Raw genomic sequence first — 55,033 nt, 5'->3', positions numbered from 1 at the left:
TTGCCCTGATACTTGAGCTTCAGCTTCAGGCGGGGATGAGCAGCGGTGGTATCGACTTCATAGCTCCACAGGTAGCCTTCTTCCTGCAGGATGCGGGCGATCTCGCTCTTCATTTTGGAGAAGGGCATGAGAACTTCCTGCTGGCCTGCGGTGGCGGCGTTGCGGATGCGGGTGAGAAGATCAGAAATGGGATCGGTCATGGCTCGGTGGGAGTCGGACGGTTCAGGTCAGGGTGGAGGTTTAGGCGGCGGCGGCTTCAGTTTCTGCGCTTTCGCTTTTCCCGCCCTGCTGGTTGATCTTGCCACGGAAGGGCATGCCCAGAGCACGGAGGAGTTCACGAGCGTGATCGTCGTTGTTGGTCGAGGTCACGAAGGTGATGTCAAAACCGAGGGAACGCTTGATCTTTTCAAGCTCGATCTCGGGGAAAATGGACTGGTCGGTGATGCCGAGGGTGTAGTTGCCACGACCGTCAAAGGAACGGGGGGCGACACCACGGAAGTCACGCACACGGGGAAGGGCGGTGCGGACGAGACGCATGAGGAAGTCATACATCTTGTTGCCACGAAGGGTCACTTTGACGCCGACGTTTTCACCGATGCGGAGCTTGAAGTTGGCGATGGCCTTCTTCGACTTGGTGATCACTGGCTTCTGGCCGGTGATGAGCTGCACCTCATTGACGGCGTCTTCGATGGCCTGCTTGCGCTCGCCTTGGGAGCCGACGGAGCAGTTGATGACGATCTTGTCGAGCTTCGGCACCTGGTGGATGTTTTCCACACCGAGCTGGGTCTTGAGGGAGGAGCGAATCTTTTCGCTATAGAGTGTCTTAAGGACGGGGGTCATGGATTCAGTTTTGGGCTGTGCGGCCTGTCCCTGGCGGGGTCTCGTCGGGGAGACGAGACGGGCGAGCCGGGGGGGTAGCAATTAACGGGACTCTTACTTCTTCGCAACCTTCTTCTTGGCGGGAGCCTTTTTCTTTGGCGCCTCGGCAAGCTTCACGTTGGAAATATGGATGGGGCCTTCTTTTTCGACGAAGCCACCAGCTTGGTTCTGCTGGCTTGGGCGGACGGCCTTCTTGATCATGCGGACGCCATCGATCAGGACGCGGCTCTTGGCGGGCTGCACTTCCTTGACGGTGCCCTGAGCACCTTTGTGGGCTCCGGAGATGACGACGACGGTGTCGCCTTTTTTGACGTGGGTCTTGATGCGGCTCATGATTACAGCACTTCGGGGGCGAGGGAGACGATCTTCATGAAGTTCTTGTCGCGGAGTTCACGAGCGACAGGGCCGAAGATACGGGTGCCCTTGGGGTTGTTGTCCTTGTCGATGATGACAATGGCGTTCTTGTCGAAACGGAGGATGGAACCGTCGTTGCGGCGGATTGGGTGTGCGGTGCGCACCACCACGGCGCGGACGACTTCGCCCTTCTTCACGCTGGCGGTCGGGGTGGACTCGCGGACGTGGGCGGTGATGATGTCGCCGATGTAGGCAAAGCGGCTGTTCTTTTTGCCGAGCACGCCGATCATTTCGGCCACACGGGCTCCGGTGTTGTCAGCCACCGGGATTGAAGATTCCATCTGAAGCATTGAGGGTTCCTCCTGGAAGAATAGGGTTTAAAAAATCGGGACGTGCGGGCCGTGATTAGTGCTTCTGCACTTCCACGAGGTTCCAACGCTTGAGTTTGCTCAGGGGGCGGGTCTCAGCGATGAGGACCTTGTCACCTTCCTTGGCCTGGTTGTTTTCGTCGTGAGCGTAGAATTTGGAAGTCTTGCGCACGATCTTCTTGAACTGGGCGTGCGGCACGCGGCGCTCGACCTCGACGACGATGGTCTTGTTCATTTTGGCAGAGACGACCACGCCAACGCGGGTCTTCTGCACGGGAGCTTTGGCCGGGGCCGGGGCGGTTGCTGGTTCGCTCATGATGCTTCGTTCAGTTCAAAAAGGGTTTCTTGGCAGGATCAGGCAGCCTTGGTAGCGGCGCTGGCTTTGCGCTGGGTGATGAGGGTCTCGATGCGGGCCACTTCGCGGCGCATGAAGCGCAGACGGGATGGGTTTTCGAGCTGGCCGATCTGCTGCTGGACGCGGAAGTTCAGCATTTCCTGGCGGATCTCGCGCTTGCGGGCACCGAGTTCGTCCACGGACATCTCACGGAGTTCTTTGATCTTCATAGTCGTCGGTCAGATGAGGGGGATTAATGGGAGATGGCGCGGGTCACGAAGCGGGTGCGGAAGCCCAGCTTGTTGGCGGCCAGACGGCAGGCGTCACGGGCCGTGGCCTCGTTCACGCCGGAGATTTCAAACAACATGTGACCCGGAAGGATCACGGCCACCCAGAATTCCGGGGAGCCTTTACCTTTACCCATTCGGGTTTCAGGCGGACGTGCGGTCACGGGCTTGTGAGGGAACACGCGGATGAAGACCTTGCCTTTACGCTTCAGGAAGCGGGTGATGGCCACGCGGCAAGCTTCGATCTGGTTGTTCTTCAGCCAGCCACGCTCAAGCACTTGCAGTCCGTATTCACCGAAGTCCAGCTTGTTGGCGCTGGTGGCATTACCACCGCGGTTGCCGCGCTGGGTTTTGCGATACTTTACTCGACTGGGAAGAAGGGCCATGGGATGGAAAGGGGGCTAAAAACGGATGTCGGAAGGGCGGAATACTTATCTTCGGCTTACGCAGCGGCGACAGGGGCGGCCTCAGGAGCTGGGGCATCTGAAGGGGCGGGACCACGGGGATCACGCACAGCGCGCTCACCACGGCGAGGAGGACCACCACGGTCGTCACGACGCTCGCGACGCTCACGGCGGGGGGCGGTGGCGCCGTTTTCACCGGCGTTGCCCTTGTTCAGCCAGACTTTGACGCCGATGATGCCGTAAACGGTGCGGGCCTCATAGAAGCCGTAGTCGATCGGGATACGAAGGGTCTGAAGAGGCACTTTGCCAAGGCGATACCACTCAGCGCGGGCGATGTCAGCACCACCGAGACGACCAGCGACGCGGATACGGATGCCATCAGCACCGAGGTCCATGGCGGTCTGCACGGCGCGCTTCATGGCGCGGCGGAAGGAAATACGACGCTCAAGCTGAACGGCCACGCCTTCAGCGACGAGCTGGGCATCCACTTCTGGCTGCTTGATCTCGAAGATGTCGATCTTGACCTGCTTGCCACCGCACATTTCGGAGATCTTCTGGCTCATCACCTCGATTTCCTGACCTTTACGACCAATCACCAGACCCGGGCGGGCGGTGTGAAGGGTCACGCGGACCTGGTTCCAAGCACGCTCGATGACGATCTTGGCCAGAGCGGCTCCGTTGAGCTTCTCCTTGAGGTAGTTGCGGATGGCGATGTCGCTGTGGAGCGAATCAGAGAACTCCTTGCCAGTGGCAAACCACTTGGAGCGCCAGTCTTTGGTGACTGCGAGGCGGAAGCCGATCGGATTAACTTTCTGTCCCATAAAGGTGCGTGGAGTTGAGGAGGGGGTGATTATTCAGCGGCGGTCTTGGCCTTGGACTTGTGGACGCGCTTGGCGGGCTTTTCAGCCTCTTCAGGCTTGTTACCGAGCACGACGGTGATGTGGGTCATGCGCTTCTTGATGGAGGAGGCAGAGCCACGGGCGCGGGGCATGATGCGCTTCAGGGCCGGACCAGGGGTGGCGACAGCGCTGGCGACGATCATTTCCTCGGCGTCGAGTTCATGATTGTTGGTGGCGTTCGCGATCGCGGAGCGAAGAACTTTGCCAACCATGAGGGCTGCCTTCTTCGGGGTGAAATCAAGCACGCTGAGGGCCTGCGAGACGGGCATGCCGGTAATGGCACGGGTAACCTGGCGCGCCTTCTGAGACGAGATACGGGCGTATTTGTAGGTGGAGCGGACTTCCATAAACAAGGATCAACGGTTGATTGCGACTTTGGCACGATCACCGACGCGGACAGGGTCGGAGACGGAGGCCAGTTCTTGGACCACTGCGCCGCTGACAGAGTTGCGGACTTCAGTGACGAGGACTTTCGCGATAGGTTTGTCTTCGCGGAAGATTTCAAAAGGCATGCCTGGCTTCACGCCATCGCGGGCACCCACGCCGATGACGGCGATGCCGAGCTCATTCTTGAGGCTCACGATGCGGGCTTCCTGCAGATTGGCGGCAGGTGCGGTGTCTTCGACCACGCGGCTGGAGGCGCCGGCGAGGGTTGCCTCGGCCGTGACGAGGGCTTTCTGCAGGCGGTCACCAGCGACGGCGTCCGGGGTCTGCACGGTCTTGGCGAAAGCCAGGGAAGCTTCAGCGAGCTCCATCAGGCTGTCAGCCAGCTTCTTGCGGGAGGTCTCTGAGATGCGCAGATCACTCAGAGCGGAGAGCAGACGGTCTTGAGTCTGCTCACGATTGTTTTCAAGAGCGGCGATGCCCAGACCTTCGAGCAGGCTGCGGAGGCGCTCGTAGCGGTCCTTGAGTTCCAGCGCTTCCTGATTGGAAGCGGCAGCGCTCTGGGCCAGGGCGTCGTTCTTGTCCTTGGAAGCGGCGATCTGGGCCTCAAGGGCCTGGATCTTCTGCGCCGCCACCTGAAGGGTGGTGTTCAACTCCTGAAGCTCAAAGGATGTCTGGGCCTGCACGCCACCACAGACCACCACAGCTGCAAAAAGCAGAGCGGCGTGCTGATAGAGGTTGGCGAGCAGGTTTTTCATCGAATGAAGCAGATCAGGAGGTCGAAACCAGGGAGGGTTATTACTTGGCAGCCTTGACGGTGTGAGCGCCGTGGCCCTTGAAGATACGGGTCAGGGCGAACTCACCGAGGCGGTGGCCAACCATGTTTTCCGTGGCATACACGCTCACGAAGTCCTTACCGTTATGGACGAGGAAGGTGTGACCGACGAGGTCAGGCGTGATCATCGAGGAGCGAGCCCAGGTCTTGATCGGGCGCTTTGGACCTTTCGAGTCATTCATCTTGTCCACCTTATCGAGCAGAGCCTGCTGGACGAAGGGGCCTTTTTTGAGAGAGCGTGGCATGGGTCAGGGAAACAGAGGGTTCGAAGGATTACTTCTTGGCGTGACGGGTCTGAACAATAAGCTTGTTCGTAGCCTTCTTCTTGTTGCGGGTCTTCTCGCCCTTCGCATGGCCCCAGGGGCTGAGAAGGTGCTGGCGACCACCACCGGACTTGGAGCGGCCTTCACCACCACCGTTCGGATGGTCGATCGGGTTCATACACATACCGCGGACGGTCGGGCGGGTGCCCTTCCAGCGGGTGCGGCCAGCCTTGCCGGAGACCACATTCATGTGCTCGCTGTTGCCGACGACACCGACAGTGGCGTAGCACTCGGAGTGAATCTTGCGGACTTCACCGGAAGGCATGCGGACCAGAGCGTATTCACCTTCACGATTGGAAAGGATGGCGGACTGGCCGGCGGCGCGGGCGGCAACACCACCCTGACCGAGCACGAGCTCGACATTGTGGATGCTGGTGCCGAGAGGGATCTTGCGCAGCGGGAGGGCATTGCCCACATCTGGAGCAGCCTTCTCACCGGCGATCACGGACGCGCCGACGTTCAGAGCGGCAGGAGCCAGGATGTAGGAGCGCTGGCCGTCCTTGTACTCGATCAGGGCGATGCGAGCGGAGCGGTTCGGATCATACTCGATGGCGACAACCTTCGCGGCTTCGTCACGGCGCTCACGCTTGAAGTCGATCAGGCGGTAGCGGCGGACAGCGCCACCACCGATGTGACGGCAGGTGATGCGACCAGTGTTGTTACGACCGCCAGACTTGCGCAGGGCGACCGTGAGGGCGCGCTCTGGCTGGTGCTTGGTGAGTTCCTCGAAGGAGTTCCACTCCTTGTAGCGGTTCGATGGGGTGTTGGGCTTGAAAGTTTTCAGCGCCATGGCTGTGAGTCCTTGTGGTTAAGGTTCGGAACCGGGGTTAGTGAATTACACGAGGTCAAGACGCTCGCCGTCCTTCAGACGGACAATGGCCTTCTTATAATGATTCGTGCGGCCGGCATCAGCGCGGCGTTCACGACGGGCCTTGCCATCAAAGGTGGCAGTGCGGACTGCGGCGACCTTCTTGCCGAAGTGCTTTTCCACAGCGGCCTTGATCTGGATCTTGTTGGCCGATCGGGCGACGATGAACACGTAGTCGTTGTTCTCTTCACCGAGACGGGTGGCCTTCTCGCTCAGGCGGATGGTTTGGATCACGGAATGAGGGTCTTGGATCATATCAGGCAGTCCTCCGGGCAAGGGTTTCAAGGGCGGCGGTAGTGACGAGGACCTGAGGGTAGTTCAGGAGCTGCTCGGCGTTCACGTCTTCAGCGGAGATGAGCTGGACGCTCTGCACATTGCGGGCGGAGCGGAAGGTGTTTTCGTCGAAGGAGCCGATCACCAGAAGCTTTTTGGCGTCAGACAGGCTCTTCACGGCGCTCACGAAGCTCTTCGTCTTGCCATCAGCGACGGAAAGGCCGGAGATGGTGGCGACAGCGCCGTCAGAAATACGGGCGGTCAGCGCGGTGCGGAGGGCAAGCTTGCGGACGTTTTTGTTGGTCTTCTTCGCCCACACTGTGGTGTTGCGGGGGCCGAAGACGACACCACCACCAGACCAGATCGGGGAGCGCTTGGAACCCATACGGGCGTTACCGGTGCCCTTCTGGTTCCAAAGCTTGGTGCCGGAACCGGCAACTTCAGAACGGTTTTTCGTATGCGCATTGCCCTGGCGGCGGTTGGCGCGGTAAGCGACGACTGCTTCATGGAGAGCCTGCTTGCCTTTGTGGCCTTCCACAAGGTTCAGGTTCGCCTGCTTCGCGGCGTCGACGGAAAGAATAGTAGCGGACATGATTCAGTTTCCTCCTCAGATTACTTGGCCGCAGGGGCGGGTTTCTTCTTGGCCGGGCGCACCACGACGATGCTGCCCTTGTTGCCGGGGATTGCGCCGCTGATGAGCAGCACGCCATCTTCCGGACGGCTCTGGATGACTTTCAGATTCTGCGTGGTGACGCGCTCGACGCCATCATGACCAGGCATCTTCTGGTTCTTCCACACGAGACCGGGGGTAAGACGGCAACCGATGGAACCAGGACGACGGTGCATCATGTGACCGTGGGTGGCTGGCTGACCGGAGAAGTTCCAGCGTTTCACAACGCCCTGGAAGCCCTTGCCCTTCGTGGTGCCGATCACGTCGACCCACTGGCCGGCGCTGAACAGGCCAGCGTCAAGCTTGGCATCAGCCGCTGGGAGTTGGTCGTCGCCGGTGACACGGAATTCCTTGATCACCTTCTTCGGGGCGGAGCCGCCCTTCTTGAAGTGGCCGAGGAGGGGCTTCGTCACGCGAAACTCCTTCTGGTCTCCGTAACCGACCTGGATGGCGCTGTAGCCATCTTTGCCGGACTTCTGCTTCACCTGGATGATGCTGTTGCCGGAGACATCGACGACCGTGACGGCAATAGCCTCACCTTTGTCGGTGTACACCTTCATCATTCCGAGTTTTTTTCCAATCAAGCCGATTGCCATGGTGAGTATCCTCCTTGGAGTTCAATAAGTGAGGGTTAGATCTTGATCGTGATGTCCACGCCGGATGGGAGGTTGAGCTTCTTCAGCTCGTCCACGGTGCGGGAGGTGGGATCGACGATGTCGAGAAGACGCTTGTGAGTGCGCATTTCGAACTGGTCCATGGACTTCTTGTCCACGTGGGGAGAGCGGTTCACCGTGAACTTCTCGATGCGGGTCGGAAGCGGGATGGGGCCGGCGACCTTGGCGCCCGTGCGCTTGGCGGTTTCCACGATGTCCGCGGTGCTCTTGTCGAGGGTGCGGTAATCGTAAGCGCGAAGGCGGATGCGAATTTTCTGATTGTTCATGGCGTGTGTCCGTCGTGAAAGGGTTTGTGACTAAAAGGATCAGTTTTTGCTGCCGCCGCGCTGTTCGACGATCTGGTCCACAATCTGTTGTGGCACCTGTTCGAAATGGGAAGGCTGCATGGAGTAGCTGGCGCGACCGGAGGAGAGAGTGCGGATGGCGGTGGAGTAACCGAACATCTCGGCGAGGGGGACCTCAGCGCGAAGGATGGCGGTGGTGCCACGGCTGTCCATGCCCTGGATCTTGCCACGGCGACGGTTGAGGTCACCCATGATATCGCCCTGATAATCTTCAGGAGTGGAAGCTTCCACAGCCATGATCGGCTCGAGCAGGATGCACTTGGCTTTCTTCAGAGCGTCTTTGACGGCGAAGATGCCGGCCATCTTGAAGGCGTTTTCGTTGGAGTCCACGTCGTGGCTGGAACCATCAACGAGGTCGATGTGAAGGTCGATCACCGGGTAACCCGCGATGATGCCGTTCAGAGCGGCTTCGATACAACCTGCCTTGGCAGGGTTGATGAATTCTTTCGGGATGGTGCCGCCGACAACCTTGTTTTCGACGACGACGCCGGAACCCTTCTCACCAGGACGGATCTTGATGACCACGTGGCCATACTGACCGCGACCACCGGACTGCTTGACAAGCTTGCCTTCGCCATCGGCTTCCTTCGTGAGGGTCTCACGGTAGGCGATCTGAGGCTTGCCGGTGTTGGTTTCCACTTTGTGCTCGCGCTTGAGGCGGTCGCAGAGAATTTCGAGGTGAAGCTCACCCATGCCGGCGATGATGGTCTGGCCGGTTTCTTCGTCGGTCTTGACGAAGAAGGTAGGATCTTCTTCGGAGAGACGCTGAAGGGCGTTCGCCATGCGCTCCTGGTCACCCTTGGTCTTTGGCTCGACAGCCATGGAGATAACGGGTTCTGGGAAGGTCGGTGGCTCAAGCAGAACTTCGAGGCTCTCGTCGCAGAAGGTGTCGCCGGTGCGGACGTCTTTCACACCCACGAGGGCGGCGATGTCACCAGAGTAGCAGGTGTCGATGTCTTTATGGACGCTGGCCTGGATCTGGATCAGGCGGCCGACGCGCTCCGACTTGCGAGTGCGGGGATTGTAGATGGTGTCACCCTTGGAGATCTTGCCGGAATACACGCGGAAGAACACAAGGCGGCCAAACTTGTCAGACCAGAGCTTGAAGCCCAGGGCGATGAACTTGCCGTTGTCGTTCGGGGTAGCTTCAACGATGTTTTCTGGCTCATCCACAACGTGACCCTTCTGGGCTTCGATGTCGAGAGGGCCGGGAAGATAGTCGATCACGGCGTCGATCAGATACTGCACGCCCTTGTTCTTGAAGGCGGAACCACCGGCCATCGGGATGATCTTGTTGGCGATCACAGCGCGGCGGAGGCCGGCCTTCAGTTCCACAGGGCCGATAGGCTGCTCTTCGAGGAACATCATGCCCAGCTCTTCGTCAGAGCTGCAGGCGGCGTCGAGAAGCTCGTCATAGGCAGCTTTGGCGCGGGCTACTTCAGCACCTTCGAGATCACGGACGGTGTACTTGGAACCAAACTTTTCGTCATCCGAGTAGATGATCGCCTTCTGGTTCACCACGTCGATCTGACCGATCAGATTTTCTTCAGCACCGATCGGGATGAGGATCGGGTAAGCAGGAGCGCCGAGCTTGGTGCGGACGTCCTTCACCACGTTTTCGAAGTTGGCACCGGTGCGGTCCATCTTGTTCACGAAGGCGATACGAGGCACACCATACTTCTCAGCCTGGCGATACACCGTCTCAGACTGGGGCTGCACGCCGGCCACACCGCAAAGCACGAAGATGGCACCGTCCAGCACGCGCAGGGAACGTTCCACTTCAGCGGTGAAGTCCACGTGTCCAGGGGTGTCGATGATGTTGACGCGGATGTCTTCCATCTCGCGGGTCTTGTAGATCCCCTCTTCCTTCAGCTGCTTCCAGCGGGCCGTCACAGCGGCGGAAGTGATGGTGATACCACGCTCCTTTTCCTGCTCCATCCAGTCTGTCGTGGCGGCGCCGTCATGCACTTCGCCGATCTTGTGGATCATGCCGGTGTAAAACAGGATTCGCTCAGTCAGAGTCGTCTTGCCCGCGTCGATGTGGGCACAGATCCCGATGTTACGGGTGCGCTCCAGAGGGTATTCGCGGTTGGGAGAATTCGGATTGGACATGGGTCGAAAAAAGAAGTGGGGGGTAAGATCGGCCTGGTGAGGAAGGAGATCCGCTCAGTGATTAGAAGCGGAAGTGGGCGAAGGCGCGGTTGGCCTGAGCCTGCTTGTGCACGTCGTCGCGTTTGCGGACGGAGGAACCCTGGCCCTGGGCGGCTTCCTTGAGCTCGTTGGCAAGGGCGCGATGCATCGGCTGACCTTTGCGACCGCGAGCATAACCGACGAGCCAGCGCATGGCGAGAGACTCGGAACGGGCGGTGCTGACTTCGAGCGGCACCTGGTAGGTGGCACCACCGACGCGGCGGGCCTTCACCTCAACCTTGGGCTTCGAATTCTCGATGGCGCGGTTGAAGAGCTCGAGCGGATCCACGGTTTCGGTCTTCTCATTGAGAATGTCGATGGCGGAATAGACGATGCTTTCAGCGACGGACTTCTTGCCGGAGAGCATCACGCGGCTGATGAGCCGGGCGACCACTTCACTGTCGTAGCGAGAGTCTTTGACGACTTCCTTGTCGTAAACGCGTTTCCTGCGGGCCATAAATTGAAAAGGTTGGAGATGGGAAAGATCAGTTCAGAGAAATCCAAAGGCTTACTTCTTGCCTTTGGCCGGAGCGGCAGCAGCACCCGGCTTCGGACGCTTGGCACCATACTTGGAACGGCCGCGACGGCGCTTGTCCACGCCAAGGCAGTCCAGAGTACCACGGACGATGTGATAACGCACACCCGGCAAGTCCTTCACACGACCGCCGCGGACCAGCACGATGCTGTGCTCCTGGAGGTTGTGGCCTTCACCACCGATGTAGGCGATGACTTCAAAGCCATTCGTCAGACGGACCTTGGCAACTTTACGAAGAGCGGAGTTCGGCTTCTTCGGGGTGCGGGTCATCACCTGGAGGCAAACGCCGCGACGCTGCGGGCACTTTGCAAGCGCAGGCGACTTCGACTTCACCGCTTTGTCTTTGCGGCCGTGTCTGACGAGCTGATTGATGGTGGGCATGTTGTCTGGGGAAAAATTCCGTTCCGTTAAGTTGGCCTGGTGGGGCTGGAAACAGGAGAGACAATGTGCCTGCTCTGCGAATGTCAGAGTCGAGCACAGTGTTTTTCCGGTTCACTGCTCCGATAGGAGATTGAATCCCGAAGGATTCGATCCAGCAGGGCTTTTGGGGGAAAAGCCCGGAGCTGGGGGCGCGCATTCTGGGACAGGATGGGGGAATCGCAACCGATATTTTGATCTTATTGAATCAATTTTTTAAAAAGTTATTCACAATCTTGCCACGCTTCTTGTTCGGCATTCACTCTATTTGGTTGGGTCGGACCCCATTCAAGGCATTGATTTAGAGCGATTCGCGACGACGTTTAAATCGGTTTCTAGTTTTTCACATGGCGGCAAATGCTCCACGGAACAAAACATCGTTCGGTCGTGAAGAGACCTGACTTCATCACGAATCTTCATCGATTCTGTCCGCCATTCGGCGGCCCCGAGTCTCAAAAACGGCCCGTTGAGCGGTTCGCTCAGGCTTTCCAATGGCTCGCCAGCTCTCTGATCCTGCCTCTCACGGCGCTCAGGCCATTCAGGCGGGTGGGGGAGAGGATCTTCGTGAAGCCGCAGCGTGTCCAGAGCTCAGGCTCGACCTCGGCAGCCTCCCAAGGGCTGACGTCGCTGTACAGGTCACAAAGCAATGCCACCAAGCCTGCCACCATGGGGGAGTCCGCCGAGCAGCGGAACTCGGTCAGGCCGTCCTTCACACGGCCCTTCACCCAGACACGGGAGACGCAGCCGGGAACGATGAGGTCATCTCCCTTCTGTTCCTCCGGCAGCCGGGTCTTTGCCACATAGCTGGTCAGGGCCGCCAGGCGCTCCTGGGCGTTCTCGATCAGGTTCAGGTCGTCGATGAGTTCAGCTTGTTTGGCGGCGAGGGACATGAGGCGGTTATACTGGGCTTTCTGGGCAGACGAATAGTTGGATAGGAACAGGGGAATTCTATTCGTCTGTCCCCATTCGTCTGTCCTTTGAACTTCGCATTCCCTACTTTCCGAGGAGTCCGCCACCCAGGCCTTTCAGCAGGTCGATGCCCTTTTCGGCGGCATCGCTGGCCTTTTTGACCGCGTCTCCAGGGTTCGTGAGGGTTTCGGTGGCGCTTTTCATCACCTCGCCGGGCTTTTTGGCCAGATCCTCGCCCACCACAGGGGAGAGCAGGGTCTCCCCGGCCTTGCCCACGACCTCCGCCGGGGCATTCAGGAGAGCTTTCCCGGCTCCGCCCATGAGGCGCTCGGTCAGGTCTTCCCTCGGTGCATCGATGGTGCCCGTGATGTGCAGCGGAGTCCAGATCATGCCCGCAGGCGCGGTGGGGTTTGTGCCGGTGAAAACATGCTGCTGGGCACCAGGGATCCAGCGCAGGGTTTCCGGCGTCACGCCGAGCATGAAATGCCCGTCGATCTTGCCGCTGAGGACGGCGATGTTTCCCTCGATGCGCAGGAGGCCGTTCGACTGGATGACGATCTTCTCGAACTGCCGCGATTCGCCGCTGCCGGTGACATGCGCGGTGGCGATGTCCAGCACCAGGCGCTTGAAGCGCTCCACGTGGGTGTAGCTGGCCAGTTTATCCAGCACCGGCAGAGCCGTGAGCACGGCATTCTTGAGCTGCACATCGCCTTCCACCCTGGGTTCCCTGCCCTGCCCGCCCGTGATGTTCAGATCACCCTCGACGAAGCCAGTGAGACGCAGTTTCCAGTCTTCGGACAAGACCTCCCGAAGGGGGATCCCGCTGAGGTGGGTGCTCAGTTCCCAGGTCTTTTCCTGGGGGCGCACATGGCCGCGCGCGGTGATCTCGCTATCGCCAATCCAGCTCAGGGTGGCGCTGGTGAGGTGCAGATCCTCACGGCTCAGGCGGGCGCTGGCACGGGAGAGATTGAACTTCATGGCGTGGAGCTGCACAGGCAGCTGCACCGGGGTCTCCAGGATGCCGCCTTCCACCGTGGCTTGCACAGACTGCTCGCCCTGCTGCCAGGCCGCCACACGCAGTTTGGACTCGCTGAGCCGCCAGCCGCCAGGATAGGTCAGCAAAAGCGCATCAAAGCGCACGCCATCGATCTCCGTGGTGTTCGGCAGGTAGGCCTTGATCCATTCCGGGATGGAGGAGCTCTGCGTCTCGCTGGTGAGCAGGGGTTCCGTGGGCGGCGGGACGGTCACCTGGGGCAACCCGGTCTCCGGTGCCTTGAAACTGAGCTCCAAGGAATCCGCGCCCGTTTCCACAATGCGCCATTGGCGGTTCCGAAAGGCCTGCCAGTCCAGCCCGACACGCAGCCCGCTGACTTCCGCCTTCCAGCCGCTCACCGTGGTGGCTTCCATCATGGAGGTGGTCACCTCATCACCCGTCCAGCGCAGCGGGCCGAGCGTGACGCTGCCTTTCATCTGCGTGCCGAGAAACTGCTCCATCCTGCCGCGGAAGGCGTCTTTCTGCACATAGCCGCGCACCCAGTTCATCACCAGCATCGGCGCCATGAGCACGAGCACGATCATCACCGCTCCGAGTCCGAAGAGGACCAGGAGCCAGCGTGGAATCTGGCGGGAGCGACGACGTGAACGAACAGCCATGAGGCACGCAAGATGCGGGACATTGCGCCATTCGGCAATCAAATCACAGCGCTTGTGATGGCATCGTGCTCTAGACGAAGCGCGGCGGACTCTCAAACACCACCCGCTCACCTCTCAGCGGATGTTTGAAGCCGACACGCCAGGCATGCAGGCACATGGCAGGGGCATCCGCAGGCAGAGTCTGCGTATCACCTTTCACAGTACCCGGCAGATACACCGGATCACCCTTCACGGGATGGCCGAGCTGCCAGAGATGAACACGAATTTGGTTCGTCCGGCCCGTGATGGGCTTCGCCTCAACAAGCGAGGTGCCATCGGCATCACGGCTGATCACACGGAATTCCGTGCGTGCTTCATCGCCGGACTCTTCATCGATCTCGCGGCTGCCGAGGCCGCCCGCTTCGCTGCTGATCGGCAGGTCACAGACGAACTCATCCTGCACGGGATGGCCGATGACTCGCGCGAGATAAGCCTTCTCCACCTCGCCACGCGCAAACTGCGTCTGCACCAGCTTGGCAAAGTGGCGCGTGCGAGCGTGCACGACGAGCCCGGTGGTGTTTGCATCCAGGCGATGGCAGGCGCGCGGCATCTGCGGCGCATAGGCCTCATGCAGGATGTACTGTAGCGTGTTCCGGTTGTAGCGCCCGCAGGCATGCATGGGCAGCGGCGCAGGCTTCTCCAGCACGATGATGGCCTCATCCTCATGCAGCAAACGAATGTCCGCATTCACATCAGGCTCGATGACGCCCTCATGCAGGCGAAAATAAAACTCCCCTGCCCTGACGATCTGATCCGGTGCGGCAGGCTGCTTCTGGTCATTGAGCAGACGCTGCTTCTCAAAGAGCGTCAGCCACTCCTCACGCGGCATGTAGGGGAAGATGGTGCACACCGTTTCAAGCAGCGTAAAACCATCACAACGCTCTGGAATGGTCAGCGGGCGATGGTTGTCATACGGCACGCTGCCGGGCAGCGGTGTGGTGACACGGCGGATGGCTTCCTGACTTCGCGCGAGGCTTTCTTTGCGCTGCTCCTCGTCGGTCTTGAAGCAATAGGGACAGGACTTGCCTTCCACATAGCGGGGATCGCGCTGCTCCTCCTCATTCAGCGGCGTCTGGCAGTGGAAACATTGGTTAGACTCCGTCTCGCGCAAAGCGGGGTCCACACCCACACGCTGGTCGAAGACAAAGCACTCGCCCTCCCAGTAATCACCGCCGACTTCCTCGAAGTACTTGAGGATGCCGCCATCAAGCTGCCACACCTGCTCAAAGCCTTCGCTCTCCAAAAACGGTGCTGCTTTCTCACAGCGGATGCCGCCTGTGCAGAAGCTGACGATAGGCTGCTTCTTCATCTCCTCGGGCAGCTTGCGCACGGCCTCAGGGAACTCACGAAAGCTGTCGATGCCGATCACCTTCGCACCTTTGAAGGTGCCGAGCTTCACCTCGTAGTCATTGCGCGTGTCCAGCAGGACAATGGGCCTTCCCTCATCCAGCCAGCGCTTCAACTCCGCGGCTTTCAGATGTGGCGAGGTGTACTTCGCAGGATCGATGCTCTCGACACCGAAGGCGATGATCTCCTTCTTGATGCGCACCAGCATGCGATTGAAGGGCTGATGCTCGTTGAAGCTATACTTGGGAGCCACGTCTTCCAGGCCGGGGATCTGGCGCAGCACCTCCACCAGCGCATCCACGTTCGAGCGCTCGCCGGCGATGAAGAAATTGATGCCTTCCGTGCTGATCAGGATGGTGCCCTTCAGCGCGTGCTCTTTGCAAAAAGCCATCAGGCGCTCGCGCAGCGACTTGAGGTCACTCAGCGGCGCGAACTTGTAGCAGGAGATGTTCGTGATGGGCAGATCGGAGACAGGAACCATGGACAGGGGATTCCGTGGGCTGTGCGCGCCCCGGATGCAAGCGCCTGGAAGGCACGATTTGGGAAATTTGTGAGCATGTCTTGTCGTTCCAGCGGCCCTCCCATCACCATGCGCCCGCTTTTCCATCACCTCCTCGCCACGTTGCTCGTCCTTGCCGGGGCTGCCCAGGCCGCCCAAAGCCCGAACGTGCTCTTCATGATCGCGGATGACCTGAACAACAGCCTCGGCTGCTACGGACACCCTCTGGTGAAGACCCCAAACCTGGACAAGCTGGCCGCACGCGGTGTGCGCTTTGAGAAGGCGGCCTGCCAGTTCCCCCTCTGTGGCCCGAGCCGGAACTCCATGCTCACCGGCCTCTACCCGAACAGCAGCGGCATCCTGACGAATGGCCAGCTTTTCCGCCAGACCGTGCCCTCCCAGGTCTCCCTACCCCAGGCCTTCCGCCAGGCGGGTTACTTCGCGGGGCGCATCGGCAAGCTCTACCATTACAACGTCCCGAACTCCATCGGCACAAACGGCCATGATGATCCAGGATCCTGGGAGCTGGAGCTGAATCCGGCCGGGGCGGACCGCCTCACGGATGAGCCGAACATCTTCAGCCTGCTGCCCGGAAATTTCGGCGGCACGCTGAGCTGGTATGCCTCCCCATCTCCCGATGAGAAGCACACGGATGGCATGATGGCCCGTGATGCGGCCTGGGTGCTGGAGCGCTGCGCGCGCGACAAGTCCCGCCCCTTCTTCCTCGCGCTCGGCTTCTTCCGTCCGCACACGCCCTATGTCTCGCCAAAGCAGTGGTTTGAAGGCTATCCGGTGGAAAAGATGCCCGTCGTCAGTGGCATCGAGGAAGATCAGAAAGACCTGCCCAAGCACGCGCTCGGCAGTTATAAAAAGGAGCAGGACGATCTCACCGACGACCTCCGCCGCCAGGCGCTGCAGGCTTACTTTGCCGCGATCAGTTACATGGATGCGCAAGCGGGCATTGTGCTGGATTCACTCGACAAGCTCGGCCTAACCGACAACACGATCGTCGTCTTCACCAGTGATCATGGCTACCATACCGGCGAGCACGGCCTTTGGCAGAAGCAGAGCCTGTTTGAGGAAAGCGCCCGCGTACCTCTCCTCATGGCCGGTCCTGGCATCAGCAAGGGCGCTGTGGCCAACACACCCGTAGGCTTGATTGACCTGTATCCGACGCTGGCAAACCTCTGTGGCGTGAAGGCTCCGGAGAATCTCCAGGGTCAAGATCTCTCCGCCATCCTCAAGGACACCACGCAGACCGGGCGCGGCTGGGTGCTGAGCCAGGTCGTGCGCGGCGGAGGCTTCAAGCGCGCTGGAGCGAGCGCGGCGAAGGGTGACGATGGCAAACGCATCTTTGGTTATTCCCTCCGCACCCCGCGCTACCGCTACACCGAGTGGGATGAAGGCAACGAAGGCCGCGAGCTCTACGATCACGAGACAGATCCGAAGGAGCTCACCAACCTCGCCGACAAGCCTGAGCACGCCGCCACCGTCAAAGAGCTTTCCAGCCAGCTTCAGGCAGCCGCCAAAGCCACCTTCCCCGCTGACGGCGTGACGCCAAAGGTTTCTGAAGGTGCGATGTGGGCACCAAATTTGACAAAGCCATAAGTAGCCTCTCGGTGAATCATGATTCCTGAATCAGGAATCATGAATCTTCTTCAGTCCATCGCCCGGATCTTCTCGGCGATGGCGTAGGCCAGCTTGGGCTGCTCGGTGGCCTCCAGATGAATCCCATCAACGGGGCTCGTCTGCACATAATCCTGGCTGTTCAGATACGCGCAGCCCAGACTGATCGCCAGAGCCTCGTAATATTTCGGGAACTGCTCGCTGCGCGCGATGCCGTTCGGGATCTTCGCATCCAGATCCGGCAGATGAGCCAGGCTGCCAACCTTCGGCGGGCACACCAGAAGCAGACGTGGTGCGCGATTGTCAGGTCCTGCATTGCTGCCCAGGATCATCCGCGCCAGGATGCCCGCACCATTGGCGATCTCACCCGGAGGCAGGTTATAGTAGCTCTTCAGGTCATTCGTGCCGAGCATCATGACCACGATATCAATCGGCTTGTGGCTCTCCAGACATGCGGGGAGATACTCCTTGCCATTGCGGGCAATGTTCAGCGGATCTTCATGCACCGTGGTGCGGCCATTTTGACCTTCCTCGATCACACGGAAGTCTTCGCCCAGTTCCGTGGCCAGCAGGCTGGTCCAGCGCACGCCGAGGGGATGCCGCCGAGGATAAGGCGCGGTGATGTAAGCAGGATCAAATCCCCAGGTGTTGGAGTCGCCGAAACAAAGGACAGTGGTCATTGCGAAGGACGGTGCGCAGCGCACCCGGACACGTCCAGCACTATTCAAAATCAGCGTCAGATGCAGCCTCGCGCATCACATCACGGCCGGCTTCACCTGCCTTTGGGCGGAGCGAAATTCACCGACAGCAGACGGATCGTGTTGTCCCCTGTCATCCTCCGTAACGACGGCGTGATCGTCGTGTCAAGATAGTGCCCTCCACCGATCGCGAGCCATTTGCCATCCGGGCTGAAGGCCAGGCTGGAAGTCTGCCCTGGAACGATGGTCAGCGTCTCCTTCAAGGCGCCTGTGGCCGGATCAAAGAACTCCACGACTCCACTGGCACCCGCAGCGGCGATCCGACGTCCATCTGGAGACCAGGCAACCGCATCCAAAGCACCCGCCTTGGTGGTCAGTTTGCTGACCGGGGTACCGGCCTTGAGTTCAGCCACGTTCACCAGGGACGGCCTGGCGACTGCCACCATGCTGCCATCCGGGCTGCATTCGAGAGCGATCACATCACCACCCTGAAGCGGCAGGGAGACATCGTGCGTCATCTGGCCGGGCGGGAAATGCAGCAGGGATGTACTGCTGACGAGCAGTCCACCGGAAGGCGTGAAGGCGATGTTCCCCACCGGACCGTTTTCTGGTATCTTCAGTCTTCCAGTCTCCTGCAGAGTGGAGGTGCTGAAGATTTTCACGGCTGTGGATCCCACTTGAACAGCCACCGTTTTTTCGTCCGGGCTCAGCAGTGCCCTCGAGTTATAGCTTTGGGGATCGGAGAGCCGGCTGAACTTGTCCTGAACCACTCCCGAGGGCAGTTTACCAATGACGACGCCATCGTTCACACAGGCGATGTATCTGGCGCCCTTTTCAAGCACGCCCAGCGAGCGGATGAAGTTGCCGGCGACATCGAAGGATTTGACGGACGTTTTGCGCCCAGGTTTCCAAACACAGATATTGCCTTCCCAGTCACCGCTATAGAGCAGACCATCCGGTGTCCAGACCAGCTCTGTGATCGCGCCTGGAGAAGCGCGCGTCAGCTCTGTGCGTGATAACGGGATGGTTTGCGGGCCCTGCGCCACCGAGCTGGAGGGAATGAGGCAGGTGACCAGCGTCAGAAGACCGGCAGCCAAAGTGAATGAACGGATAGCGCGAGAGTGGCGAGTAACGGCAGGCATGGAGAATCCATGGCTTCTGACAGGCGCCTCCGCTTTTGGAAAGACTTTTTCCCGACCTCACGAAGCAATCAAAGTCTGCAACGCCTGCAGCAGGCGCTGCACGTCCACGGGCTTCGTCAGATGCTGGTCAAAGCCGGCGGCGAGAGAGCGCTGCACATCACTGTCCTGCCCGTAGCCGCTGATGGCCACGGCAGGCACAGGACGCATCTTGGAGATCTGCTCCATGAGCTCGATGCCGCTCGCATCCGGCAGGCCGAGGTCACTGACCACGCAGTCGATGGGATGCGCCTGGAAAAGCTCCAGCGCCTTGCGCACGGTGGAGGCCACATGCACGTGGTAGCCGCGCGCGGTGAGGATGCGCCGGAGGACGGAGGCGCTGTCCAGATGGTCCTCCACCAGCAGGATGGTGATGCCTGCGGGGATGGCATGAGCTGCCGGGGCGGGTGCGCTCGTTGTCTGTGCCGTGTTTCGAGATTCACCTCCCAAAGGCAGACGCACCGTGAACACGGCGCCGCTGCTCTCCACGCGGTTCGCGGCGCCGATGCGGCCGCCATGCGCGGCCACGAGCGCCTTCGAAATGGCGAGGCCGAGCCCCAGGCCGCCGAACTTCTTGGTGACCTCCGAATTGCCCTGCTCAAAAGCATCAAAGATCCTCTCCACGCCCGTGGTGGGCAGGCCGATACCGGTGTCCGCGACCTCGATCTCCACCATGTGGCCAGCCTTGCGCGTGGTCACAATGATCACCCCGTCGTCCGGGGTGAACTTGATGGCATTCTTCAGCAGGTTCCAAAACACCTGCTGGATGCGCGCAGGATCCGCATGGAGCTGGATGGTGTCCTTGGTCAGGTTCCAATCCAGACGGATGCCTTTGGCCTGGCGCTCGGAATCACAGGCCTCCGCCGAGTGCTTGAGCACCTCGTGCAGGTCCATGGAGCGCGTGTGAATCTGCAGCTTCCCGCTGGTGATGCGCGTGATGTCCAGCAGGTCGTCGATGAGCCTGGCCTCGACCTCCACATTGCGCCGGATCATGGCGAAGGTCTCCTTGAAGTCCTCCATGCTGAAGTCTGTGAGATCAGTCTGGCTCACCACGGCCAGCACCGGTGTCAGCGGTGTGCGCAGCTCATGCGACAGCGTGGCAAAGAAGCGGTCCTTCTGCGCATTCGCATTCTGCGCCTCCCTGAACAGGCGCTCCATCTCACGCCGCTGCTCCTCCAGCAGGCGCTCGGCATTGGCACGATAGATGGCGGACTCGATGCTGCGCTGCAGCAGCTCAGGATTCAGATGGTCTTTCGAAAGGTAGTCCTGCGCACCGGTCTTCATCACCTCCACGGCGATCCTTTCGCTTCCCGTTCCGGTGAGCATCACCACGGGATAGGTCTTCGGGCCGCCAATGATGCTCAGCGCATCGAGAAAGTGCAGGCCGGTACCGTCATGCAGGTGATAGTCTAACAAAATGCACTGCGGCTTGTATTCCAGCACACGCTCGATGGCACCATCCACCGAATTATGCTCTAGAAACTCATAGCTGCTGTTTCCCACCCGTGCGAGATGCCGCCGGCAGGTCTCGCGGTCGATGGCGTTGTCATCGAGCAGCATGATGCGCAGAGGTGCCGGGCTCGCCGAGTCCGTGGAAGCTGACGGTTCAATCATAGAGCGGGCTGAAGTTGAAAATAGAAAGTGCTGCCTTCACCAAACTTGGACTCGAGCCAGACGCGTCCGCCATGCCGCTCGACCACATTCTTCACAATGGTGAGGCCTGCACCTGTGCCGCCACCATACTCATCATGCGCATGCAGGCGCCGGAAGATGCGAAAGATCACCTCGAAGTGCTTCTCGCGGATGCCGATGCCGTTGTCCCGAACATAAAACGTGACCGGAGCATTGGGCTCCTCAATGGCGCCGATCTCAATCCATCGGCCATCGCGCACGGTGTATTTGAGCGCGTTCGTGAGCAGATTGGCAAAGACCTCGCGAGTAAGCACCGGATCACAGGAGATCACGGGCAGCGGGCGTGGGCGGCGGATCTCTGTACCCTTCTCCCTGATCAGGGATTCCAGGCTTGCCAGCACGTCATTCACCACGGTGTCCACGTTCACCGTCCGCGTGGAAATCTCCATGCGGCCGATGTTCGAATAAGTGTTCAGCACATCGATCAGTTCCTTCGATTGTGTCACCAGCGCGTCCATCGTGCTCAGCTTGCGCAGAGCCTCGGAGGAGAACTCGAGCTGATGATCCTCACGGAGAAAGCGCAGGTAGTTTTGCAGGTTGCGCAGCGGCTCACGCAGGTCGTGTGAGGCGATGTGGGCAAAGGAATTCAGGTCCGTGTTACGGCGCTCCAGCTCCACATTTTCACTGAGCAGAGTCTGGGTGCGGCGCAGCACCAGCGCATTGATGGCCTGCATCAATTCACGTGCCCCTTTGCGCTCCGCCTCACCCCAGGGCAGCGCCTGGCCGGTCACGGTTTGCTGCCAGGCCGCGAATGACTTTCTCGGCGTCAGACGCTCATTCGGATCCGCAGGCTTGTCCGGCTGGCCCGCCCAGACCACAGTCTGCACGACCTCCGGCCGGAACCATAACAAATAATGCGGTTCCACGCGTGAGAGCTTCACCGCCAGCAAGCCGCTGGCGGATTCATGAAACTCCGCCGCAGGTGCATACATCTGCGAAAGCGCATCCGTCTCGAGGATCGGGTTCAGCTCCTTCGTCTGCAGCCATTCGATCAGCTTCTTCACCTGTTCTTCGGATGGCGTGGCACCCAGCAGTGTCGTCTGGGCGTTCACATGCACGGCGGCGGCGGTGGCGCCCATGAACCGGAGCAGTTGAGGTGTGTACTTCACCAGCGCATCCAGCACGTTCTTTTCACCTGAGATGACATCAAAGAACTGTGACTGGATCTCCGTGGCCTGCACAAACTGCGAGAGCAGTTCCGCCTCCTGCCGCGCAGCGATCTGGAATGACACAACCTGACCGAAGATCTCCAAAATGGCACGAATGCCATACGGCAGCAGCCTCGGCTGGCTGTGATGACAGGCGATGAGCCCCCAGAGCCTTCCGTCAACAATCACAGAGATCGACATCGACGCTGCCACATTCATGTTCCGCAGATACTCCAGATGGATGGGCGAGACGCTGCGCAGCGAGACAAAGCTCATGTCCAGCGGCTTCCCCGTGCCCGGGTTCAGCACGGGCTCCACCGGCACTGGCTTGTAGGAGGAGTCCGGGATGAGGCGCAACCAACTTTGACGATAAAGTTCCCGCGCCTGCACCGGGATATCCGTGGCCGGGAAGTGCAGGCCCATGTAGGAGTCCACCGGCGCGCTCAGATGCTCCGCCACCACCTGGCCATGCCAGTCCGCATCAAAGCGATACATCATCACCCGCTCGAAGCCGGTGATCTCGCTGACAAACCTGGCGGCCCGCTCATGTTGGGCAGTCAGATCCGGCGCGGCCTTCATGTCCGCGAGCGCCTGCTGCAGCATGCGGTGGAAATGTGCATCGTTCGGGCCCGCTGCTTCAAATTCCACGATCAATCCCGCCTCAGTCTTCTGCACAGAAACGTCGAAACGCTTCCCGCCGATCTCCATGGTGACTGGCGAGGTCGGCATGCCTGCATCCGCGAGCGCCAGCTTCAGCGCTTCCGCCGTCGACACCGAGGCTTCCACCAGCTTTCGCCCAACCAAATTGGCGAAATCACCACCCAGGAAACCGCCGCAGTTGGCGCTCGCCTGCAGGCAGGTCAGATCGCTCTCGCTCAGCACAAGCAATGCGCCATGCGGCTGGATCGAACCCGGGATGTGGATCGGTTCTCGGCTGCACGCATCGAGCTGCGTGGCGCTCACGGGATCAGGCTGGCTCATCGTGGACGGGCGAGCCAGGCGCTCAGTGTGTTGAAGGTTTCGACGGCCTGCGGCACCATCATCTCGGCCTCGGTATCGGCGAACTCGCTGAGCATCGCGCAGAACTCGCGCCAGCGTGCGCCCACCTGATCACCATAGCTGGCGAAGTAGTGGCGCGCGTCTTCAGGAATGTCCGTTTTCGCCAGCACACCCAGGATATGCCGGCCACCCAGCGTGGAGCCTTCCACCACGTAGGCACAGCCAAAGGCTTCCTCCAGGCTCTCCGGTCGCGGCAGGTTCGTGCATCTCGGGAGCGCCTCGATCTCTGCTGCGGTGCGCCCGAGAGCGCGCAGATCCGCCAGCAGCATGCCAGCTTTGGCGCGCTCACCCCAGTCAAAGCCTCTCTCTTCCCAGCCTGAAATCTGCTGAAGACAGCTCTCCAACGGCTCCCAGAAGCCTAAAAAGTCCTCCAGAAGCTGCTCATAGGTCTCCCGTTTGCCACACACCTGGGGAATGTTGACCTGATCCTCAAGCTGGCGGTGCACCGTCGCCGTGGCGGCTCTGAGACGCGCGAGAGTTTCTGAAGTTGTCGAAGTCACGTGATCAAGAAGGCGCGAGACGCAAGTGGGGGGAAGGAGATGGAAAAACAGGATAAAGAGGCGTGTATTTAATGCGAGTCATCCCCCAAATCACTGAATCAGGAGATATCCTGATTCATTTATCGGGCGAAACCGCGCGCCTGGCTGTACGAATCACGCACGGCTGCACACTTTTGCCTTGGATGAGCAGATTACAAAGCATTGAGCCATACTTCAAGGTGGGTCCAGCCCTCCGGGTTGGTGTGCGCTGCATCCGCGGAGTCCATGGGGTTGAGCGCATGCGCCTTCTCCCAGACATCTGGCAGTCCATCGCCATCCGTGTCGGCTTCTGCCTCACCACCGCGCAGCACCGGCCAGGCATCCTCGGTGACGGTTTTGATCTGGCGACCAGTGCCGTCCTTCACTCCGGCGATGATGCGGGTGTCCACAGCATCGCGCTTGGGTTTGCTCGCACCGGCAATGGCAAGGGCGCGGGTGTGCGCGGCAGAAGCGGTCAGCTTTTCAGCAGCCGGTTCAAAGGGCAGCGGCGTCTCCCGCATCACGATGGTCGCGCCGGGGCGCACGATGAGGAGCTCGGACTGGAACTCGATGGGTTGCGGGGGCTGATGAGCCTGATTGCCATCCAGGAAGAGCTCTGCCACCGCACCACTGTAGACGGAGAAGGCGCTGGTGCGATAGGCGGTGGAGGTGTCGGCGCCGGGCTTGAGGTAGTTGCCGGTGTAGTTCATGGCGATGCGCTCCGGCGCATCCGCCTTGCCGCTCCCGGTGTAACCAGCACCGGAGGACCAGTTAAAGAGCGTGTTCCCACGGAACTCGATGCGCGGCCCCGGATCGTCCGCATGACCTGCGACAGCTTGATAACCGCTCGCGCGCGGATTGCGGTCGCGGTTATGCGCATAGACATTGTGCAGAAAGGAGATGCTGCCACGATAACAACCGATGATGGAGCCAAGTCCATGCGTGGGCAGCGCCTCAGCGATGAGGCAGTGCTGCACGGTGATGCGGTCCGAATCGTTCGTGACAGAGAGGCATTCATCCGTGCTCCAGGTGGCGGAGCAGTGGTCCACAATCACGTCTTTGGTGTCCCAGATGGTGAGCGCATCCATCTCGCTGGCTTGTGATGTTTTGTCACCAGGACGGCAACGTAGATAACGAACGATGACATCATGAGTCTGCCCGATCTGCAGCTCATAGTTCTTCAGGCAGATGCCATCACCTGGCGCGGTTTGTCCGGCGATGGTGATAAAGGGTTCACGAATGCGCAGAGGTGTCTTCAGTTCGATCGTGCCTGAGACACGGAAGATCACCGTGCGCGGACACCTCGTCTCCACAGCGGCGCGCAGGCTTCCCGGCCCGCTGTCATCCAGATTCGTCACAGCAATGACCTCCCCACCACGGCCACCCTTGGCCCACATGCCAGCGCCTTCAGCCCCTGGAAAAGCAGGCAGGCGCGGCGCTTCCGCCAGACAAAGGCCAGCGGTGAGAAGAGAGCTTAGCAGCAGAGAGAATCGCATGGTCTCCAACCAACGCATCTCACCGGGAGGATATTGACAGCGTTTTGAATGCCAGTGCGAGTGCCAAATGCCATTCCCCCTGTTCTCCATGCGCAGTTCATGGCCGAGCCTTAAGGCCGTGCGCTGGTTGGCAGGTCAGGCTCACGCAGAGCGGAGGTTCTCCTGCGGCCAAACCCATGAGTACCATCGAACCTTCGCCGTCAGAACGGACGACGACGTCCCAAACCTAACCAATAAACAAACCAAACCAGACTAGATCATGAAACGCACACTTACCACCATGGCCGCGCTGCTGGCCCTCACACTCACGGCAGCTGCCCAGTCCGGCGGCTCCGGCACCTCCCGCGTCGGAGGCATTCCTGGCTCCAGCAACGTGGACACGAACACCGCAGGCGGCTCGCTGAATGTGGCCAATCCTGACCAGCGCCAGACCTTCGCGGAACTGGACAGCAACAAGGATGACATTTTGAGCAAGGAAGAGCTGTCCCGCATGCGCGGAGACAACGACGCCAACAAGCTTCTGATCCAGAAGTCGGACCTCAATTCCGATGGCAGCCTGAGCAAGGACGAATTTGCCAGCCTGCCCGCCAATGACCGCAATGCCGCCAACGCGCAGAGCAACAGCAACAATGCGGATGCCCGCAATAACGACAGCAAAAAGCCCGATGCCCAGAACAACCGTCCTGATGCACGCAGCAATAACGACAACCGCGAGAACAACAGCAACAAGGACAAAAATACCAACGCCAAGCCGGACACCCAAAACTCCAGCAAGCCCAACTCAGGTGCCGCAGGCTCACCCGGCGCCACCACCAGCGGCAACGGCGGCCAGGTCCCCAGTCCCAACTAATCAGACCTAACCAACGATGTCCTGTCATCCGCCGTGCCCGCAGCCTGCGAGCACGGCGGCTTCGTTTTCACACGTACGTTGTTCACGCTTCAGCGTGTCAATGAAGCCACGAAGACCACAAGTTATCCGCCCTCAAACTCCGTCTCCCGGTCCGACGAGGAAAAGCAGATCACCATCTCCGCATCCACCTCATCTAGCGCCCGCGCATTGTGCCACTCACCCGCGGGAATCGAGATCGTGTCTCCAGGCTTCAGCACGAAGCTTTCACCTCCCAGCGAGTGCTCGATGCGCCCCGAAAGCAGGTGCAGGATCTCGTCACAGTTTGGATGCCGATGCCGCGGATTCGTCTGCCCCGCCGGAATGATCACGCGGCCAAAGGTCATCGTCGTGGAGTTGCCTAGCTCACGGGAGGCCAGCCAGGTGAGCCTGCCCCAAGGCTGGTCGAGAAGCCGGCCTTCAGCCAGAGTGCGGACGGGTGTGGAGGTCATCAGATCTCATACGTCGCTTGCAGGCTGGTTTAAAGAACCCGCTCTCCTGCGCCGTAGAATACATTCACACCTCATGGCGGCGTCTTCCCGGCTCTCCCTCACCCCCGTCCTCCTGGCTTTGCTGGGAGTCGTGGCGCAACCCTGCGCTGCCTCGGAGGAGAAGGCGCCCGCCGGCCCTCACTGGGCCTTCATCGCGCCGGTGAAGCCTGAAGGCGCGCGGTCGATCGACCAGCTCCTGGCCAAGGCCCGCCGTGAGCACGGTCTCGTGCCCCAGGCACCCGTGGAGCCCAGCCTCTGGCTGCGCCGTGTCTATCTGGACCTGGCCGGCCTGCCCCCCACGCTGGAGGAGCTCAAGGCTTTCTCCGCCAGTGATTCCCCCGCCACGCGCCGCCGCATCATCGACCAGCTGCTTTCTTCACCGCATCATGGCGAGCGCTGGGGCCGCCACCTCATGGATGTCTGGCGCTACAGCGACTGGTACGGACTCGGTGCGCAGCTGCGCTACAGCCAGAAGCACATGTGGCACTGGCGTGACTGGATCGTCGAATCCCTGAACGAGGACAAAGGCTATGACGTGATGGTGCAGCAGATGCTCGCCGGTGATGAGATCGCCCCCGAGGATCCGCAGGTGCTGCGCGCCACCGGTTTTCTGGCGCGAAACTACTACCTCTTCAACCGCACCACCTGGCTCGATGACGTGATCGAGCACACCAGCAAGGCCTTCCTCGGCCTAACGATGAATTGCGTGAAGTGCCACACGCACAAGTATGACCCCATCCAACATGAGGAATACTACGCGATGCGGGCCATCTTCGAGCCCTATCATGTCCGGCTGGATGCCCTGCCCGGCCAGTCTGATTTGGAAAAGGACGGCCTGCCGCGCGCTTATGACCTGCACCTGGACCGCGTGACGAACATCCACCTGAAGGGTGACGAGAAGAACCTGGACACGTCCCATGCCGTCGTCCCGGCCGTCCCGGCGGCGATCGCCTTCAGACCTTTGGAGATCGTGCCTGTCAAACTCAGCCCCACCGCCGCGCAGTCCCAGCGTGGCAAGGCCAAGGTGCCCGTGGGTGATGCGAAGAAAAAGGAAACCCGTGAGGTGAGCTCCCTCAAAGCCCTCGACGGCCCGGATGAGACGGAGAAGACGCGCTTCCTCCCCTTCCCCGTGCAGAGTACCGGCAGGCGCAGCGCTTTCGCAAAATGGATCACGGATCGCCAGAACCCGCTCACCGCACGGGTGATTGTGAATCATCTTTGGTTACGCCATTTCGGCCAGGCGCTCTCCGCGAATGTCTTCGACTTTGGCAGGCAGGCGAAGAAGCCACCGCTGCAAGACGTGCTGGACTTCCTGGCCATCGAACTCATGGAAAACGGCTGGAGCCTCAAGCACATCCATCGCCTCATCGTCACCAGTGACGCTTATGCCATGTCCAGCAGCAACGCGCAGGCCGCAGACGTGAACCGTGAGCGCGACAAGGAAAACGAATACCTCTGGCGCATGAACCCAGTGCGGCTGGATGCGCAGATCCTGCGTGACAGCCTGCTGCACCTCTCCGGCACCCTCGATCCACGCCTGGGGGGACCCACGCTCGATCCCACCACCGGTGAAAAGCTCCGCCGCCGCAGTCTCTACTTCAACCAGACCCGTGACGAGTCGAACCTCTTCCTCGAGATGTTTGACAACGCCAACGTGCTCGACTGCTACCGCCGCGCCGAGAGCATCGTCCCGCAGCAGGCGCTTGCGCTCATGAATGCGCAGACCTCGCTGTCGTCCGCAGCCATCATCGCCAAACACTTCCACCAGCCGGAGGATGAAGCCTTCGTGCGCACTGCCTTCGAGGCCCTTCTCGCCACCGCACCTAACCAAGAAGAGGTCCAAATCTGCCTCGAAGCCCTCCATGAGCTCGGCACAGGTGAGAAAGCCCGCACGGCTTTCATTCACACCCTCTTGAATCACCACGATTTCATCACGGTGCGATAGACAACCTGATCCGGAGCTTCGCGCCAGCGTCCTGGAGTGCGCCGGCCCTCCGGCGCTTTCGAAGGCCTAACAAAAAGATTCGCGCAAGCCATCTGTGAAGATCAATTGAGGTCCGTTCGCCTTCAGAAATTCACAAGATCACTCGCTTCGTCGGAAAGCTCCAGAGGACTGGAGCACTCCAGGACGCTCCGCGACTTCGTCACTGGAGGAAGTTGCGCAAGCTTCCAGCTTGCATGCCCCGGGTAATTCACCGCCCTCACCTCAAGAGTACTTCACATCCTTCCGCGGCTCCATCTCAAACGCCGTGGACTCCTGGTCCGCGATGTTCGGCTTCAGCACCTCCTCACGGAACTTGATGTAGTGAGGGTCGTCCTGGCAGATGGCCAGCTTGTCCATGCTCTCGACCTCCAGATACACGAACCACGGAAACCGGTCGTTCGGGTTCACACGCTTGCCGGTTTTCACGGCCAGCACTTCCGGCACACGCAGCAGTTGCACCCGAGTGCGAAACATCATGTTCTCCAGGGCCTCCTCGGTGACCTCGGGCTTGAGCTGGTAGAGGCTCAGGTAGGCGATCATGCAGCGTGGGAGTTGAGGGCAGGACCGCCGGGAGACGATCAGTTCCTCCAGTTCAGCGCGCCTTTGCGCCAGGCGTAGACGAAGGCCACACCGAGAATGGACACAAAGCTGAGCGCTGAGAAGAAAATGCCCGCGCCATGAGCGGCGATGTAATCTTTATAGATCACCGACCAGGGATAAAGAAACACGACCTCGATGTCGAAGAGCACGAAGAGCATCGCCACGATGTAGAACTTCACGCTGAAGCGCGGCTGGCCCTCCTGCAGCGGCAGCATGCCGCACTCATAGGAGCTGTCCTTGATGGCGGTGCGCTTCGCGGACCTGCCAACAAGCACGGAAATCAAAAGCGTGACCGCGGCAAAGCCACTGGCGATGACGATCTGAAGCAGGACGGGCAGGTAGTTCTCGAGCATGAGAGAAAGGGGGACTGAAAGCGGCGGAGAAGTAGCCGAGGGCCGGGAAACCGTCAAATCCCGAAACAAACCCGCTGATGGACCCTTTTTAGGCGTCTTCGGCCTTCAGGAGGTGTCCGAGGCACCATCCCGGAAAACACAACGGGCCGTCTCCCGATGAGGAGACGACCCGTAAATGGTTAAGGAAGTAAAGATCAACGGGCAGCCACGGCAGCCGTACGGGCTGCAATGGTGGCCTGGTGGGACTCACGCAGACCTGGAAGACCGCGGTAGGTCTTGCCAGCCTTGGCACAAAGGCCTCGGCTAACCAGACCTTGCAGCTTCTCATAAGAACGGAGACGGAGCATTTCCTCCCCACCGCTCACGGCATTTTTAAGCTTCAGATTGTCGTAAACCAGTTTGAAGAGCTGGTTGAACTCGAGGGTATCCCCATTGCCGAGGACGTTTACCAGTTCGTCAGTTACATGATCAGGAACGCGACGGGAGAAACGAGTTTTACGGGTCGGTGTCGTAGCCATAGAGGATAGTAGTGTAACACAACACAGACCCCTTGGCGAAAGGTTTATGATCTTTGTGCGGATTTTTATCCGTCGCTAAAGAAGACTCCGGGATTTCTGCCAATCCAAAGTTGACACCGCAATGCCCGAACCAGCGATGTATTCACATTGCATTTGCAACTTCTAGTTATCGGAATCCCCGAACCATCTTTTTGGCAAAAATGACGGCCGGACTCATCCATCTTGTCAGAAGTTTGTCTGTCAATAACCCCGCTAGGCTATTTCGTGGCGATCTTGAAAAGCTGCTTTTTCGTCCGGATGAACAAGGCCCCCTCCGCCACGGCGGGTGAGGCCGTCATCGCATCCGGCAGCTTGTTCTCCGACAGCACCTCGAACTTGTCCGCGGCCTTGATCACATGAGTATCACCCCGGTCATTGCTGAAATAAATACGGTCTCCCGCCACGATGGGTGAGGGCAGGTGCTGGCCAGGAAAGCGGTCCTCCCACACGTCTTCACCCGTGAGCGGATTCATGCAGGTGACGATGCCCCCGCGTGTGATCTGATACAGCAGACCGCCCGCCAGCACAGGGCAGGACTCGCTCGCATTACGCTTCTCCCGGTCCCAGAGCACATGGCTTTCCGTGATGTCTCCCTTCATCTTGTCATCAATCCGAACCCCGATCGTGTGGGCTCGTTCGGACCCGGTGTTCAGGATCAGAACCTCCTTCAGCACCAGCGGGCGGATCGCGGCATTGAACCCTCCATGACGGATGGTCCACAGCTCCTTTCCAGTCGCCGCTTCATAACCAAAAGCAGCGCGAGACCCCACTGAGACGACGGTGTCGACTCCGCCCATGTTGAAAACGGATGGCGTGTGATAGGCCTTCCGCATATCACCATCGCGCGTCGGATGGCCTTCTTTGTCGAGGTCGCCGTAGTCGGTGGTGCGGTTCGTCTTCCACACCGTCTCACCCGTCTTTTTGTTCAGCGCTGTGACAAACTGTTCGTTAATCCCATCAAAGGTCAGGATGAGCAGGTCTCCATGCAGCAGAGGTGACGAGCCCGGGCCGCGATAGTGCCGCACATTGATGTCACGACGCTGCCACACCGTCTTGCCCGTCTGCGGGTCGATCCGCGCGGTGCCATACGTGCCAAAGTGCACATACAGCGCGTCTGCCTCCAGCACGGGAGATGGCGCGGCGTAGTTGTTCAGCGGATTGCCCAGCTCCTCAGGCGCGGGATTTTCAAAGACCAGGAGGTGATGCGCCACCTTCCCGGTCTGGCGGTCGATGCCGTAGACATACTGCTTGTCACCCTTTGGCGTCGCCGAGGTGAACCAGACACGGTCTCCACCGATCACGGGAGAGCTATGACCATCGTCCTCGAGATCGGTCTTCCACACGATGTTCTCACCCGTCTCCGAGTTCCATTTCAGCGGCACTTTCGCCGCTTCAGCCGCAGGCACCACGCCATCCAGGGTGGGGCCGTTTTTGTCCGGCCAGAAGAGAGGTGTCGTGGCCACCTGTCCGAAGAGGGAGAGGCTGCCAAAAGCCAGGCAGAGAGGAAGAACGAGGGCAGGGCGAAACATGGGGGTCAAGGTCACGGTCAGCGTAGCGACATTCTTTCGTGCTCATCAAACACAAAAATACGGCTCCACTCTTAACGCCCGGAGATTGGCGATTGTTTTCCATCCGATGCCCGTACAGGGAAAATGCGACTTCTTACCTTCGTCCTTGGATGGATCTGTGTCTCCCACGCCCTCTGCCAGGAGCCGCTGAAAATCGTGCTCGCCGGAGACTCCACGGTGGCCACGCAGAGCAACCCACCCAAGGATCGCCCCACACTCGCCGGTTGGGGGCAGATGCTGAACGAGTTCCTGCCCAAGATGAACGTCGTCAATCATGCGCGCTCTGGTGCCAGCACGAAGAGTTTCCGCACCCTGGGGCTGTGGGATCGCGTGCTGAAGGAAAAAGGCCAGTGGGTGCTCATCCAGTTCGGTCACAATGATCAAAAGATGCAGGATCCAGCGCGAGGCACCGATCCAGCTACGACCTATCGTGACAACCTGAAGGCTTTCATCCTTGAGGTACGTGGCACCGGTGGCAAGCCCGTGCTCATCACCTCCGTGGCGCGCCGCGTGTATGAGAACGGCAAGCTCACCACCACGCTCACCCCCTATGTCGAGGCTGCACTGGCCGTTGGGAAAGAGATGGAGGTGCCGGTGATCGACCTTCACCGTGCCAGCTTCGCCCTGTTTCAGCAGATGGGGGAAAAGTTCTGCCAGCTCTACGGACCGTCCGTGGAGGACCGGTCTCACTTCTCCAACGAAGGCGCGCGCATGATGGCACGCCTTGTGGCCGAGGGCATCGTGCGTGAGGTGCCGGAGCTGCGCGACTACGTCCGCCTCCAGCCACCACCACCCGCAGGCCTGCCGTATGAAGTGAAACTCACCACGGTGTCCAAAGGCTACGATGGCAAGACCTGCTGGGTGCATCCACGCGCAGGCGCCATCCCCGGCAAGACTCCAAGCGTGGTGCTGACGATGCAAAAGCTGCTGCTCACCGGCAGTGACATCTTCTACGCGCTCAACGACGTGCGCAGCGAAGACCTCGGCCAGACCTGGAGCGAGATCCGCGAGCACACGGACACTCTGGGCCGTCGAACCGAGGTCGATGGCACCATTGTCGCTGCTTGTGATTTCACGCCCAAGTTCCATGCGAAGTCCGGCAAGCTGCTCGGCATCGGCCACACCGTCCGCTACCAAGGGGATCGCGTGATCGAGAACCGCCCGCGTGAATCTTCCTGGTCCGTCTATGATGAAAAGACCCGCGCCTGGACACCCTGGACCACCCTTGCTCTGCCGAAGGAGCCCAAGTTCTACAATGCCGGCGCCGGCAGCGTGCAGCGCGTGGATCTGGAGAACGGCGACATCCTCCTGCCCATCTACGGCAAAGCTGAGGCCGACAAACACTACCGCGTCACCGTGCTGAGTTGCTCGTTCGATGGCACCACGCTGAAGTTCATCGAGCAGGGCAACGAACTCACCCTCGCCTCCGGCCGCGGAGTCTATGAGCCTTCGCTCATCCGCTGCGACGGACGTTTCTTTCTGACCCTGCGCAACGACACGGCGGGTTATGTCTGCACCAGTGAGGACGGCCTGCACTTCAGCGCCATCCAGCCTTGGAAGTTCGATGACGGAAGCGAGCTCGGGAACTACAACACGCAGCACCATTGGGTCACCCACAAGGATCGTCTCTACCTCGTCTACACCCGCAAAGGCGCGCACAATGACCACGTGTTCCGCCATCGCGCGCCGCTCTTCATGGCGGAGGTGGATCAGAAGACGCTCGCCGTGAAGCGCTCCACCGAAAACATCCTCATCCCCGAGCGCGGCGCACGCGTCTGCAACTTCGGCATCACCGAGGTCAGTGACAACGAAACCTGGGTCACCGTGGCCGAGTGGATGCAGACCCTGTCACCCAACATCGTCATCAAACCTGACAACGCCTTCGGGGCTGACAACAGCGTCTACGCGGCACGGATCTTGTGGAAGGATTGACGGAAGCTCCGTCAGTGTTCTCCGCATCTCCTCACCGTCCGCCCGAGTTCTGCTTGAAGTACTCGTCCCGCAGACGGCGGAGTTCCTGCAGGCGGTCCATGGTGGACTGCGTGTCACGCACCTTTTGCTGCTGCTGAGCCCTGACAAAGGGGTTGTTCGCGCCCAGGTTGCGCCACGGGCCCGCGGTTACCTCGGTCACATCCACAAAACGCCAGTCACAGCGGCCACCACTGCGCAGCCCGAGGTAGTCACGCACGGCGGGGGAGATGTCGATGCCCGCGCCATTGTTGCTCGTGTTTTTCGGGCGCGCATTGCCGAAGACGTACTCATGGTCGTCCGTGAGGAAGGGGCCGCAGTCCTCCCACTGCGCGTAACACACACGGTTGCCATAGCGGATGGCCAGCCACTGGCCATGCACCACACTGCGGCCGGAGCGGGTGAACTTCTGCTTGAACCACGGGATCACCCTGGAGGCCTCGTCCTTGTGCGAGTTGTAGTCCAGACAGTCGTTGTAAGGCAGCGCGATGTAGAAAGGATTCAGTCCGGGCGTGAAGGCCAGCGGGCAGAAATTCGTACCGCGCTTCGTCGGATCCGGATCATCATAACCGCCGAAGTTCTTCACCCATTCCGTGTCCCAGGAACTCTTGTCATTCGGCGTGGGATTGTTCTCCGCTGGCGCCTCGCCCACCCAGAAGACCGTGGCCACGATGTCCGTCTTCCACGGGTACTTCGCATAGCCCATGCGCGGCATGGTGGGTGTGTTGATCCTCGGTACATTGACCGCCGGTGCCGCCGGTGTGCTAGGCGCCTTAGTGTTAGAGGCCACCGTGGTCGTCTTGCCCTGCGAGGCGGCGGAAGCCCCCGAAGCACTCACCTTCGGCAGCGACTGCGCCAGCCCCATGCCACCCAGCACCAGGCACAGGGCTGGCAGCAGGATCACTGTCGAGCATGAGGCGGGTTTGAGGAGCATGCTGTTTCCGGGGAGGGGGCCGGGAGTTTACCTGATGAACCGCAGGGCAGGCAATCTCTAAAAACACCCGCACCCATGCAAAACCTCTGTTCGTCTGAAAAGGGGGACGAGCTGCTGTGGATGCCTCAGGCGGGATGGCAAGGGGGGAGCCACCCTCACACTAGCATTGGCGGAACATGAAATTTCATGTTATAAAAGGACATGATTCATCTTGATGACATCCAGCCCCTGAGTGCTTTTCAGCGGAACGCGAAGAGTTGCCTCAAGCGAGTGAACAAAACCGGCAAGCCGCAGGTGCTCACGGTTAATGGACGCGCCGAGGCCGTTTTGCTCGGCCGTGATGCCTATGCCAAGATGCAAGATGCGATCGAGGAGCTCTCTGCCATCAAGTCAGTCCAAATCAGCCTTCAACAAATGGCCGCTGGGAAGACCGTGTCTGCCAAGGTGGTGCATCAAAAGCTGCGGGAGCTATGAGCTACGAGGTCGAGTACACCCTGCAGGCTCAGAGTGAATTGGAGGAGGTCTACCGCTGGATCCAAATGCGGGCTCCCTTGTCGGCCATCCGCTGGCGTGAGGAAATCATCAGCAAGGTGGAATCGCTGTCGAGCTCGCCAGAGCGTCATCGACTCGCTTCTGAAAGCTCCCGGTTTCCCGCGGAGATACGCCAGTTACTCTTCCGCAAACGCCGGAGCCAGTTTCGCATCTTGTTCACCATCACCGGAGAACGTGTCGTCATCCTCTCGGTGCGACACCATTCTCGAAAGCCTCTGGAAGGTGGCGATCTGCCAGTTTGAGAGATCACACTGGCAGATCGCCACCAACAGGGCGTTTCCAACACTCTACCGTCAGGGAGCTGGATTCAAGCCCCCAAGGTAACTCAGTCGCCGCGCACTGGTTCTGAGGTTTTCGGACTCTGTCTGTAGTTCAGAGTTCACCACATGCGGATTGCGGAGTTTGATGGCCGTTCCCGTCATGCAAACCATCATCAATCCTCTTCCGGACCCTACCTCGGCGTAGTCGATGTCCGCGGCAAGAACCGCATCTCCACCGAGCTCGAGAGCCTTCATCCGCAAAATGGACTGGCACAGATCTTCACAAGCCTTGATCTTGGCATTGTAAGCTTTGGCTTGAGTGCCAAACAAATCCGCGAAAGTGGAGCTGATGTCCGTGAAAATGCTGGTTCCAAGTGTGCTCTGGGCCGTGACAAGCCCGATGGTCTGATACTCCCATCCTTGTGGGCTATGTGAACTCACCAGGGGCACAACATGGAGCCTGGACTGAAGATAGGCCGTGTGTTCCGCCTGCTCTTCGTTTCGCAGTTTCACACATTGCCACAGCACTGCATCACCACAATTGGTGCAGCGATAAGGAAATCTCGGCTCAGAATACTCATTGATCAGACGGTTGGTCGCGTCTGGCAGTTGGACATTGGCTTTCAGCACTCCGAAGTTTGAGAACTTGGAACCACACTGCGGACAGATGGTAGGCTCATTCATGGTCTGATCAGGCTTCGCAGCATCACCGCCTTACCACCACCGGCAAGGCCTTCTCCAGCGCGGCGACGATGCGGCTATGCGCGGCATCGACTTCGGCGGTTTCGAGGGTCTTGTCAGAGGCGCGATAGGTCAGGGTCCAGGCGAGGGACTTGCGATCCTTCGGAAGCTTGGTGCCGCTCGGGTCGGCAAACACGTCAAAGAGCGCGGTGCTGATGAGCAGAGGCTCTTTCACGCTGCCGAAGAAGGCGGTGACCTTGGCGTTCGAGACATCGGTGGAGAGCTCAAAGGCCACGTCGCGTGTGATCGATGGGAAACGCGGCAGATCCGTGAACTTCGCGGGACCAGCGCTGCCCTGGCGCAGCGCGCTGAGCAGAAGCTCCACGACATACACAGGCGTGCGGGCATCCAGCGCACGCGCACGAGCCGGATGCACCTGGGCGATCCAGCCAAGCACGCGGTTGCCAGCCTTCAGCTCGCTGTGAAGCAGGAAGGTTCCGTTGTCCTTCAGTGGCTTGATCTCCACACTGGAGACGCCTGGAAGGGACTCCACCAGACCGCGCAGGTCAAAAATGTCCGCGGCCTTCGGCTCGCGGGCATGCCAGGTGGAAGGTGCCACCGGGCCGCTGAGAAGAATGGCGAGACGTTCCTCTTCACGCACCATGCCGTTCGGCATCTTCAGGAACACACGGCCGATCTCAAACAAGCGCAGACGGTCGGCGCCCTGGCGCACGTTCAGCGCAGCGCTGGCCAGCAGACCTGGGACGATGCTTGGACGCAGCGTGGTGTGATCTTCAGAAAGCGGATTCTTCAGCGCGGCGAGACCACCGGTCGGATTGCCAAGAGCATCATTGGTTTGGCCGGTGGCGATGAGACGCAGCGTCTGCGCCTCATTGAAGCCACGGTTCGCCAGCGCCTGGCGGAGCTGCATGGCGTGATCGTAAATCTTGTCCGTGCCATCACCTTGCGCGAAGGCGGCGGTGAACTTCGCCGGCACACGGTCGAGACCGATCACGCGGGCGATCTCTTCCACCAGATCCACGCTGCGCAGGAGGTCGAGACGGTAGCTCGGAATGCTCCAGGTGCTGGCAGCCGCGTCACCGCTCTTCTTGATGAGGCCCAGCTTGCTGAGGATATCATGAGCCTCTTCCGTCTTGAGCTCGCTGATGCCGAGCAGCTTGTGCGCACGCACTTCATCCAGCACGACGTCGTTGACGAGTGTTGGCGCTTCACCCGCGACGCGGATTTCTGCCTCGGCGGTCCCGCCGGCGATTTCGAGAATGAGCTTTGTGGCGAGGTCACTGCCACCATGCACCTGCTGCGGGTCGATGCCGCGCTCAAAGCGGTAGCTGGAGTCCGAATGCAGGTTCAGACGACGCGCCGTGCGGCGCACCGTGGAAGGCGCAAAGTAAGCGGCTTCCAGAAGAATGTTCGTGCTGCCTTCAACGACACCGGTCTCCTCACCGCCCATGACGCCAGCGATGGCCACCGGACGCTGGCCATCCGTGATGACGAGGTCTTCGACTAACAAAGAATACTCCTGACCATCTAGAGCGAGGATCTTCTCACCCTCTTTCGCACGGCGCACGGCAATGCCGCCCTGCAGCTTGTCGAGGTCAAAGCAATGCAGCGACTGCCCCATTTCCATCATCACATAGTTCGTGATGTCGACGATGTTATTGATCGGACGCAGGCCGATGCTTTCGAGCCTTGTCTTGAGCCACTCAGGGCTCGGACCCACCTTTACACCTTTGATCACACGGGCCGTGTAGTAGGGGCAGCCTTCAGTATCTTCGAGCGCCACTTCATCCGCCTTCGCCGCACGTGCTGTGGAGGTCGTCTTGCGGTGATCGCGCTCACTCTTCAGCGACAATCCAGTGAGTGCGGCGAGTTCACGAGCCAGGCCAAGATGACTGAGAAGATCGGAACGGTTCGGCGTGATCTCGAGATCAAACAGCGTGTCGCTCTCGACGATCTGGTTGAGCGGCTTGCCCACCGGCAGGCCACCATCGAGGATCCACAGACCGCCGGTGTCTTCACCGATCCCGAGCTCCTTCGCACTGCACATCATGCCGTTGGACACAACACCGCGCAGCTTGCCTTCCGAGATCTGGAAACCACCCGGCAGGACCGCGCCTGGAAGCGCGAGCGGCACTTTGTCACCTGCTTTGAAATTCTTCGCGCCACACACAATCTGGCGCAGCGATCCGCTGCCATCATCCACCTGGCAGATGCTAAGCTTGTCCGAATTCGGAAGCGGCTCAAAGCTCTGGATCTGCGCCACGATCACTTTGTCAGACGAGACACCCTTCTCCTCAATGCCTTCCACCTCAATGCCCGCAAAGGTCAGAAGGTCAGACAATTGAGGGGTCGAGAAAGAACTCAGATCAAGGTGAGTCGAGAGCCAGTTGAGGGAGACTTGCATAGGGATTGGCGGGGCTTCTTTTTACAGGATTAACAAGATGACAGGATTAACAGGATTTTTTCTTTTCCTTTTAATGCAGGTCGAAAGGTTCGACGTCTTTGACGGCACGTGGCTGATAGAGACGATATTTGTGTTTAAACTGGAGGCTGGGAGCCCCAAAGTTCAGGATGAGGCCGTCATCGATTTTCGTGGCCGAGAGATAATTCACGGTCTGGGCTTCGTGAGTTTTGAGGATGGCTTCGCAAGACTTCAGTTCGATCAGCAAGCGCTTGTCGATGACGACGATGATCATGTCGGCCTCGAATTTGCCAACCAGCCTTCCTTTGTAGAATACTTCGATAGGGATCTTCGATTCAAAATCGATGCCTGCTGCGGCAAGCTCGATCTCCATGCAGCGATGGTAGATGGACTCATTGAATCCCGCTCCCATGTTCCGATGGATCTCCATGGCCATGCCGATGACCTTCTCTGTGAGTTGATTCATCGTCATAAATCCAAAAGAAAAATCCTGTGAATCATGTTCATCCTGTGAATCCTGTAAAATCAGGTGCCCCAGTCCTCAAAACTGCTGAAGGAACCGAACGTCGTTCTCGATGAGATGACGGATGTCCGAGATGCCGTGAAGAATCATGGCGAGGCGATCGAGGCCCATGCCGAAAGCAAATCCTGTCACCTGATCAGGATGGAAGAGATCATCACCACGTGACTTGCTCACCGCCGCGAACACAGCGGGGTCCACCATGCCGCAACCGGCGATTTCGATCCAGCGGGCTTCCTTGCCCTTGGCTTCGAGTTTCACATCGATCTCGAAGCTCGGCTCGGTGAAGGGGAAGAAGTGCGGACGGAAGCGCACCGCCGTGCCAGGACCGAAGACTTCGCGGAAGAAGAACTCCAGCGTGCCTTTGAGATCCGCGAGGCTCACGTCTTTGTCGACAAAGAGCGCTTCGATTTGATTGAAGACACTCAGGTGCGTCGCATCGATCTCATCGCGGCGATACGCAGCGCCAGGGGCGATGATGCGCACAGGCAGTGCTTTCACCGTTTCCAGCGTGCGGATCTGCACACTGCTGGTGTGAGTGCGCAGCAGCTTGCCATCAGGCATGTAGAAAGTGTCGCTCTCATTGCGCGCTGGATGATCAGCAGGCGTGTTCAGCGCATCAAAGCAATGCCACTCAGTCTCCACTTCAGGACCATCCGCGAGCGTGAAGCCCATGCGGCGAAGCGTGCGCACCGCGAGATCACGGATCTGCGTCAGCGGATGCAGCGTACCAGTACCTGCACCTGGGCGGCCGGGCAGCGTGAGATCGATGCCAGCCACCGCTTCTGCATCCTTCGCGGCCTGCAGGGCTTCTTTGCGCGTGGCCAGACCATTCGTGATGGCGTCACGCACTTCATTCAGCTTGGCACCGACGTCCTTCTTCTGCTCGACCGGCACATCACGCATGCCGGCGCTGAGACCCGTGAGCTTGCCCTTCTTGCCGAGGTAGTCGATGCGGAAGGCCTCCAGCGCGGCTTCATCAGTCAGCGTGTCGAGCGCGGAGAGGGCTTCGGTCTTCAGGGAGTCGAGTTCAGTGAGCATGGGAAGAAAAAGAAAAAGTCAGGCGGACGGGCGGTTGTTGGCAGACAACCACGCTCCACAGGGGGCGGCGATGATGGACGGGCGCGGCGGACGTGCAACCTGCCGCAAAAACAAAACACCTCCGCGTGATCGGCGCGGAGGTGCTCTGAACATCAACAAACCAACCGCAACCAGCTCCTCAGAGCTTGGCCGTTGTCGGAAATTTGGAATTAAGCGTCGTTCTGGACCACGTCCTTCACGGTCATGGCGTCCTTGCCCTGACGTCCGCGGAGGTAATGCAGGCGGGCACGGCGCACGCGGCCTGGCTTCGTGACTTCGATCTTGGCCACCTTGGGGCTATGCAGGGGGAACACACGCTCCACGCCTTCGCCATAGGAAATTTTGCGGACGGTGAAGGCTTCGTTCAGGCTGGTGCCTTTGCGGGCGATGACGATACCAGCGAAGATCTGGATACGCTCTTTGTCGCCTTCGATGACTCGGGTATGCACCTTCACGGTGTCGCCGACGTGGAAGGAAGCGATTTCCTTTTTGGTCTGCTCGGCTTCGAGTTTGGAGATGATGTTGCTCATGATGATGAAGGGGTATATCCACTCGCCACAAGGTTCCCTGGAGGGGCCGAACCGGGCAAGGGGCGCGCATAGTGCAGGTGTTCTGGCGATTCGCAACCACATTTTTCCATCCTTGTCGCTAGGCCGAGTTTGGTGGCATAGGGAGACCCACAACCACATGACTGCTGACTACCTCCTGATCGACGTGGGCAATGGCCGCACAAAACTGGGTCTCTCCACCCGGGACGCCCTCCTGGACCGTCGTGATTTGCCCTCCCGCGACGTCACGCCAGAGGCCATCCGCGAAGCCGTGGCGGGTTGGAATTTCGGCCGCGCCGTCATCGCCAGTGTGGTCCCGGCGGTGGTCCCAGTCTGGCGGGAGGTCTTTCCCACCCTCCTGGAACTCCGCCACGACACCCCCCTGGGCATCGGCATCCGCTACCCGAAGCCCGAGAGCATCGGCCAGGACCGCCTCGCGAATGCCGTGGCCCTCGCCCATCTGCATGGAGCCCCAGGCATCGTCATCGATTTCGGCACGGCAGTGACTTTTGACATCCTCTCCGCCGATAAACACTACATCGGCGGCGTCATCGCCCCCGGCCTGCGCCTGATGACCGACTACCTGCACGAGCGCACCGCCCTCCTCCCCCTTGTGGAGCTTAACGAGCCCCCCAGCGCCATTGGCACCTCCACCGTCGGCGCCATCCAGGCGGGAGCCGCCATCGGCTATCGTGGCATGATCCGGGGCATCCTGGACGCCCTGAAAAAAGAGCTCTCTGAGAGCGCTCATGCCCACGTCGTCGCCACAGGAGGGGATGCCGGATGGATCATGGCTGGCATCGAAGAAAAAATCCCCGTCGACCCCGATCTCACCCTGCATGGTCTGCGACTGGTGGGGAACCTGAACACCTGAAATGACTCCAAGTCATTGGATGGTAGAAAAATGAAGGGTAAAAAGATTTCAGAAATTTTTCTACCCCCAATCTTTCTACCTCATTCAGAGTGAACAAATTAAAGGGATCTCAATACCGCCTCACCACTGTGTCCGCTGGCGGACGAGCCTCATCCTTCTCCGGGTAATCCAGCGTGTAGTGCAGGCCGCGGCTCTCATGACGGCGGATGGCGCATTCCACGATCAATGAGGCGCATTCCACCAGATTGCGCAGTTCCAGGAGCTCGCTGGTGATGCGGAAGTTCCAGTAAAACTCCTGCACCTCGCGCTTCAGGTTCCGCAGGCGGGCCGCAGCGCGCTGGAGACGCTTCGTGGTGCGGACGATGGACACATAGTCCCACATCAAACGGCGGATCTCGTCCCAGTTGTGGTAGATCACCACCAGCTCGTCATTGTCCACGGCCGTGCCAGCCTGCCAGGGCGGGATGGGGTATTCCTGCTCATGCGTTTTGCCGATCGGCATCTTTCTCAGCATGTGCTCCACCGCGCGGTGGGAGATCACCAGGCACTCCAGCAGTGAATTGCTGGCCAGACGGTTCGCTCCATGCAGACCTGTGCAGCCCACCTCACCCACGGCGCAGAGACCCCGGATGCGGGTGGCTCCGTTCACATCCGTGACCACGCCGCCGCACTGATAATGCGCCGCCGGAACCACCGGAATCGGGTCCTTCGTGATGTCGATATCCACCTCCAGGCAGGCTTTGTGAATGTTCGGGAAGTGGCTGAGGATGAACTCCGCAGGCTTGTGCGAGATGTCCAGATACACACACGGACCGCCTGTGCGCTTGATCTCATGGTCGATGGCCCGGGCGACGATGTCACGAGGCGCCAGCGAGCCGCGCGGATCATAGCGGTGCATGAATTCCTTCCCATCAGCACCCACCAGCCGGGCGCCTTCACCGCGCATGGCCTCCGTGATCAGGAAGGAGCGCTTCTCCGGATGGTACAGGCAGGTCGGGTGAAACTGGATGAACTCCATGTTTGCCACATTCGCCCCGGCACGCCAGGCCAGGGCCACGCCGTCACCCGTGGCGATGCGGGGATTCGTGGTGTAAAGATACACACGTCCACAGCCACCGGTGGCCAGCACCACGCGGTCGGATTTCAGCGTCAGCACCTCATGCGTCTCCTCATTGAGGACGTACAGGCCTAAAATGCGCTCCTCGGAGACATAGCCGAGCTTCGTCGTCGTGATCAGGTCGATGGCGAAATGATGCTCCATCAGAGTGATGTTCGCCTTTTCACGAACGGCGATGAGCAGCTTCTCCGTGAGTTCCCGGCCCGTGGCATCCGCCGCATGCAGCACGCGGCGGCGGGAGTGGCCGCCCTCTTTGGTCAGATCAAATTCCAGATGACCGTCCTCGGCCTCGCGCTGATCAAAGCTGACTCCCCACTTCACCAGCTCGGCGATGCGGTCCGGCCCCTCGGTCACGATGGTGCGCACGGCGTCCTCATGGCAGAGCCCGGCTCCGGCGATCAAAGTATCGCTCACATGCTGCTCCACGCTGTCCTGCTCACTGGTCACGCAGGCGATCCCGCCCTGGGCCCAATTGGAGTTGGAGTCGAGCGCGCCGCGCTTGGTGATGAGCGCCACCCGGCCGTGCTCACTGGCATGGAGGGCCGCGCTGAGGCCCGCGGCACCGCTGCCGACGATGATAAAATCGAACTCGATCATGGAGATTGAGTCTGAAATTAAGCAGGTTGCAGGGAAACGTCTCGAAAATGTTACATCCACTCTCAAACCAACTTTTCGGGAACAACCGGAAGACCGGGGTGGCGCGTTTTTACTATAGCCAATACTGCTCTTCCCCCGCCTCCGCAGAGATGTGACGCTTCTCTTGACGTGCAAACCCGCCGTGTGCGACATTTCCACAGCCCCCTCCAATGCCACGAACCTCCACCGTCACCCTCTGCTCCTTCTGTGGTAAAAGCCATGCGGAGGTGCGCAAACTCGTCGCCGGCCCGGGGGTGTATATCTGTGACAACTGCATCGGCGTCTGCAAAAACATCCTCGACCGCGAGGCAGCGCAGGAAGCTGACAATGGTGGAAGCGCGCTCATCGTGCCCCGTCCCGCCGAGATCCGCGCCACCCTCGACCAGCATGTGATCGGCCAGGACCAGGCGAAGAAGGTGCTGAGCGTGGCCGTGCACAATCACTACAAGCGCATCCTCCACTCCCGCCAGCAGGCCATGAGGAAGGACCAGCCGCGCAAGATCAACGACCCGAATGATGTGGACATCGAGAAGAGCAATGTGCTCCTGCTCGGCCCCACCGGTTGCGGCAAGACTCTCCTGGCCCGCACCTTGGCGAAGATCCTCAACGTGCCCTTCAGCATCGCCGATGCCACCACCCTGACCGAGGCCGGCTATGTGGGCGAGGACGTGGAAAACATCATCCTGCGCCTGCTTCAGGCCGCAGACTTCGATGTCGCCCGCGCCGAGATCGGCATCATCTACATTGATGAGATTGATAAGATCGGTCGCACCACAGGCAATGTCAGCATCACGCGCGACGTGTCTGGCGAAGGTGTGCAGCAAGCGCTGTTGAAGATCATCGAGGGCACCGTCTGCAACGTGCCGCCGCAGGGTGGCCGCAAGCACCCGCAGCAGGAGTACATCCAGGTGAACACGGAGAACATCCTCTTCATCTGCGGCGGAGCTTTCGGCGGTCTCGATCAGATCGTGCGCCGTCGCAAAGGCCGTAACACCATGGGCTTCTCCAGCGGCCCCTTGCAGAAGGAAGAGGAGAAGGACGACCTCGTCAAAGACGTCGAGCCCGAGGATCTTATCACCTTCGGCCTCATCCCCGAATTCATAGGTCGTCTGCCTGTGACCTGCGCACTGCGCGAACTCAGCGAAGGCGAGCTCGTGCGCATCCTCACCGAGCCGAAGAACGCCCTGCTCAAGCAGTATGCCAAACTCCTCGGCATGGAAGGTGTGGACCTCAATGTGAACAAGGAAGGCCTCCTGGCCATGGCCCGCGAGGCCGTGAAGCGCGGCACCGGTGCGCGCGGCCTGCGCAGCATCTTTGAGCGCATCATGCTCGACGTGATGTATGACGTGCCGAGCCGCATGGACGTGCGCTCCGTCTCCATCAACGAAGCCGTCGTCAAAGGCGAGCGCCCGCCCATCGTGAAGAAGCGGATCGAGAGGAATGCGGCCTAACCTATTGGTGCTTCACCATCAAATCCCAAAGTGCGAACCATCTGTTCGCAATCAGCTAGTTCTGCGTGCTGTTCGCCCCAGGAACATAGATAGGTGACTTGGGCGATACTTCGTCCATTCGTCACATACCAGACTCGCAGGAAATCTTCACCTGCTCGAAAACTGCCAGCCACCAGCCGAAGTTCTCCATCCTCTTCAACCAAGTCCACCGGGTCGCCTAGCTGCTGTGAAGTCGCAAAGCCGTGAAGCAACGACAGCAGGTCTCGCTGGGTCGGATTCGGGACGGGGCCACCTTTGTAGATCCCGATCGAGAATTGAAGTGCGCCGACACCATCCGGTTTTGCCAATGTCCAAGGCGGGTCTACGGCTTCCACTTCCTCAGTGATGTCAGACCACCCATCGCAGAATGTGATTGTGAATGACATGGCAAAATAGAACTCGTGACCTAACCAATAATCACTCCATTACACCGCATCCCGCGGCGATGTAGCTCTCCCGCAACTGGTCCAAAAACTTCTGCGCATCCTCCTCCGGGCTGCACACCACGGGCTCGCCCATGCTGATGCGAATGTGGATGGGTTCAGGAGGCAGGCGCCAGATCGGCCAGCCTTTGCTTAGATAACGGCTGCTCGTCCGCACGATGATCGGCCACACAGGCGCACCTGAGTTGCGCGCGATGATGGCCAGACCACCGGACAGCGGATTCATCCGTCCATGCTCCGGTCTTGTGCGCGTGCCTTCCGGAAAAAACAAAATGCGCTCGCCATCACGCAGCAGCTCGATGCAGCGGCGCATCATTTGATGCGAAGGCTCGTTCGAGATGAACCCGGCGGCCCGCGCGCCAAAGGCGAGCAGCGGATTGCACAGCAGCGAGGCTTTCAGCACACAGGCCGCCCGATCCACCTCCGCCAGCACAAACACCGCATCCCAAAGCGCCGGATGATTGGGCGCCAGGATCACCGGACCGATGTGCGCCTTCACACGCTCGAAGCCTTCGTAGGTCACGTCGATCACTCCAAACCGGCGCAGGATGCCTGCCACCCCGCGGAAGAGCTGCTTCAGCACTGCCTGGCCCAGCTCACGCCGCCTCGGCTGGCAGCGCAGCAGCAGCGCCAGATTCACCACCGGCAGAAACACCAGCGAGCACACCGACCAGTAGGTCAGCAGCACCACACCTGCCGTGGCGAAGCGCAGCCGGTCTGCCAGGGTAGTGCTATGCATGCACGTGGTGAGGGCCGGAGAGATCACGCAGAACTCCGGTGAAGGGTGGATTGCCGTTTGTCAGGAGCCGACTCCATCGTTAAGACGCGCCTAATATGTCGCAGCCCGCCGACCTTTTCCAAGCGCTTTCCTGCCTGCCCCACGGACCCTCCTTCCGCTTTGTGGATGAAATCACCGAGCTTGTGCCCGGCCAGTCCGCCACCGGTCGCTGGACTCTGAAAGGAGATGAAGCCTTCCTCACTGGCCACTTCCCCGGCCAGCCCATCCTCCCCGGCGTGATCATGATCGAGTCCCTGGCCCAGCTCGGCGGCGTGCTGGCGCAGAGTGACCGGGGAGACAATCCCCTCAAAAACCTCCGCCTCACCGCCGTCCGCCAGTTCAAGATCCTCGGCACCATCCCCCCCGGCCAGACCCTCACCCTCCAGGTCCGCCGGGATGCTGTCATGCCCGGCCTCGTCCAGATCAGCGGCGAGATCCTCACCGCTGATGGCGCCAAGATCGCCTCCGGCAGCATCATCCTCAGCGGCGAGGAGTGAGTCGCATTCAGCGCGGAGGCTGCCGCTTTGGCAATGGGAAGGGTAAACTGCGACTGTCCCGTCCCTTGGAGTGCTCACCATCTGCTGCGAACTAAAGCCGGTGTTTCCAGGGCTTGTCTTCGCCTCTCCTGACTCAAGCATTGACGAATCATGTGGCTCCTGTGAGCATCCCCTTCATCAATCATGCCTTTGATTAGACCTCTTCTTCTCGTCCTGTGCACACTTTCCATCGCATGGGCAGGCGGCAAACACCTGGAAGTCATGGCGCCTTACTGCCAGCAAATGGATTACCATGGCAGACCGCATTGTGTCATTGAGCGGCGCTACGAGACATCCGATACAGGAACCCAAAAGCTGATCTCGACGATTCGGCTCGAGTTCGATGCGGAGGGCAATTTGCTGCATGAAGAGGAGGTGGATGCGGCTAACAAAAAGCTCAGTTTTGCCGACTACAAGTATGATGCCAGCGGCACCTGGGTCTCCCTGGTGGAGCAGCTCGAAGACGAGCCGGTGAAGAGCTACCAGATCTTTGTGGACACGGCTTCGCGCCGCGTCGCCCACGTCGAGCCAAAGACCAAGCAGACCGAATTTTACTCTTACACCGCGCAGGGCCTTATCAATGACACCCTTCTCAAGACCAGCGCGGGCAAGATCATCGAAACCACCACGTTCCGCCGCAATGCCTCATCCCATAAGGAAGAGCAGATCCTCACGGAGAAGGACGAAGGCCGCCAGAGCACGGAGTATCTCATGCAATGGTCTGACAAGGGCTTTGAGATCCACTCCACCTTCATCATGCGCCATGAGAGCGATGACCGCCTCATCACCACCTATGAGCACCCGGACGTCGACGCCAACGGCAACTGGCTGATCTGTATCGAGACCAGCACCATGCACCGCCCCAACGGCGAAAAAATCCCGCTTCCTAAAGAGACGGTCAAACGTGAGATCACGTACCATCCGTGATGGCTTGTTCTTCTTTCTGACGCATCATTTCAAGATCCGCGCACCTGCCGGAACTGCACCACCTCGCTAACCCGTTGGTACTTCTTGTCGACGCCAGCTTGGAGGAAGATCTGGTAGGTGCCCTTTTCCCGCGTGTGCCAAGGGTCGTCCAAGATGGTCGTGCGCGCGGCGATGCTGCTCACCTGCTTGCCATCGCGGAAAATGACCCAGGCCAGCGTTTTCATGTCGATGCCCGGCACCACATCAGGCCGGGTGATGGCCCAGGCATTGTCCTTCTTCTTCACCTCCAGCTTCACCAGGCGTGACTTCTCGACCGCCGGAAAATCGGGTTCCTTGTTTTGGTTAGGCTGGGCATCTACCGCCATCGTCAGGCCCAGGCACAGCAGGATGACCAGGAGGGTGGCAAGAGGATGGGGCAAGGACATGTTCCTCGATGAGTAACTGCGTTTGACGTTTTGAGCTGGTTCAGTCTGAAGGGATGACTCATTTCGCTAGCAGCCGCTTCAATTCAGGTGACTGCGCCTCCTTAGCCTTCTCAGACTCTGTCAGATAGTCAAAGACCACTTGCTCTCCTTCAATGATTGCAGCGGGAGGGCTGGGCGATCTGGTGAACGGGATGTTTAGGAGGTCCAGTAGAAATGTTCTGCTCTGACTTGGCTTGGTTCCGCTTGTTATCAAGGCGTGCGCACCGTCCGCTCGTCGCGCAAGTTGTCCCAACTTCACATCCATGCGGACCGTGTGTGGGTTCACTTGCTCAAATCCCGAAGTCGATTTGACGGTCGCGTCTCCGAAATTAAAAAGAGCGGTGTATCGAGCATCCGCCAAGACATCAAAAAGTTGCGGTAAATTTTTGCCGATATTGCCCTCAATGGTCTCCAGCGGCTCATTGGTAGGTGTAGATGCTGGCGGAATGGTATCGAGCAGAGCCGTCATGATCATCGATGCCCGGGTGGTCAGCTGCCTGGGTCGCTCTGGCCTCCCCGAAAGGTGCGCTGTTCCAATAAAGCCTCGCGGCTCAAGCAGAGGCGATGCCTTGAGGCCAGCTTGTTCAAGAGCTGGCTCAGCCAGGACCAAGGGATGAGGCCCGCCAAAATCAAGCCTGTTGAGCGACTTGAAATAACCCTCAGCTTTAATGAAGACTTTTCCGTCTGCCTTGCTTTCGACAGATGCACTCGCCCAAACATCCACACCTTTGCTCTCTCGAACAAGACCCTGAAGCCATTCCTCTGCGGAAGGAAGCGCAGCCCGAGATCCCTCAGCCCCTGGAAACTTTTGCATATCAAGCAGACAGGTAATGATAAACTTCCCGCTGCCGTCCGGATTCACCAGATACTTTTCTTCCAGTTCAAGGCATCCTGTCAGAACCATCAAAAGCGTGGTCCCTAATAGGTAGCGCAGCCCCTTGAGTAAACCCTGGGACGAAAAATGAGTCTGATTCATCTGTTTAGGTTGGGGGATCGTTTGATCGTTGGCCAGCCTTCTTTGCTTGGCCTCAACCAACCGCCTCCGCACACCGTCCGCAAAGAGTCGGGTGCTCGGCGATGGTTCCCACATCGGGCAGCAGCTTCCAGCAGCGTTCGCACTTCGGATTCGTGCAGACTTCGACGGTGGCGGCGAGGTCGGGGCCACGGGTGAGGTGGAGGTCGCTGAGGATGAAGAACTCTTGAAGGGCGGGGAGATCGCTGAAGATGGCGTGGGCGAAGCCGGCCTCGGGAAGAGTGAGCTTCACGGTGGCCTCGAGGTTGGAGCCGATCTTCTTGGCCTGGCGCGCGGCTTCGATGGCCTGCTGGATGACGGCACGGGCCTTGAGCAGGTCCTCGACGGCAGCACCGGCCTCGGCGTTGGCGAATGTTTCGTTAGGCTGCGGGAAGTCCTGCAGGTGCACACTGTCGGCGTGGCCCAGGAACTCCCAGGTCTCATCAGCCGTGTAGGCCAGGATGGGGGCCAGGAGCTTCGTCAGGGTCTCGGTGATCTCGCGGATGGCGGCCTGGGTGGCACGGCGGCGCGGACTGTTCTCCGCATCGCAGTACATCCGGTCCTTGGTGATGTCGATATAAAGGGCGCTGAGATCTCCGGAGACGAACTGGGTGATGGTGCTGACGACCTTGCGGAAGTCATACGCGGCGAAGCCGGCGAGGCAGTCACTGACGATGCTGTGCAAACGCTCGAGGATCCAGCGGTCGATGAGGGTGTAGGAATGTGGTGCAACCATCTTGGTTGCCTCAGGCAAGCTGGAAGCTTGCTCCACCTTCTCATCGTTGAGGTTGCCTAACAAGACGCGGAAGGTGTTGCGGATGCGGCGGTAGGATTCGCCGGTCTGCTGGAAGAGCTCCTCGCTGAAGGGAACGTCGTTCTGGTAGTCCACGCTGGCAGCCCAGAGGCGCACCATGTCGCTGCCGTACTTGTTGAAGTAATGCTCGGCAGTCATGGGCTTGCCGGACTTGGCTTTCTCCTTGTCCTTGCCGTCCTTGCCCTTGTCGTCGCCTTGCTGCTCCTGGTCGCTCTTGCTGATCTTCTTGCCGCTGGTGTCGACGACGAAACCATTCGTGATCACCGTCTTGTACGGCGCGGTGCCGCGCACGGCCACGCTGACCATGAGGCTGCTCTGGAACCAGCCGCGATGCTGGTCCGTGCCCTCGATGTAGACATCCGCCGGGCAATACAGCTCGGGATGACGCTCCAGCACGGCCACAGAGGAGGAACCGGAATCAATCCACACATCCAGCGTGTCCTTGCAGCGCTTCGAACCCTCCGGCAGGCCGATGAGGTCACACCAGAAGGCGTCGTCTTTTTCAAACCAGAGATTCGTGCCATGCAGCTCGACGGCGTCCGCCACTTTGCGAGAGATCTCGCCTTCCATGAGGATGCTGCCATCCGCCGCGTAGAACACAGGCAGCGGCACGCCCCAGGTGCGTTGGCGGCTGATGCACCAGTCTGGACGGCTCTCCACCGTTCCATGGATTCGGTTGCGGCCCCAGGCGGGCAGCCAGTTCACCGTGTCGATGGCCTTCAGGGCGTCCTGACGGAAGTCATTGATGCGGATGAAGAACTGCTCCACTGCGCGGAAGATGATCGGCGTTTTAGAGCGCCAGCAGTGCGGATACTGGTGAACATACTTTTCGTTACCCAGGAGAGCGCCTTTGCCCTCCAGGATGGCGATGATGCCTTCGTTGCTCTTGAAGACATGCTGGCCCACGAACTCGGGCAGACCGCACTCAGCAGTGAAGTTGCCCTGATCATCCACAGGCGAGAGCACCTCGAGACCGTTTTCCTTGCCGGCGATGTAGTCGTCCGCGCCGTGACCGGGGGCCATGTGCACGGCACCGGTACCGGTGTCGTTGGTCACGAAGAGAGCATTGATGACCTTCGAGCCACGCGGCAGGAAGGGATGCTGGGCCTCCGCGCCTTTCAGCGTGCTGCCTTTGAACTTCGTGGTCGGGCGTGATTCATCCAGCTTGAAGCCGGTGCTGGCGCTGAAGGCCTCAAGACGGGAGTTCGCGAGGATGAGCTTCTCCTGGCGGCCGTCTTCATGGGCAAACGTGCCGGCGGTGTATTCGAAATCCGGATGCAGGGCGATGCCGAGGTTCGCGGGCAGCGTCCAGGGTGTGGTGGTCCAGATCACCAGCGAGTAGCCATCTTCCTGCAGGCGGCTGAAGCCAGGGGTGAGCACGGCAAACTTCACGTAGATAGCCGGGGAGGTCTTTTCCTTGTACTCCACCTCGGCCTCGGCGAGCGCGGTCTGTGCGCCGTAGCTCCACTGCACGGGGCGCTTCGCACGATAGACGAGGCCCTTCTCCACGAACTTCGCGAAGGTGCGCATGATGTCCGCCTCATAGCCTGGGGTCAGGGTGAGGTAGGGGTTCTCCCAATCGCCAAAGATGCCGAGACGCTTAAAACTCTGGCGCTGGATGTCGATGAACTTGCGGGCATAGGCCTCGGAGCGCGTGCGGATCTCCGCCGGGGCGAGGTCCTTGGCCTCCTTCACCACCTTGAACTCGATGGGCAGGCCATGGCAATCCCAGCCCGGGATGAAGGGTGCGTGGTGACCGGCCATAGTCTTGGACTTCACGATGATGTCCTTCAGCACCTTGTTCAGCGCGGTGCCCATGTGAACGTCACCGTTCGCGAAAGGCGGGCCGTCATGCAGGACGAACTTCGGACGTCCGGCGCTCTGCTTCATGATGCGCTGGTACAAGCCGCCAGCCTCCCATTTGGCCAGACGCTGAGGCTCACGCGTCACCAAGTCCGCCTTCATCGGGAAGTCGGTCTTCGGCAGGCGGACGGTGTCTTTGTAGTTCTTCTTGGCAGGGGTCTCAGCGCTCATATCAGGGAAAAGGGGGCGGAGAGTAGCCGGGACGGGCTCTGGGGCAAGGGCGGACCGGCGCAGCCGGAATGACGAAACCCGAAGGGCTGGGTCATTAGCGTATTTATCAGCGTCCCATTAGCGGTTCAAAAAGGCCCGGCTGCTTCCGTATGCCTCTCATGGACCGCCGGGATTTCATCAAGACTACCAGTGCCGCAGCCGCCCTCGGGGCGCGCATGAACACCTCCGCAGGTGCCACCGCACCCGCACAGCCAGACCTAATCAAGGTGGAGAACACCCGGCCCGGCGCCGATTTCCAGCTCACCCGGATGATGCCGGATGACTCCAAGTCCCACCGCACCTCGAAGATCGAAGGCTACTGCTCCCGCCAGTCCGTGAGCGCCGGGGAGAAGCTGGACATCTTCGTCAGCACGAAACCCGCCGCGCGGTTTGGGCTCGAGATCTTCCGCATGGGCTACTACGGCGGCGCAGGCTCTCGGCTCATGACGACGCTGGGCCCCTTTGAGGGCAAAGAACAGATGGTGCCCGAGATGGGTGATCAGCGCCTGCGCGAATGCCAGTGGCAGGCCAGCACCACCCTGACCATCCCCGCCGACTGGCCCAGCGGCGTCTACCTCGGCAGACTTTCTACCCAGCCTAACCGAGAACAGGGAACTGAGAACCCCGAACCCTACTGGCAGAGCTACATCATCTTCATCGTTAAAGACGATCGTCCCGCCGACATTCTCTTCCAGTGCAGTGACAACACCTGGCAGGCGTATAACCAATGGCCCGTCAAGGAGTCCCTCTACACGGATCCGCGTGCCGCGCATGCCCCAGGCGTGAGCGTGAGCTTTGACCGCCCTTACGGCAAGTATGTGCAGATCCTGGAGAACCCGCTCAGCATGGGCAGCGGCGAGTTTTTGCTCTGGGAATATCCACTCTGCTACTGGCTGGAGAAGGAAGGCTACGATGTCACCTACTGCTCCAACGTCGACAACCTCGATCCCGCAAACCTCACCCGTGCGAAGACGATGATCAGCATCGGCCACGATGAGTACTGGGACCTGCGTCAGTATCAGAATGTGAAGCAGGCCATCGCGAACGGCCTCAGCGTGCTCTGGCTCTCCGCGAATGATGTGTACATGGTCACGCCCTTCACGTCGAATGCCCAAGGCGCGCCTAACAGAAGGCTCACACGCGAGACCTGCTACGGCGAGTTCCGTGAGGAGGAAAAAGAAGCCTATGCCAAAGTGCTCGGCCCCTTTGAAAACCCAGGCCCTGACGAGCGTGACATCATCGGCGCCCGCACCGTCGTGCCCTTCAATGGCGGTGGTGACTGGACCTGCGCAAAGCCTGATCACTGGCTCTTTGAAGGCACCGGCATGAAGAAGGGCGACAGCATCCCCGGCCTCGTCGGCTGGGAATTTCATGGCGATCCTGATACGGCTCGCGAAGGTCTGGAAGTCGTCGCCGAAGGCCACGTCTGGGCTGGCGGCACACGACTCGGCAAATACGCCGCAACCCTCTTTGAAGGCCCGAAGAAAAACATCGTCTTCAATGCCACCACCATCTTCTGGAGCCAGGGCCTTAGCGATCCTCCCGGGCACATGATTCCATGGAGTCACTATTCAAGACCTCACGGACCTGACGAACGCGTGCAACGCATAACCAAAAATGCGATCAAGAGAGCGATTCAATAGGCGCGGAGCAAAGCAGTCCTCTCGCTCCGCCGAGAGGACAAACGAGCTGGCATACACTCATCACACGGAGTGTGATGAGTGCTTTGCAGAGACCCTCTACTCCCTCCCCAGCAGTTCCCGCAGCTTTCTACGCAGTGTCGCACGGTTCATGTTCAGCGCGGTGGCGAGGCGCGTCGGTTTGTCTTCAAAGCGTACGAGCAGCGTGGCCAGCATCTGCTTTTCCACATGGGCGAGCAGTGTGTCATAATCCGGCCAGGTGTTTTCAGGGCCGGTGAGGCGCTGGTCCAGCCAGGCATTCAGCACACGAGTCAGGGAGACATCGAGATGACCGGATGTATCCGTCTGGCTCGCCGCAGCCACGGATTCCGGCAGATGACGTGGCAGGGCCACAGAGCCCGTGCACACCGCCGCCGCATGCTGCATGGCCGCGGCGAGCTCACGCACATTGCCCGGCCAGGCATGCGCCTTGATGCAGGCCAGTGTCTCAAGCGCGAGGGTCAACTCGCGACCAGGTGCCGCACGGCCCGCCAGATAGGAGGCCAGCACGGCCACATCTTCCATGCGCTCGCACAGCGGTGGAAGCTGCACCTGCAGCACCGCCAGCTGATAGAAGAGATCCTCTCGGAAACTGCCTGCGGCGATGAGTTCCGTCAGCGAACCCGAAGCGGTGGCCAGCAGGCGCGGCAGAGGTGGAGACCCCGCAAGCGTGCGTGCCAAAATGGCCTGCAACGGCAGCGAAAGCGTGCCGATCTCCTCAATGAGCAAGGTGCCGGCGCGGGCGCTCTCAATAGCCCGCAGCAGCGCCTGCTCGCGCTCACCCTCCGCCCATTCATCCGCGCGGAAAGCGACCAGCGAACCCGCAGAGCGGCTGCTGTTTCGATGAATGACCTGGGCGGCGAGCGTCTTGCCCGTGCCGCGCGGTCCGCTGAGTAGCACTGGGGCCTCAGAGGCACAAGCCTGGGCGATCACCGCAAAGGCCCGCTGCATCCCCGGCGCGGCTCCGATCATCACCGCCTGCTCCGGCGTGCTGGCAGCGGGGGCGGATGAGGTGGAAGGAACTGGCAGCTTGTCCGTCGCAGGCGGCTGGAGGAGGTCTCGCAGCGCCGCCTGGATCTCGCTGAGGTTCAGCGGCTTGAGGAAATAGTCATGCGCCCCGAGCCGACGGGCCTCCAGGGCATTTTCCAGGGTGCCATGCGCCGTGATGATGAGCACAGGCGGAGGCGCGGGCAGCGCCCGGAGTTGCTCCAGCACCCGCAAACCGCTCATGTCCGGCAGACCGATGTCCAGCAGCACAAGGTCAAAGCGCTGACGTTGGGCCTTTTCGATTCCGCTCTGCCCGGAAGCCGCCACCATCGGTTCCACATTCAAACGACGCACCACGGTCGAGAGGGCCGCCGCGAGGGCATATTCGTCTTCGATGATCAGAACGCGCATGGGAAAGGGAAAAAAGGGACAGAAATGAGCCAGCTTAACACGCCTGCATAGTGCCAGCCTTGGGGTGTGTCCCCCCAGAAGTCGTCAAATGGACCATTTTTGTCCATGGCCTCACACCCTTGGTATCCCCGACAGGAATCGAACCTGTATTTAGAGTTTAGGAAACCCTCGTTCTATCCATTGAACTACGGGGACAGTTGATAACCAACGATTTACAACTTAAGCGACCTGAAAAACCGACGTTTTAAGAATAAAAGTAAGAATACGTCCACTCAACTCCATCATTATCCTGTGATGTCTTGTTGTCTACTGGAACACGATTTCTGCAAAAGGGTTAAGGTGGTTGGCGACCCACACTCCCGATCAGGATGTCCTGGCGAACCATAAAGAACACCCGCATAATAATTGAATCTGCTCCTTCAATTTATGGGAGTCGCACACCCATCGAAAGGATGGGGAACAGTTCT

General features: G+C 59.9%; 57 protein-coding genes and 1 tRNA gene (1 of these 58 cut by a window edge). 11 read left to right on the top strand and 47 right to left on the bottom strand.

The genetic code is table 11. The features are described from left to right. From rpsH to BGE01nite_RS03110, 22 genes are all read right to left on the bottom strand, one after another. Positions 1 to 200 carry the 5' portion of a 30S ribosomal protein S8 gene (gene rpsH, locus BGE01nite_RS03215; protein ID WP_146848823.1) on the bottom strand. The gene continues 190 nt to the left of window position 1, outside the view, so the window shows 200 of its 390 coding nt (coding positions 1-200); its start codon is at positions 198 to 200; its stop codon lies off the left edge, out of view. A 40-nt stretch (positions 201 to 240) separates the two neighbouring features. Continuing rightward, positions 241 to 840: a 50S ribosomal protein L5 gene (gene rplE / locus BGE01nite_RS03210; protein WP_146848822.1), complete on the bottom strand. Its 600-nt coding sequence runs from the start codon at positions 838 to 840 to the stop codon at positions 241 to 243. A gap of 93 nt (positions 841 to 933) precedes the next feature. Next, complete coding sequence (gene rplX, locus BGE01nite_RS03205) at positions 934 to 1,212, bottom strand: 50S ribosomal protein L24 (RefSeq protein ID WP_146848821.1); 279 nt, start codon at positions 1,210 to 1,212, stop codon at positions 934 to 936. A 2-nt stretch (positions 1,213 to 1,214) separates the two neighbouring features. Then, positions 1,215 to 1,583 carry a 50S ribosomal protein L14 gene (gene rplN / locus BGE01nite_RS03200; protein ID WP_146848820.1) on the bottom strand — a complete coding sequence of 123 codons (369 nt, stop codon included), beginning with the start codon at positions 1,581 to 1,583 and terminating at the stop codon, positions 1,215 to 1,217. Positions 1,584 to 1,638: 55 nt separating this feature from the next. After that, the gene (gene rpsQ, locus BGE01nite_RS03195) at positions 1,639 to 1,917 is read right to left on the bottom strand and encodes a 30S ribosomal protein S17 (RefSeq protein ID WP_146848819.1); all 279 of its coding nucleotides are present in this window, start codon (positions 1,915 to 1,917) and stop codon (positions 1,639 to 1,641) included. Between the two features lie 38 nt (positions 1,918 to 1,955). After that, positions 1,956 to 2,165: a 50S ribosomal protein L29 gene (rpmC, locus tag BGE01nite_RS03190; protein ID WP_146848818.1), complete on the bottom strand. Its 210-nt coding sequence runs from the start codon at positions 2,163 to 2,165 to the stop codon at positions 1,956 to 1,958. 23 nt (positions 2,166 to 2,188) lie between these two features. Next, positions 2,189 to 2,608 (bottom strand): 50S ribosomal protein L16, encoded by a 420-nt coding sequence (gene rplP / locus BGE01nite_RS03185; protein ID WP_146848817.1) that lies wholly within the window; start codon positions 2,606 to 2,608, stop codon positions 2,189 to 2,191. Between the two features lie 56 nt (positions 2,609 to 2,664). Continuing rightward, positions 2,665 to 3,447, bottom strand: a complete 783-nt coding sequence (rpsC, locus tag BGE01nite_RS03180; protein WP_146848816.1) for a 30S ribosomal protein S3 — start codon at positions 3,445 to 3,447, stop codon at positions 2,665 to 2,667. Positions 3,448 to 3,476: 29 nt separating this feature from the next. Next, on the bottom strand, positions 3,477 to 3,872 hold the full coding sequence (gene rplV, locus BGE01nite_RS03175) for a 50S ribosomal protein L22 (RefSeq protein WP_146848815.1): 396 nt from the start codon (positions 3,870 to 3,872) through the stop codon (positions 3,477 to 3,479). A 9-nt stretch (positions 3,873 to 3,881) separates the two neighbouring features. Beyond that, positions 3,882 to 4,667 (bottom strand): hypothetical protein, encoded by a 786-nt coding sequence (locus BGE01nite_RS03170; protein WP_146848814.1) that lies wholly within the window; start codon positions 4,665 to 4,667, stop codon positions 3,882 to 3,884. Between the two features lie 40 nt (positions 4,668 to 4,707). Continuing rightward, a complete protein-coding gene (gene rpsS, locus BGE01nite_RS03165; RefSeq protein ID WP_146848813.1) occupies positions 4,708 to 4,989 on the bottom strand; it encodes a 30S ribosomal protein S19 in 282 nt (93 codons plus the stop codon). Between the two features lie 28 nt (positions 4,990 to 5,017). Continuing rightward, on the bottom strand, positions 5,018 to 5,857 hold the full coding sequence (rplB, locus tag BGE01nite_RS03160; protein WP_146848812.1) for a 50S ribosomal protein L2: 840 nt from the start codon (positions 5,855 to 5,857) through the stop codon (positions 5,018 to 5,020). A gap of 45 nt (positions 5,858 to 5,902) precedes the next feature. Further along, positions 5,903 to 6,169 (bottom strand): 50S ribosomal protein L23, encoded by a 267-nt coding sequence (gene rplW, locus BGE01nite_RS03155; RefSeq protein WP_246145658.1) that lies wholly within the window; start codon positions 6,167 to 6,169, stop codon positions 5,903 to 5,905. Positions 6,170 to 6,191: 22 nt separating this feature from the next. Beyond that, complete coding sequence (gene rplD, locus BGE01nite_RS03150) at positions 6,192 to 6,800, bottom strand: 50S ribosomal protein L4 (protein ID WP_146848811.1); 609 nt, start codon at positions 6,798 to 6,800, stop codon at positions 6,192 to 6,194. 20 nt (positions 6,801 to 6,820) lie between these two features. Then, positions 6,821 to 7,474, bottom strand: coding sequence for a 50S ribosomal protein L3 (rplC, locus tag BGE01nite_RS03145; protein ID WP_146848810.1), 654 nt, complete (start codon positions 7,472 to 7,474; stop codon positions 6,821 to 6,823). A gap of 35 nt (positions 7,475 to 7,509) precedes the next feature. After that, entirely contained in the window at positions 7,510 to 7,818 is a 309-nt protein-coding gene (gene rpsJ, locus BGE01nite_RS03140) for a 30S ribosomal protein S10 (RefSeq protein WP_146848809.1), read from the bottom strand. Positions 7,819 to 7,857: 39 nt separating this feature from the next. Then, positions 7,858 to 10,008: an elongation factor G gene (gene fusA / locus BGE01nite_RS03135; protein WP_146848808.1), complete on the bottom strand. Its 2,151-nt coding sequence runs from the start codon at positions 10,006 to 10,008 to the stop codon at positions 7,858 to 7,860. Between the two features lie 61 nt (positions 10,009 to 10,069). Then, positions 10,070 to 10,543: a 30S ribosomal protein S7 gene (gene rpsG, locus BGE01nite_RS03130; RefSeq protein ID WP_146848807.1), complete on the bottom strand. Its 474-nt coding sequence runs from the start codon at positions 10,541 to 10,543 to the stop codon at positions 10,070 to 10,072. A gap of 51 nt (positions 10,544 to 10,594) precedes the next feature. Then, positions 10,595 to 11,002: a 30S ribosomal protein S12 gene (gene rpsL, locus BGE01nite_RS03125; RefSeq protein WP_146848806.1), complete on the bottom strand. Its 408-nt coding sequence runs from the start codon at positions 11,000 to 11,002 to the stop codon at positions 10,595 to 10,597. Between the two features lie 515 nt (positions 11,003 to 11,517). Continuing rightward, the gene (locus tag BGE01nite_RS03120; RefSeq protein ID WP_146848805.1) at positions 11,518 to 11,928 is read right to left on the bottom strand and encodes a SufE family protein; all 411 of its coding nucleotides are present in this window, start codon (positions 11,926 to 11,928) and stop codon (positions 11,518 to 11,520) included. Between the two features lie 103 nt (positions 11,929 to 12,031). Then, positions 12,032 to 13,600, bottom strand: a complete 1,569-nt coding sequence (locus BGE01nite_RS03115; RefSeq protein ID WP_146848804.1) for a translocation/assembly module TamB domain-containing protein — start codon at positions 13,598 to 13,600, stop codon at positions 12,032 to 12,034. 70 nt (positions 13,601 to 13,670) lie between these two features. Beyond that, positions 13,671 to 15,467 (bottom strand): sulfurtransferase, encoded by a 1,797-nt coding sequence (locus BGE01nite_RS03110; RefSeq protein WP_246145656.1) that lies wholly within the window; start codon positions 15,465 to 15,467, stop codon positions 13,671 to 13,673. A 108-nt stretch (positions 15,468 to 15,575) separates the two neighbouring features. Here BGE01nite_RS03110 and BGE01nite_RS03105 point away from each other — a divergent pair, with 108 nt between their 5' ends. Next, positions 15,576 to 17,093 carry a sulfatase gene (locus BGE01nite_RS03105; protein ID WP_146848995.1) on the top strand — a complete coding sequence of 506 codons (1,518 nt, stop codon included), beginning with the start codon at positions 15,576 to 15,578 and terminating at the stop codon, positions 17,091 to 17,093. Positions 17,094 to 17,143: 50 nt separating this feature from the next. Here the strand turns inward: BGE01nite_RS03105 and BGE01nite_RS03100 are convergent, their stop codons facing one another. The 6 genes from BGE01nite_RS03100 to BGE01nite_RS03075 all read right to left on the bottom strand — a co-directional run bounded on the left by BGE01nite_RS03100 (position 17,144) and on the right by BGE01nite_RS03075 (position 24,900). Further along, entirely contained in the window at positions 17,144 to 17,791 is a 648-nt protein-coding gene (locus tag BGE01nite_RS03100) for an SGNH/GDSL hydrolase family protein (RefSeq protein ID WP_146848803.1), read from the bottom strand. 92 nt (positions 17,792 to 17,883) lie between these two features. Continuing rightward, a complete protein-coding gene (locus tag BGE01nite_RS03095; protein ID WP_170266555.1) occupies positions 17,884 to 18,906 on the bottom strand; it encodes a WD40 repeat domain-containing protein in 1,023 nt (340 codons plus the stop codon). Between the two features lie 102 nt (positions 18,907 to 19,008). Then, positions 19,009 to 20,601, bottom strand: a complete 1,593-nt coding sequence (locus tag BGE01nite_RS03090) for an ATP-binding response regulator (protein WP_146848801.1) — start codon at positions 20,599 to 20,601, stop codon at positions 19,009 to 19,011. Continuing rightward, positions 20,598 to 22,808 carry an ATP-binding protein gene (locus BGE01nite_RS03085; RefSeq protein WP_146848800.1) on the bottom strand — a complete coding sequence of 737 codons (2,211 nt, stop codon included), beginning with the start codon at positions 22,806 to 22,808 and terminating at the stop codon, positions 20,598 to 20,600. Before BGE01nite_RS03085 ends, BGE01nite_RS03090 begins: the two co-directional genes overlap by 4 nt. Beyond that, positions 22,805 to 23,386 carry a biliverdin-producing heme oxygenase gene (locus tag BGE01nite_RS03080; protein ID WP_170266554.1) on the bottom strand — a complete coding sequence of 194 codons (582 nt, stop codon included), beginning with the start codon at positions 23,384 to 23,386 and terminating at the stop codon, positions 22,805 to 22,807. Before BGE01nite_RS03080 ends, BGE01nite_RS03085 begins: the two co-directional genes overlap by 4 nt. 191 nt (positions 23,387 to 23,577) lie before the next feature. Next, a complete protein-coding gene (locus BGE01nite_RS03075) occupies positions 23,578 to 24,900 on the bottom strand; it encodes a pectate lyase (RefSeq protein WP_170266553.1) in 1,323 nt (440 codons plus the stop codon). A 259-nt stretch (positions 24,901 to 25,159) separates the two neighbouring features. Here BGE01nite_RS03075 and BGE01nite_RS03070 point away from each other — a divergent pair, with 259 nt between their 5' ends. Beyond that, positions 25,160 to 25,750, top strand: a complete 591-nt coding sequence (locus tag BGE01nite_RS03070; protein WP_146848797.1) for an EF-hand domain-containing protein — start codon at positions 25,160 to 25,162, stop codon at positions 25,748 to 25,750. Between the two features lie 122 nt (positions 25,751 to 25,872). Here BGE01nite_RS03070 and BGE01nite_RS03065 read toward each other — a convergent pair whose 3' ends face one another. Beyond that, a complete protein-coding gene (locus BGE01nite_RS03065; protein ID WP_146848796.1) occupies positions 25,873 to 26,238 on the bottom strand; it encodes a cupin domain-containing protein in 366 nt (121 codons plus the stop codon). A 73-nt stretch (positions 26,239 to 26,311) separates the two neighbouring features. Here BGE01nite_RS03065 and BGE01nite_RS03060 point away from each other — a divergent pair, with 73 nt between their 5' ends. Then, positions 26,312 to 28,222, top strand: a complete 1,911-nt coding sequence (locus tag BGE01nite_RS03060) for a DUF1549 and DUF1553 domain-containing protein (RefSeq protein WP_170266552.1) — start codon at positions 26,312 to 26,314, stop codon at positions 28,220 to 28,222. 261 nt (positions 28,223 to 28,483) lie between these two features. Here BGE01nite_RS03060 and BGE01nite_RS03055 read toward each other — a convergent pair whose 3' ends face one another. The 4 genes from BGE01nite_RS03055 to BGE01nite_RS03040 form a co-directional block, all read right to left on the bottom strand. Further along, positions 28,484 to 28,801 carry a Dabb family protein gene (locus BGE01nite_RS03055; protein WP_146848794.1) on the bottom strand — a complete coding sequence of 106 codons (318 nt, stop codon included), beginning with the start codon at positions 28,799 to 28,801 and terminating at the stop codon, positions 28,484 to 28,486. Between the two features lie 38 nt (positions 28,802 to 28,839). Further along, complete coding sequence (locus BGE01nite_RS03050; protein WP_146848793.1) at positions 28,840 to 29,214, bottom strand: NADH-quinone oxidoreductase subunit A; 375 nt, start codon at positions 29,212 to 29,214, stop codon at positions 28,840 to 28,842. 194 nt (positions 29,215 to 29,408) lie between these two features. Further along, complete coding sequence (locus BGE01nite_RS03045; RefSeq protein WP_246145654.1) at positions 29,409 to 29,732, bottom strand: hypothetical protein; 324 nt, start codon at positions 29,730 to 29,732, stop codon at positions 29,409 to 29,411. A 257-nt stretch (positions 29,733 to 29,989) separates the two neighbouring features. Further along, positions 29,990 to 31,300, bottom strand: a complete 1,311-nt coding sequence (locus tag BGE01nite_RS03040) for a PQQ-binding-like beta-propeller repeat protein (protein ID WP_146848792.1) — start codon at positions 31,298 to 31,300, stop codon at positions 29,990 to 29,992. Positions 31,301 to 31,423: 123 nt separating this feature from the next. On the opposite strand from BGE01nite_RS03040, the gene BGE01nite_RS03035 reads away from it, so the two are divergent. Next, on the top strand, positions 31,424 to 33,271 hold the full coding sequence (locus BGE01nite_RS03035; RefSeq protein ID WP_146848791.1) for a GDSL-type esterase/lipase family protein: 1,848 nt from the start codon (positions 31,424 to 31,426) through the stop codon (positions 33,269 to 33,271). A 31-nt stretch (positions 33,272 to 33,302) separates the two neighbouring features. Here BGE01nite_RS03035 and BGE01nite_RS03030 read toward each other — a convergent pair whose 3' ends face one another. Next, positions 33,303 to 34,241: a hypothetical protein gene (locus BGE01nite_RS03030; protein ID WP_246145653.1), complete on the bottom strand. Its 939-nt coding sequence runs from the start codon at positions 34,239 to 34,241 to the stop codon at positions 33,303 to 33,305. 201 nt (positions 34,242 to 34,442) lie between these two features. Here BGE01nite_RS03030 and BGE01nite_RS03025 point away from each other — a divergent pair, with 201 nt between their 5' ends. Together BGE01nite_RS03025 and BGE01nite_RS03020 are read left to right on the top strand one after the other, a co-directional pair. Then, positions 34,443 to 34,715 (top strand): type II toxin-antitoxin system Phd/YefM family antitoxin, encoded by a 273-nt coding sequence (locus BGE01nite_RS03025; protein WP_146848790.1) that lies wholly within the window; start codon positions 34,443 to 34,445, stop codon positions 34,713 to 34,715. Beyond that, positions 34,712 to 35,035: a type II toxin-antitoxin system RelE/ParE family toxin gene (locus BGE01nite_RS03020; RefSeq protein ID WP_146848789.1), complete on the top strand. Its 324-nt coding sequence runs from the start codon at positions 34,712 to 34,714 to the stop codon at positions 35,033 to 35,035. Before BGE01nite_RS03025 ends, BGE01nite_RS03020 begins: the two co-directional genes overlap by 4 nt. A 51-nt stretch (positions 35,036 to 35,086) precedes the next feature. Here the strand turns inward: BGE01nite_RS03020 and BGE01nite_RS03015 are convergent, their stop codons facing one another. The 5 genes from BGE01nite_RS03015 to rplS form a co-directional block, all read right to left on the bottom strand. Continuing rightward, positions 35,087 to 35,737, bottom strand: coding sequence for a YbjQ family protein (locus BGE01nite_RS03015; protein WP_146848788.1), 651 nt, complete (start codon positions 35,735 to 35,737; stop codon positions 35,087 to 35,089). A 22-nt stretch (positions 35,738 to 35,759) separates the two neighbouring features. Further along, positions 35,760 to 38,159 (bottom strand): phenylalanine--tRNA ligase subunit beta, encoded by a 2,400-nt coding sequence (gene pheT / locus BGE01nite_RS03010; protein WP_146848787.1) that lies wholly within the window; start codon positions 38,157 to 38,159, stop codon positions 35,760 to 35,762. A 70-nt stretch (positions 38,160 to 38,229) separates the two neighbouring features. Continuing rightward, complete coding sequence (locus BGE01nite_RS03005; protein WP_246145652.1) at positions 38,230 to 38,643, bottom strand: GxxExxY protein; 414 nt, start codon at positions 38,641 to 38,643, stop codon at positions 38,230 to 38,232. A gap of 75 nt (positions 38,644 to 38,718) precedes the next feature. Continuing rightward, a complete protein-coding gene (pheS, locus tag BGE01nite_RS03000) occupies positions 38,719 to 39,738 on the bottom strand; it encodes a phenylalanine--tRNA ligase subunit alpha (RefSeq protein WP_146848785.1) in 1,020 nt (339 codons plus the stop codon). A 209-nt stretch (positions 39,739 to 39,947) separates the two neighbouring features. After that, positions 39,948 to 40,307: a 50S ribosomal protein L19 gene (gene rplS / locus BGE01nite_RS02995; protein ID WP_170266551.1), complete on the bottom strand. Its 360-nt coding sequence runs from the start codon at positions 40,305 to 40,307 to the stop codon at positions 39,948 to 39,950. A gap of 157 nt (positions 40,308 to 40,464) precedes the next feature. On the opposite strand from rplS, the gene BGE01nite_RS02990 reads away from it, so the two are divergent. Further along, positions 40,465 to 41,199, top strand: coding sequence for a type III pantothenate kinase (locus tag BGE01nite_RS02990; RefSeq protein WP_146848784.1), 735 nt, complete (start codon positions 40,465 to 40,467; stop codon positions 41,197 to 41,199). Positions 41,200 to 41,308: 109 nt separating this feature from the next. Here the strand turns inward: BGE01nite_RS02990 and nadB are convergent, their stop codons facing one another. Continuing rightward, positions 41,309 to 42,913, bottom strand: a complete 1,605-nt coding sequence (nadB, locus tag BGE01nite_RS02985) for an L-aspartate oxidase (RefSeq protein WP_146848783.1) — start codon at positions 42,911 to 42,913, stop codon at positions 41,309 to 41,311. Between the two features lie 209 nt (positions 42,914 to 43,122). On the opposite strand from nadB, the gene clpX reads away from it, so the two are divergent. Continuing rightward, positions 43,123 to 44,403: an ATP-dependent Clp protease ATP-binding subunit ClpX gene (gene clpX, locus BGE01nite_RS02980; RefSeq protein ID WP_146848782.1), complete on the top strand. Its 1,281-nt coding sequence runs from the start codon at positions 43,123 to 43,125 to the stop codon at positions 44,401 to 44,403. On the opposite strand, the gene BGE01nite_RS28855 is transcribed toward clpX, so the two are convergent. Both BGE01nite_RS28855 and BGE01nite_RS02970 read right to left on the bottom strand, forming a co-directional pair. Then, the gene (locus BGE01nite_RS28855) at positions 44,400 to 44,828 is read right to left on the bottom strand and encodes a hypothetical protein (protein ID WP_170266550.1); all 429 of its coding nucleotides are present in this window, start codon (positions 44,826 to 44,828) and stop codon (positions 44,400 to 44,402) included. The two genes, clpX and BGE01nite_RS28855, sit on opposite strands and share 4 nt — an antisense overlap. A 31-nt stretch (positions 44,829 to 44,859) precedes the next feature. Then, on the bottom strand, positions 44,860 to 45,624 hold the full coding sequence (locus tag BGE01nite_RS02970) for a lysophospholipid acyltransferase family protein (RefSeq protein ID WP_146848781.1): 765 nt from the start codon (positions 45,622 to 45,624) through the stop codon (positions 44,860 to 44,862). 95 nt (positions 45,625 to 45,719) lie between these two features. On the opposite strand from BGE01nite_RS02970, the gene BGE01nite_RS02965 reads away from it, so the two are divergent. After that, entirely contained in the window at positions 45,720 to 46,160 is a 441-nt protein-coding gene (locus BGE01nite_RS02965; RefSeq protein WP_146848780.1) for a 3-hydroxyacyl-ACP dehydratase FabZ family protein, read from the top strand. Positions 46,161 to 46,343: 183 nt separating this feature from the next. After that, on the top strand, positions 46,344 to 47,126 hold the full coding sequence (locus BGE01nite_RS02960) for a hypothetical protein (RefSeq protein WP_146848779.1): 783 nt from the start codon (positions 46,344 to 46,346) through the stop codon (positions 47,124 to 47,126). 29 nt (positions 47,127 to 47,155) lie between these two features. Here BGE01nite_RS02960 and BGE01nite_RS02955 read toward each other — a convergent pair whose 3' ends face one another. The 3 genes from BGE01nite_RS02955 to ileS are packed head-to-tail and all read right to left on the bottom strand — an operon-like array spanning position 47,156 to position 51,450. After that, on the bottom strand, positions 47,156 to 47,551 hold the full coding sequence (locus tag BGE01nite_RS02955) for a hypothetical protein (protein ID WP_146848778.1): 396 nt from the start codon (positions 47,549 to 47,551) through the stop codon (positions 47,156 to 47,158). Positions 47,552 to 47,609: 58 nt separating this feature from the next. Then, positions 47,610 to 48,566: a hypothetical protein gene (locus tag BGE01nite_RS02950; RefSeq protein ID WP_146848777.1), complete on the bottom strand. Its 957-nt coding sequence runs from the start codon at positions 48,564 to 48,566 to the stop codon at positions 47,610 to 47,612. A 52-nt stretch (positions 48,567 to 48,618) separates the two neighbouring features. Beyond that, the gene (ileS, locus tag BGE01nite_RS02945) at positions 48,619 to 51,450 is read right to left on the bottom strand and encodes an isoleucine--tRNA ligase (protein WP_146848776.1); all 2,832 of its coding nucleotides are present in this window, start codon (positions 51,448 to 51,450) and stop codon (positions 48,619 to 48,621) included. 158 nt (positions 51,451 to 51,608) lie between these two features. Between ileS and BGE01nite_RS02940 the strand changes: the two genes are divergently transcribed. Next, complete coding sequence (locus tag BGE01nite_RS02940) at positions 51,609 to 53,132, top strand: N,N-dimethylformamidase beta subunit family domain-containing protein (protein ID WP_174770033.1); 1,524 nt, start codon at positions 51,609 to 51,611, stop codon at positions 53,130 to 53,132. 96 nt (positions 53,133 to 53,228) lie between these two features. Here the strand turns inward: BGE01nite_RS02940 and BGE01nite_RS02935 are convergent, their stop codons facing one another. Beyond that, entirely contained in the window at positions 53,229 to 54,566 is a 1,338-nt protein-coding gene (locus tag BGE01nite_RS02935; RefSeq protein ID WP_146848774.1) for a sigma-54-dependent transcriptional regulator, read from the bottom strand. Positions 54,567 to 54,686: 120 nt separating this feature from the next. Beyond that, positions 54,687 to 54,761 (bottom strand) — tRNA-Arg (locus BGE01nite_RS02930). Positions 54,762 to 55,033 lie beyond the last annotated feature (272 nt).

The organism is Prosthecobacter gellanilyticus (genome assembly GCF_007992435.1).
GTDB lineage: Bacteria > Verrucomicrobiota > Verrucomicrobiia > Verrucomicrobiales > Verrucomicrobiaceae > Prosthecobacter > Prosthecobacter gellanilyticus.
This window is presented reverse-complemented; position numbering and strand designations above follow the sequence as displayed.

Excerpts from the sequence above, each read along its gene's own strand:
- rplE (WP_146848822.1), bottom strand. The coding sequence starts at position 840 with ATGACCCCCGTCCTTAAGACACTCTATAGCGAAAAGATTCGCTCCTCC.
- rplX (WP_146848821.1), bottom strand. The coding sequence starts at position 1,212 with ATGAGCCGCATCAAGACCCACGTCAAAAAAGGCGACACCGTCGTCGTC.
- rplN (WP_146848820.1), bottom strand. The coding sequence starts at position 1,583 with ATGCTTCAGATGGAATCTTCAATCCCGGTGGCTGACAACACCGGAGCC.
- rpsQ (WP_146848819.1), bottom strand. The coding sequence starts at position 1,917 with ATGAGCGAACCAGCAACCGCCCCGGCCCCGGCCAAAGCTCCCGTGCAG.
- rpmC (WP_146848818.1), bottom strand. The coding sequence starts at position 2,165 with ATGAAGATCAAAGAACTCCGTGAGATGTCCGTGGACGAACTCGGTGCC.
- rplP (WP_146848817.1), bottom strand. The coding sequence starts at position 2,608 with ATGGCCCTTCTTCCCAGTCGAGTAAAGTATCGCAAAACCCAGCGCGGC.
- rpsC (WP_146848816.1), bottom strand. The coding sequence starts at position 3,447 with ATGGGACAGAAAGTTAATCCGATCGGCTTCCGCCTCGCAGTCACCAAA.
- rplV (WP_146848815.1), bottom strand. The coding sequence starts at position 3,872 with ATGGAAGTCCGCTCCACCTACAAATACGCCCGTATCTCGTCTCAGAAG.
- BGE01nite_RS03170 (WP_146848814.1), bottom strand. The coding sequence starts at position 4,667 with ATGAAAAACCTGCTCGCCAACCTCTATCAGCACGCCGCTCTGCTTTTT.
- rpsS (WP_146848813.1), bottom strand. The coding sequence starts at position 4,989 with ATGCCACGCTCTCTCAAAAAAGGCCCCTTCGTCCAGCAGGCTCTGCTC.
- rplB (WP_146848812.1), bottom strand. The coding sequence starts at position 5,857 with ATGGCGCTGAAAACTTTCAAGCCCAACACCCCATCGAACCGCTACAAG.
- rplD (WP_146848811.1), bottom strand. The coding sequence starts at position 6,800 with ATGTCCGCTACTATTCTTTCCGTCGACGCCGCGAAGCAGGCGAACCTG.
- rplC (WP_146848810.1), bottom strand. The coding sequence starts at position 7,474 with ATGGCAATCGGCTTGATTGGAAAAAAACTCGGAATGATGAAGGTGTAC.
- rpsJ (WP_146848809.1), bottom strand. The coding sequence starts at position 7,818 with ATGAACAATCAGAAAATTCGCATCCGCCTTCGCGCTTACGATTACCGC.
- fusA (WP_146848808.1), bottom strand. The coding sequence starts at position 10,008 with ATGTCCAATCCGAATTCTCCCAACCGCGAATACCCTCTGGAGCGCACC.
- rpsG (WP_146848807.1), bottom strand. The coding sequence starts at position 10,543 with ATGGCCCGCAGGAAACGCGTTTACGACAAGGAAGTCGTCAAAGACTCT.
- rpsL (WP_146848806.1), bottom strand. The coding sequence starts at position 11,002 with ATGCCCACCATCAATCAGCTCGTCAGACACGGCCGCAAAGACAAAGCG.
- BGE01nite_RS03120 (WP_146848805.1), bottom strand. The coding sequence starts at position 11,928 with ATGTCCCTCGCCGCCAAACAAGCTGAACTCATCGACGACCTGAACCTG.
- BGE01nite_RS03115 (WP_146848804.1), bottom strand. The coding sequence starts at position 13,600 with ATGGCTGTTCGTTCACGTCGTCGCTCCCGCCAGATTCCACGCTGGCTC.
- BGE01nite_RS03110 (WP_246145656.1), bottom strand. The coding sequence starts at position 15,467 with ATGGTTCCTGTCTCCGATCTGCCCATCACGAACATCTCCTGCTACAAG.
- BGE01nite_RS03105 (WP_146848995.1), top strand. The coding sequence starts at position 15,576 with ATGCGCCCGCTTTTCCATCACCTCCTCGCCACGTTGCTCGTCCTTGCC.
- BGE01nite_RS03100 (WP_146848803.1), bottom strand. The coding sequence starts at position 17,791 with ATGACCACTGTCCTTTGTTTCGGCGACTCCAACACCTGGGGATTTGAT.
- BGE01nite_RS03090 (WP_146848801.1), bottom strand. The coding sequence starts at position 20,601 with ATGATTGAACCGTCAGCTTCCACGGACTCGGCGAGCCCGGCACCTCTG.
- BGE01nite_RS03085 (WP_146848800.1), bottom strand. The coding sequence starts at position 22,808 with ATGAGCCAGCCTGATCCCGTGAGCGCCACGCAGCTCGATGCGTGCAGC.
- BGE01nite_RS03075 (WP_170266553.1), bottom strand. The coding sequence starts at position 24,900 with ATGCGATTCTCTCTGCTGCTAAGCTCTCTTCTCACCGCTGGCCTTTGT.
- BGE01nite_RS03070 (WP_146848797.1), top strand. The coding sequence starts at position 25,160 with ATGAAACGCACACTTACCACCATGGCCGCGCTGCTGGCCCTCACACTC.
- BGE01nite_RS03065 (WP_146848796.1), bottom strand. The coding sequence starts at position 26,238 with ATGACCTCCACACCCGTCCGCACTCTGGCTGAAGGCCGGCTTCTCGAC.
- BGE01nite_RS03060 (WP_170266552.1), top strand. The coding sequence starts at position 26,312 with ATGGCGGCGTCTTCCCGGCTCTCCCTCACCCCCGTCCTCCTGGCTTTG.
- BGE01nite_RS03055 (WP_146848794.1), bottom strand. The coding sequence starts at position 28,801 with ATGATCGCCTACCTGAGCCTCTACCAGCTCAAGCCCGAGGTCACCGAG.
- BGE01nite_RS03050 (WP_146848793.1), bottom strand. The coding sequence starts at position 29,214 with ATGCTCGAGAACTACCTGCCCGTCCTGCTTCAGATCGTCATCGCCAGT.
- BGE01nite_RS03045 (WP_246145654.1), bottom strand. The coding sequence starts at position 29,732 with ATGGCTACGACACCGACCCGTAAAACTCGTTTCTCCCGTCGCGTTCCT.
- BGE01nite_RS03040 (WP_146848792.1), bottom strand. The coding sequence starts at position 31,300 with ATGTTTCGCCCTGCCCTCGTTCTTCCTCTCTGCCTGGCTTTTGGCAGC.
- BGE01nite_RS03035 (WP_146848791.1), top strand. The coding sequence starts at position 31,424 with ATGCGACTTCTTACCTTCGTCCTTGGATGGATCTGTGTCTCCCACGCC.
- BGE01nite_RS03030 (WP_246145653.1), bottom strand. The coding sequence starts at position 34,241 with ATGCTCCTCAAACCCGCCTCATGCTCGACAGTGATCCTGCTGCCAGCC.
- BGE01nite_RS03025 (WP_146848790.1), top strand. The coding sequence starts at position 34,443 with ATGATTCATCTTGATGACATCCAGCCCCTGAGTGCTTTTCAGCGGAAC.
- BGE01nite_RS03020 (WP_146848789.1), top strand. The coding sequence starts at position 34,712 with ATGAGCTACGAGGTCGAGTACACCCTGCAGGCTCAGAGTGAATTGGAG.
- BGE01nite_RS03015 (WP_146848788.1), bottom strand. The coding sequence starts at position 35,737 with ATGAATGAGCCTACCATCTGTCCGCAGTGTGGTTCCAAGTTCTCAAAC.
- pheT (WP_146848787.1), bottom strand. The coding sequence starts at position 38,159 with ATGCAAGTCTCCCTCAACTGGCTCTCGACTCACCTTGATCTGAGTTCT.
- BGE01nite_RS03005 (WP_246145652.1), bottom strand. The coding sequence starts at position 38,643 with ATGAATCAACTCACAGAGAAGGTCATCGGCATGGCCATGGAGATCCAT.
- pheS (WP_146848785.1), bottom strand. The coding sequence starts at position 39,738 with ATGCTCACTGAACTCGACTCCCTGAAGACCGAAGCCCTCTCCGCGCTC.
- rplS (WP_170266551.1), bottom strand. The coding sequence starts at position 40,307 with ATGAGCAACATCATCTCCAAACTCGAAGCCGAGCAGACCAAAAAGGAA.
- BGE01nite_RS02990 (WP_146848784.1), top strand. The coding sequence starts at position 40,465 with ATGACTGCTGACTACCTCCTGATCGACGTGGGCAATGGCCGCACAAAA.
- nadB (WP_146848783.1), bottom strand. The coding sequence starts at position 42,913 with ATGATCGAGTTCGATTTTATCATCGTCGGCAGCGGTGCCGCGGGCCTC.
- clpX (WP_146848782.1), top strand. The coding sequence starts at position 43,123 with ATGCCACGAACCTCCACCGTCACCCTCTGCTCCTTCTGTGGTAAAAGC.
- BGE01nite_RS28855 (WP_170266550.1), bottom strand. The coding sequence starts at position 44,828 with ATGTCATTCACAATCACATTCTGCGATGGGTGGTCTGACATCACTGAG.
- BGE01nite_RS02970 (WP_146848781.1), bottom strand. The coding sequence starts at position 45,624 with ATGCATAGCACTACCCTGGCAGACCGGCTGCGCTTCGCCACGGCAGGT.
- BGE01nite_RS02965 (WP_146848780.1), top strand. The coding sequence starts at position 45,720 with ATGTCGCAGCCCGCCGACCTTTTCCAAGCGCTTTCCTGCCTGCCCCAC.
- BGE01nite_RS02960 (WP_146848779.1), top strand. The coding sequence starts at position 46,344 with ATGCCTTTGATTAGACCTCTTCTTCTCGTCCTGTGCACACTTTCCATC.
- BGE01nite_RS02955 (WP_146848778.1), bottom strand. The coding sequence starts at position 47,551 with ATGTCCTTGCCCCATCCTCTTGCCACCCTCCTGGTCATCCTGCTGTGC.
- BGE01nite_RS02950 (WP_146848777.1), bottom strand. The coding sequence starts at position 48,566 with ATGAATCAGACTCATTTTTCGTCCCAGGGTTTACTCAAGGGGCTGCGC.
- ileS (WP_146848776.1), bottom strand. The coding sequence starts at position 51,450 with ATGAGCGCTGAGACCCCTGCCAAGAAGAACTACAAAGACACCGTCCGC.
- BGE01nite_RS02940 (WP_174770033.1), top strand. The coding sequence starts at position 51,609 with ATGGACCGCCGGGATTTCATCAAGACTACCAGTGCCGCAGCCGCCCTC.
- BGE01nite_RS02935 (WP_146848774.1), bottom strand. The coding sequence starts at position 54,566 with ATGCGCGTTCTGATCATCGAAGACGAATATGCCCTCGCGGCGGCCCTC.